Origin of the sequence: Vibrio splendidus (assembly GCF_024347615.1) — a bacterium.
Taxonomy (GTDB): Bacteria; Pseudomonadota; Gammaproteobacteria; order Enterobacterales; family Vibrionaceae; genus Vibrio; species Vibrio splendidus.
Map to the genome: position 1 here is coordinate 807401 of NZ_AP025508.1, position 57671 is coordinate 865071.

The following is a 57671-nucleotide window of genomic DNA, read 5'->3' on the forward strand; positions in this document are numbered from 1 at the left end:
TGTTTCAACGTTCACTTTTGGGCCTGCCCAAACGCTCACGCTCACCAGCATTAATGCAATAGAAGTTAGAATACGGCTCATTAGAAACGTTCCTTCATGTAGTTTTGTAGTTCAGGGTCGTTCGCAATTTCAGTAAGAACCAAGTTGATCACATCGTTAAGAACCATTGAGATGTCGTCGTTTGAAGCACTTAGCGCTCCAGTACGAGTTGCGGTACCGTTGAATGTTTTAACTAGCTTACCTTCAGGTGTCTCGGCCGTTACTTCAAGCGTTACTTTACCGTCCATTTTGTTTTCCATAATGGTGTGTTCTACGGTAACAAGTGCTTCTTGAATCTCTAAAACAATAGAGTTTTCACTGTTTACGCTTGCTCGGAAACCTTGAGACTCTAACTGTTGAGCTACTGCGTTCTCTAGCGAAATACGCATGTTTTGTTTAGCGTGAATTGGCTGAATGTTTGAACGGCCACTATCAACCAAGGCTACATATTGAGCGGCACGAACATCTTTACTGGTTAGTGTGTATGTTTTGCCTTGTACAAGGTTGCTTGAGCTTAGTGAAGCTTCTGGCATTACATTGATCTGTTCTTGCTGAGGGGCAGAACATGCTGTCAATGCCATAATAGAAGCAGCCAAAATCAGTTTTTTCATTCCTTTATCCTTTCTAAATTCACACCAGAAGCTCGGTATCTTAAATTCTTGTGAAGTCGTTTCTGCTTATTTATTAAAATTCGCAGGCTCTCTTGTTGCTTGTAATATCTCAAATTTTTGGTTTAGTTCAAGCGTTTCAACGTTAGCTTCACCAAATAGTCTTGCTAGTTTGACATCGTATCCGAGGTGTCGGTTGCCAATAACAATTAATTTGCCTCCGTTGCTAAGAACATGCTTTGCATCACAGAACATTTGCCATGCGATGTGGTCTGTAATCGCTTGTTGCTGGTGGAACGGAGGATTACACATAACTAAGTAAGTGCTGTTCTTCTTGAAGCCATCTAGACAGTTGTTGGCGATGAACTGGAAGTTGCCTTCTTCACCAAGGTTATCCTTGACGTTTTGGCGCGCCGATTCCACCGCCATAAAGCTTTCATCCACACAGGTGATACGAGCTTGTGGGTTCAATTGCCCGGCTTTTACACTCAATACACCGTTGCCACAGCCTAGGTCGATGATATGACGTAGCTCAGGATCTTGAGGGATGTGCTCTAGCATATAACGAGCGCCTTGATCGAGTGCTTCCCCTGAGTAAACATTTGGTAAATTTTTCAGGCGGATATCTTCACCGTCTACGTCCCATTCAACATAAGGTTCTACTGTTTGAATCGGTTGGCAGTTTGGAGAAGAGAACACAAGGCGATGCTTTTTCTTAGCCAGAGAGGTTTTGGTTTCACCGAGATATTTTTCAAACAGGTTAAGTGTTGAAGTGTGAATCTCTTTTACTTTATTCACACCAATCACTTGGCAGCTTTCAGGCAATGCTTGGCGCAACTGGCTCAATTGCCATATTAGATGGCGGTTGGTTTTTGGCAATTGCATGATCACAAGGTCGATACCGTGTGGGATATCATCCATCGTGTTCAAGAAGTTCACTCGGTTACTTTGATTGCGCTGTAAGTTTTTTAACGTTCCGCGATGAGAAATGAAAGAGTCACTCATCATGGTCACGTCATGATCTTTGGAGAACCAAGCGGATAGGGCACCAAAACTGTCGTTCATGATCAGGATGTGTTTACCAGGTTCAAGATTCATCTCTTCAACATGGCTAATCAGATATTCGTCGCCGGCATCCCAAGCTTGAAGGGTTTCATTTGAACGGTTGGGGAAACGATTTAGGATTAAAGTTCTATCGTGAAGGGTAAGTTCAGTTTTCATTGCTTGAGATACTTATGTAAGAAATAACAAAGATATTGTCTCAAATGCAGCCTGAACAAGATATAAAAAACTCGACTAAACCCCTCGAGTCAGCGATGAAATACTCAGACAGTCGGTTAGTTAGGGTTTATACTGGAGCGACAGATAATGCCAATACGCTATTTAAGGAATCACAATGATCCAAGAAGTTATCGAAACAAAATTGCACAATGAGTTTTCACCAAGTCATTTAAACGTGGTGAATGAGAGCTATATGCACAATGTTCCGGCTGGTTCTGAGAGTCATTTTAAAGTGATTGTTGTCAGCGATGTGTTTGAAGGTTTGCGTCTTATTGCTCGTCATAGAGCGGTAAATAAAGCACTATCAGAAGAGTTAGCGAATAATATTCACGCACTATCCATTCACACTTATACAAAAGATGAATGGATGAAGCAGCTAAATAACGTGCCAGATAGCCCGATGTGTATGGGTGGTGGTAAGTAAGATAATTAACCCATATAGAAGAGGCGGCTAGGCCGCCTCTTTTGTCTCAAAATCTATCTGTTTTCTGTTGTTATATCACTCAAGCTGATGGTAAATTGACCGACCAAAAATACCTACAATGAGTAATGTTTTTATTAACAGTGTTTCAACATAACACGTAAAATATTAGTTTGTGACAGAGTATTAATCTCTTGTTTAAAACACGTTCTAAAAGCCATTCTATCTGTGCGGCTCGTCAAATTTATACATATTTGAGAGTCCATATGCTTCAAATCTCACCAAATAAAGGCCGTATTCAAGTTATTGGTCATGGCATCAAGTTGTCAAAAAATGCTAGAATATGGCACCTGATAAATCTCACATAATTCTTGTGATGAGTTTATTAATGTATTGTTGCGATTTTGGTATCTCAAATTTACCAAAACCGGACACTGTAATGTCGTGTCTAAGGGCGATTTTAAAACGTCCTGAATTTACGCAATTAAAAGAATCTTTTTCCCGATAAAGTAGTGCAAGTGCGTATGATTACAATAAAGAAGGGTTTGGATCTTCCTATCGCAGGAACTCCATCCCAGGTGATTAATGATGGTAAGTCCATCACTAAAGTCGCCTTGCTTGGCGAAGAGTACGTTGGTATGCGTCCTACGATGCATGCTCGCGTTGGTGATGAAGTGAAGAAAGGCCAAGTTCTTTTTGCAGATAAAAAGAACCCAGGTGTTGTATTTACTTCTCCAGCAAGCGGTAAAGTTATTGAAGTGAACCGTGGTGCTAAGCGTGTTCTTCAATCAGTAGTGATTGAAGTAGCAGGCAATGAGCAAATCACGTTCAATAGCTATGAAGCTAACCAACTAGTAGGCCTTGACCGTGAAACGGTTAAAGCTCAGTTAGTTGAGTCTGGCGCATGGACCGCTTTGCGAACTCGTCCGTTCAGCAAGGTTCCAGCAGTTGATTCTGAAACTCAGGCTATTTTTGTTACTGCTATGGATACTAATCCGCTAGCAGCTGAGCCAGAATTAATCATTAACGAGCAGTCTGATGCTTTCGTTGCTGGTTTAGATCTTCTTTCAACTCTGACTAACGGTAAAGTGTACGTTTGTAAAAAAGGTACTAGCTTACCTCGTTCAGCTCAGTCTAACGTTGAAGAACATGTTTTTGATGGCCCACACCCTGCAGGTCTTGCAGGCACGCATATGCATTACCTGTATCCGGTAAATGCACAAAATGTAGCGTGGAGCATTAACTACCAAGACGTGATCGCATTCGGTAAGCTTTTCCTTACTGGTGAGATTTACTCTGAGCGCGTTGTTTCTCTGGCTGGTCCAGTAGTTAACAATCCTCGTCTAGTTCGTACTCAAATTGGTGCTAGCCTTGAAGAGTTGACGGACAGCGAGTTGATGCCAGGTGAAGTTCGCCTGATCTCAGGTTCAGTGCTATCTGGTGTTCACGCTTCAGGTCCACATGCTTACCTTGGCCGTTACCATCAACAAGTTTCGGTTCTTCGTGAAGGTCGTGATAAAGAGCTATTCGGCTGGGCTATGCCTGGTAAGAACAAGTTCTCTGTTACTCGTTCATTCCTTGGTCACGTGTTTAAAGGTCAGTTGTTCAACATGACAACGACAACGAACGGTAGTGATCGCTCTATGGTTCCAATTGGTAACTACGAGAAAGTAATGCCATTAGATATGGAGCCTACTTTGCTGCTTCGCGATCTATGCGCTGGTGACGTTGATAGTGCACAAGCACTTGGTGCGCTAGAGCTAGATGAAGAAGATTTAGCACTGTGTACCTTTGTATGTCCTGGTAAGTACGAGTACGGTCAGTTACTTCGTGAATGCCTAGATACAATTGTGAAGGAAGGGTAATTTTCATGGGCCTTAAAAAGTTTATTGAAGACATCGAGCATCATTTTGAACCAGGTGGTAAACACGAAACGTGGTTTGCGCTTTACGAAGCAGCAGCAACACTTTTCTACACACCAGGTACTGTTACAAAGAAAAGCTCGCATGTCCGTGATAGCGTTGATTTAAAACGTATCATGATCATGGTTTGGCTTGCGGTATTCCCAGCAATGTTCTGGGGTATGTACAACGCAGGTGGTCAGGCTATCGCAGCACTAAACCACATGTATTCAGGTGCAGAACTAGTTTCTATCATTGATGGTAACTGGCACTACTGGCTAACCGAAATGCTTGGAGCCTCCTTAGGGGCCGATGCAGGTTGGGGCAGTAAGATGCTCTTGGGTGCGACTTACTTCTTACCTATCTACGCAACGGTATTTATCGTTGGTGGTTTCTGGGAAGTACTGTTCTGTATGGTGCGTAAGCACGAAGTCAACGAAGGTTTCTTTGTTACTTCTATCTTATTTGCGCTTATCGTTCCGCCAACGCTTCCTCTATGGCAAGCAGCACTAGGTATTACCTTTGGTGTTGTTGTTGCGAAAGAGATCTTCGGTGGTACGGGTCGTAACTTCTTGAACCCTGCTCTTGCTGGTCGTGCGTTCCTGTTCTTTGCATACCCTGCACAGATTTCAGGTGACGTAGTTTGGACTGCTGCAGATGGCTTCTCTGGTGCAACTGCTCTTAGCCAATGGGCTCAAGGCGGCGGTAGTGCACTAATGAACGTAACATCAGGTGAAGCAATCACTTGGATGGACGCATTCATTGGTAACATTCCAGGTTCTATCGGTGAAGTTTCAACGCTTGCACTTATGATTGGTGCAGCAATGATTGTTTACATGGGCATTGCTTCATGGCGCATCATTGCGGGTGTAATGATCGGTATGGTTGCAGTATCAACACTATTTAACGTGATTGGTTCTGACACTAATGCAATGTTCAGCATGCCTTGGCATTGGCACCTAGTTCTAGGTGGTTTCGCATTCGGTATGTTCTTCATGGCGACTGACCCAGTATCAGCTTCATTTACCAATAAAGGTAAGTGGTGGTACGGCATCCTAATCGGCGCAATGTGTGTAATGATTCGTGTAGTTAACCCTGCATACCCAGAAGGCATGATGCTTGCGATTCTATTCGCAAACCTATTTGCTCCTCTGTTTGACCACGTTGTAATCGAGAAGAACATTAAGCGGAGACTAGCGCGCTATGGCAAGTAATAACGATAGCATTAAAAAGACGCTGTTTGTTGTTATCGCATTGAGCCTAGTGTGCTCAATCATCGTTTCAACAGCTGCAGTTGTTCTTAAACCTAAGCAACAAGCTAACGCAGTTCTGGATCAGCAAACTAAGATCCTTGAAGTTGCGGGCATTGAACTTGCGGGTAATATCCCAGCACTGTACGCAGAGAACATCGAACCTCGTCTAGTTGATTTCGCTACTGGCGATTTCGTTGACGGCGACGCTGCTGCATACGACCAACGTAAAGCGGCAAAAGATCCGGCTCAGTCAATCAAGCTTTCAGCTGAAGATGACATCGCTAAGATCATTCGTCGTGCTAACACGGGTACGGTATACCTAGTGAAAGATGGCGCTGAAACTTCTAAAGTTATCATCCCTGTTCACGGTAACGGTCTATGGTCAATGATGTACGCATTCGTTGCGGTAGAAACTGATGGCAACACAGTTTCTGGTATCACTTACTACGAGCAAGGTGAAACTCCTGGACTTGGTGGTGAAGTTGAGAACCCAACTTGGCGCGCTCAATTCGTTGGTAAGAAATTATTCGACGAAAACCACAAACCTGCTATTCAGGTTGTTAAAGGTGGCGCTCCTCAAGGTTCTGAGCACGGTGTAGATGGCCTTTCTGGTGCAACACTGACCAGCGTTGGTGTTCAACATACATTTGACTTCTGGTTAGGTGATATGGGCTTTGGTCCGTTCCTAGCAAAAGTTCGTGACGGAGGTCTGAACTAATGTCTAGTGCAAAAGAAATTAAAAAGAGCATCTTAGCGCCTGTGTTGGATAACAACCCAATCGCGCTACAGGTTCTTGGTGTGTGTTCTGCTCTTGCGGTAACCACTAAGCTAGAAACTGCATTTGTTATGACTATCGCGGTAATGTTCGTTACTGCTCTGTCTAACTTCTTCGTTTCTTTGATCCGTAACCACATTCCTAACAGTGTGCGTATCATCGTTCAGATGGCAATTATCGCATCATTAGTAATCGTGGTAGACCAAGTGCTTAAAGCATACTTATACGATATCTCTAAGCAGCTATCTGTATTCGTTGGCCTAATCATTACTAACTGTATTGTAATGGGTCGTGCTGAAGCATTCGCAATGAAGTCTGCGCCAATCCCATCTTTCATCGATGGTCTTGGTAACGGTCTTGGTTACGGTTTCGTTCTTATCACTGTTGGTTTCTTCCGTGAGCTTCTAGGCTCTGGCAAACTATTTGGTATGGAAGTACTACCTCTAGTGAGCAACGGTGGTTGGTATCAGCCAAACGGCTTGATGCTTCTAGCACCTTCTGCATTCTTCCTAATTGGTTTCTTGATTTGGGCAATTCGTGTGTTCAAACCAGAACAAGTAGAAGCGAAGGGGTAAGGTAGTCATGGAACATTATATTAGTCTGCTAGTTAAATCGATTTTCATCGAAAACATGGCGCTTTCTTTCTTCCTAGGCATGTGTACATTCCTAGCGGTTTCTAAGAAAGTTAAAACTTCTTTTGGTCTTGGTGTTGCGGTAGTTGTAGTACTTACAATCGCTGTTCCTGTAAACAACCTTGTTTACACACACATCCTAAAAGAAAATGCACTTGTTGCCGGTGTCGATTTAAGTTTCCTTAACTTCATCGCATTCATCGGTGTTATCGCTGCACTTGTACAAATCCTAGAGATGGTTCTAGACCGTTTCTTCCCACCTTTGTACAACGCACTAGGTATCTTCCTTCCATTGATCACAGTTAACTGTGCAATCTTTGGTGGTGTATCTTTCATGGTAACTCGTGACTACAACTTTGCTGAATCTGTTGTTTACGGCTTCGGTTCTGGTGTGGGTTGGATGTTAGCTATCGTTGCTCTTGCGGGTATCCGTGAGAAGATGAAGTACTCTGACGTACCTCCAGGTCTACGTGGCCTTGGTATCACGTTCATTACTGTTGGTCTGATGGCGTTAGGCTTTATGTCTTTCTCTGGTGTTCAACTGTAGGGTAAGCACCCAGTAATAAGGAATAACAAATGCAAAGCATTATTCTTGGCGTAGCGATGTTTACCATTATTGTATTGGCTCTAGTACTAGTGATTCTTTTCGCTAAGTCTAAGCTAGTACCATCAGGTGACATCACTATTGCTGTAAACGGCGACCCTGAAAAGGCGATCGTTACTCAACCTGGTAGCAAGCTACTTGGTGCCCTAGCTGGCGCTGGTATCTTCGTATCGTCTGCTTGTGGTGGCGGTGGCTCTTGTGGTCAGTGTCGTGTAAAAGTTAAGTCTGGTGGTGGCGACATCCTACCAACTGAACTTGATCACATCACCAAAGGCGAAGCTCGCGAAGGCGAACGTCTTGCATGTCAAGTTGCTATGAAAACTGACATGGAGATTGAGCTAGACGAAGACATCTTTGGTGTTAAGAAGTGGGAATGTACAGTTATCTCTAATGATAACGAAGCTACTTTCATCAAAGAGCTAGCCCTTGCTATCCCTGAAGGTGAAGAAGTTCCGTTCCGCGCGGGTGGTTATATTCAGATTGAAGCTGAACCACATCACGTGAAATACGCAGATTACGATATTCCTGACGAATACCGTGGTGACTGGGATAAGTTCAACTTGTTCCGTTACGAGTCTATCGTTAAAGAGCATTCGATTCGTGCTTACTCTATGGCTTCATACCCAGAAGAGAAAGGCATCATCAAGCTTAACGTGCGTATCGCAACTCCGCCGCCAAACAACCCTGACGTAGCTCCTGGTGTGATGTCTTCATACATCTGGTCTCTTAAAGAAGGCGACAAATGTACTATTTCTGGTCCATTTGGTGAGTTCTTTGCTAAAGACACAGACAATGAAATGGTATTCATCGGTGGTGGTGCAGGTATGGCGCCAATGCGTTCACATATCTTCGACCAACTTAAGCGTCTTAACTCTACTCGTAAGATGTCTTACTGGTACGGTGCACGTTCTAAGCGTGAGATGTTCTACATTGAAGATTTCGATGGCCTAGCGGCTGCAAACGAGAACTTCGTGTGGCACTGTGCACTGTCTGATCCTCAACCAGAGGACAACTGGGACGGTTACACAGGTTTCATCCACAACGTATTGTACGAAAACTACCTGAAGGATCACGAAGCTCCTGAAGACTGTGAGTACTACATGTGTGGTCCACCAATGATGAACGCGGCTGTTATCGGCATGCTGAAAGATCTTGGTGTAGAAGATGAAAACATCCTACTAGATGACTTCGGTGGTTAATCCATTTAAGTGATTGATATTATGGCTGACTCTTACGAGTCAGCCATTTGTTTTTCTAAGACCACTCGTGACAACAAACTGGCTTATATAAGAAAGAGTAAGGCATTCAAAATACCTATTTTTTACTCTTATTTTTCCTTATATAAATCCTTAACCTTAAACAGGAGTAAGCAAGTGAGAATTTGGCTTGTTGCATTAACTTCTTTGATTTTTCTTGCGGGCTGTGATCAGGCAAGAGAGCAAGTGCATTTAAGTGGCCCTACAATGGGTACCAGTTACAATATCAAGTACATCAATAGTGATGAATTTCCTGAGTCTAACGAAGTTCATACCGAGATCGACCGTCTGCTTGAAGAAGTGAATGATCAAATGTCGACCTACCGTGAAGACTCAGAACTGAGCCGTTTTAACCAGCATAAAGGTGCCGATGCATTCGAAGTATCTGAACAAACAGCTACTGTTGTGAAAGAAGCGATTCGTTTGAACGGTCTTACTGAAGGTGCATTGGATGTTACGGTTGGACCATTAGTTAACCTTTGGGGTTTTGGTCCTGAAGCGCGTCCTGAAGTGGTTCCATCAGATGAAGAGCTTGCGGCTCGCAAGGCTAAGGTTGGCATTCATCACTTAAGCGTTGAAGGTAATAAGTTAAGCAAAGACTTGCCTAACTTGTATGTTGACCTTTCAACTATCGCAAAAGGCTGGGGTGTGGATGTCGTTGCTGATTACCTTGATTCAATTGGTATTCATAATTACATGGTTGAAGTAGGTGGTGAAATCCGCTTGAAGGGTTTAAACCGTGAAAGTGTGGGCTGGCGCATCGCCATAGAGAAGCCAACTGTCGACGAGCGCAACATTCAAGAGATCATCGAGCCGGGTGATATGGCGATCGCAACATCTGGTGACTACCGTAACTATTTTGAGCGCGATGGTGTTCGTTACTCACACATCATTAACCCTGAAACAGGCAAGCCGCTTCATCATAAAGTGGTTTCTGTAACCGTTTTAAACCCGTCTTCAATGACTGCAGATGGCTTATCTACAGGCCTTATGGTCTTAGGTGAAGAAAAAGGACTGGAAGTCGCGAACCAACATAACATCCCTGTGTTCATGGTGGTAAAAACAGCAGATGGCTTTAAAGAAATTGCTTCTGAAGCATTTAAGCCATACTTAGGTAAATAAGGTAAGCGAGATAATTATGAATACATTTCTGATTACATTTGGTGTTTTTCTTGCAGTAATCGCAGCGATGTCTATTGGCTATATTATCCAAAAGAAAGTTGTGAAGGGTAGCTGTGGTGGCTTAGGCGCTGTTGGTATTGATAAAGTATGTAACTGCCCTGAACCTTGTGATGCGCGCAAAAAGCGTGAAGCACGTGAAGCATACCGCGAAGAGAAACTGGCTGAGCGTCAGCAAAAAGAAGCTTCTTGGAATAAAGATCGTATTGCTTAATTGCGATTAGCAGCGAAACCTGTTCCCCAAAAAACAAAGAGCCCAAGGTTAACACCTTGGGCTCTTTTCATTTTAAAGGCTGACTCGGCTCGTGCTCTAGGAAAGCAGGAGTTACTCATTAACGCGTTGAAGGTTATTACGAGCGCATATCAACTGGTTTCGACCTTGCTTTTTCGCGGTATAAAGTAGCTCGTCTGCTGCTTTGATTTGCTCGTCTAAAGAGCCTTCTTGGTCGGTCACGCCAATGCTCATGCTCACTTTAATCACATGTGAATCATGCTGCACTTCATGATTTTCAATTGCGACTCTCATCGATTCCAAGGTCTCTATAAAATCTTCAAATGGTTCGCATGACTGAATGCAAAACTCTTCGCCACCGAAGCGAACTGCTAAATCATCTTTAAAGTGCTCTTTGATGATTTTACCAACCTCAATTAATACCGCGTCACCACCATCGTGGCCGTAGGTATCATTCACCTTTTTAAAAAAGTCGATATCCATCATAGCGATACTGCGATGTTCGCAGCCTTTGCATGTTTGATTGAAAAGGTAGCGACGGTTCCAAAGTCCGGTCAGAGCATCCTCGTTTGCATGACGAAACAGTTCGTTGGTTGCTTCTTTCATGTCGAGTAATTGGTGAATACGGCAGAAAAATTCTTCTTGGTTAAATGGCTTATAAAGGAAGTCGTTGGCGCCAGCTTTAAGGAAGCGAGCGGTCATTGTGCGATCATCACTGCCAGATAGGCCGAGAATAGCGAGTTGATTACGATCGTGTTGGACTCGAATATCACGGGTCATCGAAATGCCATCTTTGTTCGGCATGTCATGGTCGGTAACGACAAAAGTGATATCAGGATCGTTTTGGAGGAGCTCTAGTGCTTGCTCTCCATCTACCGCTTGAATCGTTTGAATATATTGATGCTCAAGAAGTTGGACGACATATCGACGAACCACAGCAGAATCATCAACTACTAAGGCTTTATGGTATCGGTTATTCGAGATTCGATTAACCAGAGGAAGTAAGTAACTGACTGACGACATGCTGTCTTTGAGGATGTAATCAAGCACACCTTTTGCGAGTACTTGCTCTCGAAGTGTGTTGTTGAACATGCCCGTGAGCACAATGATTTTTTGTTGATAGCCGAGCACCAAATCAATGATCTCACCATCTTGGCCATCGGGTAAGCAGTAATCGAGCACCGCACACAAGAAATCCGTCTCTTGCTCTAAGATAGCTTTGGCTTCTGCTACAGATTCAGCCAGTGAAACATCATAGCCATCATTTTTAAATTGCTGGTACAGGTAGTTTCTGAATGCACGACTGTCTTCTACTACTAGTATTTTCTCACTCAAAAGCTATCCCTACTTATAGACTAAATACTCCTTAACAATACTATCAGAATAGTAGGCGGCTATTGAAGAGAAACCTGTTGAGCTGGACTCCAGATCATTTTAAATCTAGGAATAATTGATTATACTGTTCATAGATACAGTTGTAAGGTTGAGTTATTCCTAAATGTGTAGTGCGGGCGAAGAGAAAGTTAGAAAAATAATCCATGTTGATATGGATTGTTTTTAAACTCTGACGTGTTAGTTTGAAGGAAAACTTGTAAGTGTTTTTATTGTTTACTACCTTTCACTTGTAGGTGATAACTTAATGGTAAAAATGTATGCAAAGAGTACATGATAAAACTCATAACCAGCACTGGATTTATCTTGATGATAACGATGTACCACTTCTGTTACCTTGCCTCTATAATCGTTACACCACCTTGAATGGGCTTTCTGTTGTCCATGAGAAAGTCGCAAACCCTGAGACCGAACAATATGACTTCCGATTCAAGGAGGTTGAAATTGGTGAAGGTGCTCAATATGTCAGGGGTGAGAAATTGGGCGTTTTCCTTGAGTGGTTAGAAGATTATGCCAAAGAATCAGAACACCCTCTACTTACACTCGATAATCATACTGCTCTTCCTGCTGAATATATGAATACATTCATTAATGACTATCTAGCTCATAAGATGGAAGCTAGTGAAATTGTAGTTAATCGAGCGGTAATGTCATTAGAGAGTTATTACAACTGGCTTTCTTACTTCTTTGATATGCCATATAAAAAGATCTTTATATATTCAGAAAATAGAGAATTAGTTCGCTCAAATAGCAAATCAAAACTCATCATAAAATACCTACTTCCAGCAACAAGAGAATTGCTTTACGCCAATACCGATACTCTTTTGGAGGAGATTGTTCTACGCAATGGTGGGGAGCTTGGTTGTCGAACCAAAGAGAACCAAGGGTTTTACTTGGAAGACTTTAAGGCTGATGGCTCTATTAAAAAAGGCTTATTGAGCCTATTTAAAGATATGATGACTAATCCTGATAAAGAGGAATTTGAGTACCACCTAGCTTCTTTTCACGCAAAATATGGTTCAGGGAGAAAGCTTTATATTGAGCGTTCTCACCTTAGTTTAATGAAGCGCTATTACGACCAAGAGCGCCCTAAAACTGAGAGCAGTCAGTTATTGGTATCCAACTCTACCAATCACACTTTTGGTAAGTCCGTAGGTAAGCAATACGGCACTCAGCTTTTTTCTAGGGTGTTAGAGAAAGTTCGCAAATTAATGCAAGAGAATCCAGGAGCTTACGCAGGCTACCAAGAGTTGGATAAAGCGCTGAGTTACCACCACTTAAGGCACTCATTTGGCACTGATACTTTTTATGATGGCTGCCAAAAAGCAAAGAAATCATACGAATCGATTACTACGGAATCTGCGGTATATATTGAAACCGCAAGACGCTTAGGACACAAAGTAGATAGCAGGTATTCAAACCAAACCACCAAAGTGTACATTCATGCTTGTGGCCAGAGAGAGCAGTTGCTCAAGGAGGTGGTTTATGGATAATTTAGAGGAATTTTCAAGCGCTGAGATAGAAAAGGAGCTATCCAGCGACTTTAAGAAAAAGCAACCTATTGCATCACTAAAATTACCTTTCTCTGTTAGGTCTATATCTATCCCTAGGGGTAAACATAGTGCTGCTTATATTCTATCCATGACAGACGCAGAAGACTCCGACAAGGTAATCATCTATAAGTCGATCATTTCCGCTTATAATTATGCGTTTTCTGATAAGAGTGCAGCAATTTCCGCTAAGGATAAGTTTTCACAGGTGGCTAAACCGTTCGTTGAATGGCTCAACGGTCACATAGTTGAAAATCGCTATGAAATCCTAAAGCTTTACGAAACTGACCGTATGGATCAATTAGGCAATCATGGCGGTTTCAGTCCATTAATTAATTTAAAAATTGTATTGGGTTATGCCATTGAGTCTGAATCATTAAGAAAAGAGTTAAGTAGTGATGAGTATGCTTATCTTATTGAACTTCGCAAGACGAAACGTACCCCTAACCTGAATAAGTCTCAAAAATCTATAGCTAGTTATTTCGGTGCATTAGACTGGTTGAGAAGAGACGATATTGGTATTGGAAGTGAGCTTTATTCCGCTCTCGCTTCCCCTAAGCTAGCGATGAATTCATTAAGTTTAACCGCAGCTACTGTCATTCTTGAATTAAAATCCTATAAAGATGAGCTACGAATGCTGATTAGGCGGATTAAACCGCAGTTAAGTCCTTGGTTAGTTATTGATTCAAAGGATAGTAGGTTTGAGAGGGTTAAAGCAGTAGGTAATATCATTTATTTGATGCTGTCTGCCTACCATAAACAAGATAATCCATCGAATACCCTTAAAGCAGCGCTAGAGGTTTTGATTCTTTCTAATTCAAGTAGTTTAGCTACCAGTAATACTACTGCTCCTGCATTAAAGAGTCAGGATGAGTGTGATAGCCTTTTTTTGAATAAAGTAGGTGACAAAAAAAAAGTTAATACGGATTTTATGAACTTTCATTCTACTGCATTACTAGATGGCACTCTTTTCTCTATCGAGTGGATTAAGGGGGTGTTAAATGGCGATTCATTAAAAGCACAGACTAATGTCGAAGGGCTAATGTTTGCTTGGTTGATGGCAAGCTTAACAGTGCAACCAAATGACATACCTAAACTAAGGCACTTTGATTTTAGATTGATGAAAGTTGGCGGGAGAGTGACCAGTATTGAATGTGAGTATTTTAAAGGTCGGGCTAAAGTGTTTCATACAACCCGTTCTTTATCCGCGCGAACACCAGAAGGTAAGGCGCTTTTAAAATTGCTTGAACAGCAAGATGAAGGCTTACCATTCTTTACCAAGCAAACCTTGGCGATTAGTAACAAAAACAACTCACTTTTAGGTGTTTTTAATGCGCTGCTTCAAATAAGCGATTTGTCTGAAAAGCTTGAAATTGCACACGAAAAACAGCAGCTACCCAATTTAATGCCTCAAGCAATTTGCGCCCTTATTTCTCACGGTGTCCATCCTGAAAATGTTGTCAATAACCGTGGAATAATAACGATAGATGAGAGGAGAAAATTAGTCGCTCAATCGCAATCACCTTGTCAGAAAACGATTTTTGGTCTTCAATCTCTTAAAAATAGTGCGGTTCATGCATTTAGTGACCCATACACATTGAATTACTTGATTAATCGAAATTCTCACTCGAACCAAACTGAGAAAGTAAGCTACTTAACCGAAGATAATGAAGAATGGATGAATAGTTCAGGGCGAATCACTCGTGAGGTGATGTTGGACTTGATTCAGAATGTTTTTAATTTGAACTTTAAGCCTGAGAATGACAAACAAGTCGCAGCATTTAATAGTGAGTTTATGGCGGTCACAGATTTGATTGCATACAAACATGAGGAAATGAATGCAAGGCTTAGAGTCGTCACAGGGCAAGAAAAGGGGCGTGTGAATGAGGTTGGCGTGATGGCGTTGAGTGACCAAAAAGAAAATGAAGCTTTATCGCCGATCTATGTTTCGGATAGCCCTATTACTGTTTTAAAAATGCACAATTACCTCCATGAATTCAAAAAGGATTATAAGAAGCTCCTTTCTTATAATCCTGACTACTTATTTAAAACGGTGATACCTACTGTGGAATGGCTAGAAGACACCCTTCCCAAGATGAGTAAATCGTCACAACGTAAAGGTCGAGAGCTGTTTGACTTAATGATAAAAAATGGCGTTGTAATGAGTGTCTTTCACTCGATGTAAGTAAGGGGGATCTATGGCACTAACAGTATTAGAAAATCCAATTGATAGTTTTTGGTATGACCAGAATTTAAAGCTGATCGATAACCCGTTTTTCATGAGTGATAAAGGCGATGTTTATTCTGACACGTGGCACTTTAAAGTTAATAAAAATGGCAGTATCACAAAATTGGATTTTTCATTGTTTGATTTGCCTGTGTTTAACCATGAATCTGTAGCGACTTACTTAAAGGATAGGTATGCCTCCCCTTTAAATTCGAAGGAATATGCAAAGTTAGTTTGTCTTAGTGTTACCAACCCTAGGGGTGCTCGAAATGTTCTTATCGCTTATAAAATGATGCTGCACCTTTTCGCTTTCCTTAAAGAGAATAGCGCAACAAACCTCACTGCATCGTTATTGGAATCTTTTTGGACATCGTTTATGGGGAGAACGGTCAACCAGTATGGATTTGTGAACCGTATATCTACTCCTTCTTATCTGGGGGCAATTAAACCAATTCCATTTCGTACAATAAGAAACGATCTCAAGGCTCTTGGTGTGGTTGGTGTTATTGATTCCTCCCTAACACAAAAGAAAATAGAAAAGAGTTTAGATAAAGTTTGCCAATCACAATACAGCACGACGCTCGCTGAGTTTAAAAAAGGCGGTAGCTTTAATTTTATTGGACTTGAGTTGGGGCAGTACTACGTTGACTATCTTAATCAGCGTTATCAAAACGACTTTCTGTATGCCTCCGTATGTAGGTTGGTATTTGAGAGTATCGACACTAAATATGGGATGAAGAGTTTAAATCCCAAATTATCGAAAAACCTTCGTGAAGCCATACTTACAGCGATATTGAGGGGCGTAGAGTGCAAGCGTACTGCCCGCACGGTAGGGATTAATTTCAATACTCTTGCAGTTGAAGTGAAAGATGCGCTTTTTGAGGAATACTCGAAGCGATTTGAATTGGTAACGCCTTTAAAAGACCAATCCATTGAAGCGTTAGTTATTGAGTTAGGCTTATCCTCTCGAAGTGATTCAGTGGAATTGATTCGAATATTAATGCTACAAAAATACTTAGGTTTGGAGGGGCATAAGACATCGCATGAGGTATGGCAAGGCTACTTGTTTTCCTTAGATAAGACCTTTTTAGAGGCTGAATTTTTAAGCCAATTATCCGTAGATGATGTGTACGAAAAAATGCAAGCAATTGTCTCTAAACAAATATTGGGGAGAGAGCAGTTTCTTGCTGATATTGGCGCTTGGGCAAATAAACAATTGTCTTATTCAGAGTTGAAAACGTATCAAAGCTTTAAAGCAATTCTGAATATTCCACTTTATGCGATGATTAATCTTGTAGTGGCATGGACAGGCTATCGACAATCTGAATTCGGTTTTCCATTGGGTGCGATACACTCTGAACCGAATTTGGATATTCTCGACAATGCTCACGTTCCATTTCGCTTCAAGCTTAAATGGCTTGTCCCTAAAACGGGTGGCTCGACCAAAATTAATCGAGAAATTACCTCTCAATGTTACCAAGTTGCTAAGCAATTAAATGAGGTGTTTGGGCATGAGGGTGATGAGCCGTGTCTGTATTCTTACGAAAGAAGGGCTATAAAAGAGAACATTAATCAATCTGGAACATACATCGAGAATAGAGTTAAAGCGAATTGGGAAGGCTTTGTCAGAGCGTACCAACCTTTTAATGATGTGATTAAACTCGATACCTTAAACAAAAAGCACACTGCACAGTTGACGATTGATGAGCAAAAAGAATTAGAATTGCTGTCAGCCAAGTACAGTATTGACAGTGCTCGTTATTAGAACTTGCTTTTTTATGCTCAAGTGGTGGTAAAAGATTGGTTACGTCTTTCTTGCTCATCTTTTAATGGCAATCTAGCTCAAAAAGCACTGAAAGCCTCTCTTGTTTTATTCTCTAAAGGTGAGCCTCTTGAAAATACAAAGCATCAAGAAATTATCGAAACTTATCTTTCCGATGAAACTAAAGCGCGGCTAACTAGTGGCTCAGTGGATTTGAATGATAAGAAAACGATGAAGGATATTAACTCTGAGTTATTAGAAAGTGCGCGCTATCCTTCTCCTCACGCTTTTCGTCATATATGGGCGGAGTCAGTTCTCACACGCTATCAGGGTGATGTGGGGGCAGTGATACGCCACCAGTTTGCTCACCTAGATAATTCTTTCTTCATGGCGTATCTAAGAGATAAAGATACTAGAGGGTTAATGCAATCAGCGAAGCAGCGCTACCTAAACTCATTGGTTGAGTTACTGATTATAGAGTCAGAGCAAGTCGGTGAAAAATACGTAGGCGGTCTGGCACAGTTCGTGAAAAAAGCGACATCATTAACGCAAGTGAAAGATGATAATGGAATACTTTCTCTAAGAGAGACGTTAAGTGGTCGTATCATTGATATTCAGGTGAATACTTTCGCTACCTGTATACCTCGTGATGGTGCGGATCCTAGAGCAAAATGTTGGAAAATGGGGGCGTTAAACCCACAAGATGCCAAGCCTGAGTTTTGTCTGAATTGCACCAATGCACTCATCACTGAGGGTAATATCAAAGGGATATGGCAAGTGATTCAACCAATGGTAAAAGAGTCGTTACAGGAACACGCTTTTGGTTTCTTGTTAGAGGCACACCTACCAACACTCAAATCAAGCTGGAAGCGCATTAAAGAGCTTAGAAGTGAGGAGAACGCTGTAAGTGTCGACAAGATTCTAGCTGCAATTACTAAAGCAATTGATGCTATAGAAAGCAAGATTATGGAAGAGGAAAGGCTGTATGCCCAATGACTTTGATTTAGATGAGCTTATGTCGGATGAGTTTCTGGATTCGTTAGATGATACTTCAGACAAATCAGCCCAAAATGAACAACCATCATGGGTTGTTGACGACCCAGAGCATACTACTCATAAAGCTTACCATGCCATTCTTGATTTAAAAAAGGAAGCTGAAGAAGCGATTTCAAGCTTTGGTGAGGTAGTAACAAATAAGACTAAGAAGTTCTATCAAATTAAAAAGTCTAATGTAGCTAGAGTGGTTGGTCGGTCAGCACAGAGCATTTTCAATGCGTCCTCATTCAGTAGAGACATTGAAGGCTTCTTTGATGATGTTAATCAAGAGCTTTTAGAGATGCATGAAATTGAACAAAAGAAGCAATTAAAAAGAAAGAAAACGGGCATCAGAGTGAATAAAAAAGAAGTTATTGTTCAGAGTCATCAATCTTTAGAAAAAAAGCACAACGCACTTAAAGCTCGAAGCGTCAAAGAAACATTGGATTTAGCCGTTGCCAAGATGCCTTTGGATTTGAAAGCAAAAATGGGACTTATGTAAGTCGTCAAAAAAGCTATATTTTCGTTATAAACTGATGCATATATCTTGGGTTTAATCTTCATCTGGAATCAAATTATAGATTGAACATTTGAGAGCTTTAGATACCGTAAACACCTTCTCTAAAGTCACATTTTTTCACCACGTTCAAGAACACCAATATAATTCAAACTAAAGCCGCACTGTAGTATCCGCCTCATGAATCTGCGGGGCGACTTGTTAGTGTTTGAAGTTCCGAGGTAGGAGTGAGTCGATATCAGACTCTACTTTCGCCAGCTCTTTTATGCACTTGACCATGTATTCGTAGAGGATAAGACCATTGGCTTTTGCAGTCTCGATGATGCTGTAAAGCATGGCGCTCGCATCAGCACCGTTTGGTGTGTCTGAGAACAACCAATTTTTTCGGCCAATGACTAGCGGTTTAATTGCGCGTTCATCGCGATTATTATCGATAGATAAGTGACCATCATCTATATAATGTATGAGCTTTGGCCATTGTGCCCGAGCGTGTATTTTATCGCTTTACCTAGTGGACTAGAGCCTATCACTTTTTAGGTCGTCATCCATTCGTAAAGTTCACCCAGTATCGGCTTGGCATGCGCTTGACGCTCCGTGCCCTTTCGCTGGATCGTGTAGCTAATCCCCTTTCGGACAACTATTTTCAAATGACTCTTCAATAAGCCGCATTGTCACATCAAGAATCTTCTGCTTATCCGCTTCAGAGAGCTTATTTAGATTCACAGCTAACTCCGCAGAAATCTCATCTTCACAAAAAAAGTAACTCAAAGGCACACCAAGTTCATCTGCAATTGACTTTAACGTATTGATATCCGGCGTATGTTTTCCCTTTTCGTATTGATTCATTCGAGGGCTTGCTGAACTTGCATCCATACCTATGTTTTCTCCCAAGGCTTTTTGAGAGAGCTTTGCTTTTTTTCGAGCTTGTTTGAGTCGCTCTGGGATTGGGTTTTTAAATGACACTTAGATTTCATTTCTCTGAGCTCAAGTTGACTAAGATTTTCTTAGTTTTATGGATTTCTGTATACTAAGCAATCCTTAGTTTTTGGTTGGTGTAATTTTGGAAATGAAACGGGCTCGAAGAATTAGTGCGGTCATGCACAAGTTATTGATAGAAAATGGGTTAGATGGGTTCACCGTGCTAGAAGCGAGAGATTTATGGCTATCACTTGATAATGTGGACTCCAATTCTGCCGAAGCTCGTAAAAAGGTGTACCGAGCAATTTTTCACTTTGAAAAGAAAAGTTGGTTGCGAAGTGAGGGCTCAGGTCGGAGAAAGCATTACTTTCAAACGGAACAATTTAAAGATTTACATAACAATGTAACCACGAATAACCAAGCGGATATAAAGCCTAAAGTACCCATTCAAAACTATTCCATTTTGAGCAATGAACGTAATGAATATAAGGGTGAACTTGAGATCGTACTTGGGGAGATTTACGAATATCAATCGATCGTATCTCGATTTCCTGAGCTAGAAAATAAACTAGCCCCTTTGCATCAAGAGGCTAAAGAGCGCGCCGCTTTATTGCTCGGTAAAGTGAATGTTTTAACAAGGGTTCTTAATACTCTCTATGAAGGAGATGAACCGTGTTAAGGGAATGGCAAGGTGAATGCTCTGACAGAGCGTTGAAAAAATATCAATCCAGCGGATCCCATTTCTTTTGCCAAGCTACACCAGGGGCTGGTAAGACAGTGCTTGCCGCTACTATTGCGTCAAGGCTGCTACAAAGTGACATGGTAGATCTTGTATTGTGCTTCTCGCCATCACTGACGGTTTCTGATGGTGTAAAAAGAACCTTTTCGTCGATACTTAATTGCACATTTAATGGTGGTATGGGAGCTATAGGGCAATCTTTAACATACCAATCTATCCAGTTCCTTACTGATGAGTTTTGGCAAACATTGCGTAATCACAGGGTCTTTGTTGTCTTTGATGAAATACACCATTGCTCTGGCTCTGAGGTTGAAAATGCGAACATTTGGGGGCATCAAGTTCTCACTAAAATTCAAGGGCTTGCTACTTTTACCCTCGCACTTTCAGGTACACCGTGGCGTTCAGACTCTTTACCCATTGTCATGGGTGAGTATAGCGACCCAGACGGACAGCTTCTTGTCGATTACCAATACACTCTTAAACAAGCTATAGCTGATGGTGTTTGTAGAAGGCCTAAAATCGTCTTGGTTGATAATGAACACTTATCTGTTAGTAGTAGCGAAAAAGTCGAATCCTTTTCATCAATATTAGAGATGCTTAAACAGACAAAAGCATCCTACCAGAGTGTTATTCACAACCAAGAGGCGATGGAATATCTACTCTGTTTAGGGTGTGAGCGGTTAGAAAAAGTACGTACCAGATCCCCCAATGCCGGTGGGCTGATTGTTGCAGCGTCGGTTCAACATGCGCAAACAATCAAAGAGATACTATCTCAAAAATTTGGGCAAACCGTTTCTATCGTCACTTATCGACATGAAGAACCGCTGGCAGAAATAGAGCGTTATCGACAAAGCGATGCACAATGGATTGTTAGTGTAGGTATGATCAGTGAGGGTACTGATATTCCTCGCCTTCAAGTATGTTGCCACATGAGTTCAGTCAAAACGGAATTGTATTTCAGGCAGGTGCTCGGAAGAATACTTCGTGTGAATAATACAATAAACCAACAAGCGTGGTTATTCACTTTTGCTGAACAAAGTCTGATTGAGTTTTCTGAAAGGATTGAACAAGATATTCCTGAGTCTCGTCTCTATGTAAGTATGGGGAAACCTATCGAAACAGAGTTCTCTGGTCGAGGAAATAGCTTAAGTGTCGCGCTTCCGCTTGAGTCCCAAAATAGTGGGAGAACAACAGTATCTTGGGAAAGCAGTACAGACAGTTCAAATAGTCTCTATGGAACACTAGGGACGTTTGATGAGCTTCGACTTGGGGCATTTAAGCAGAGAGTGATCTCGGCTTTCTCTTCCATGTAGTTGAAGAAACCATAGGCTACAATTTCACTAAAGGCACATTGGGGAGGCCGGAATGAATTACTTTGCAAAGGACCCCTTCTAGGTAATGCAAACCTAGAGGGTAAATGAAAAAGCTAAAACAGCAGTACCGGAACCGTATAAAATACCAGCGCCAATATCTTTGGGATCTTTATCCAAGCGTTCGCAGTGGAACTCATAAGCACTTTTCTACCAAGCAGGAAAAGAGCTATTATTTTCTTCACAAGGTTGAGTGTAGAGGTTACCCGATTAAACTGCGAGCCGCGCGAGGAAGAGCGTTAGCTAACCCATGGGACGACTACCCGTCGTATGTGTATGGCCTAGCAAAAAGTTGGAAGCATAACTCGAGGCGTCAAAAACAATACTACCGATAACCCATCAAAGCTCTCTATTCTGGAGAGCTTTTTTATACGAAATACTCTCTTCAATTGAAGGCTAATTATCAGCATCGCTATGGTGCTATTTTAATTGTAAATTATTGATTTTAAATGTTAATTGATTGATGTTTACGCTGGTTTTTATTAAGTAAACCACCCACATCGCAAGTTGCGATGCGCAGGTTGCGATTCGCTACCTGCGAAACGAAGTTATTTTTGCCCCATTCTAAGCTAGAACTGTTTTGTACCTCATTTCTATACGAGGTTATTTGACCTATTTTCCCTTATGCCACAAAGTGTCTATGAGTTTGGTGGGTGTTTAGTCGGTTCTTTACCAAGTTAATCAATACATCACATATCTAGGTTTGAAAAACAATGTTTGGATTAGTCAAAAAGTCCCTCTTGATGGATGCCCAAGCTAACGTTACTGAGCTTGAAAAACAGTTAAGTGAAGCGAAAGAAGAATTGTCGAGTATTCAAAAAGTTTTAGCCTCCCCTGAATATATGAAGGCTACAGATTTAATGAAGCTCGAAGAGGAGTTGCTCGTGCTTAGAGCTACTTGTCATGACGTTAGAGTCCAGTGCGAGAAAGATAGAGCGGCTGCCAGATCGCACCTTGCTGATATAGAAAAACAGTGTGCACTCGTATTACAAGAGAATGAAAATTCTATAGGACTAGAAAAGTCAGAATTAGCTGAAGAAATTGAGAATGCACATAGACAAAAAGACCTAATTCTGACTGAAGCGAAAGCTGAACGTGAAAAAGTTCTTAGTAATGCGGAGGCTGAAGCCGAAGCCATCGTCGATAAAGCAACGGCTCGTGCAGATAAAGCACTAGCGGATGTTGAGAAAAAAATTGAAACAGGAGAAACCCGCGAAAAGGTACTCTCTAGCAGTATTGAGAAGCTCCGAGAAGAGTTGCGTGACTTGGAGTTAACTAAAGAACATCAGGATCTTCTCTCTACAGTGACGCCATTTGAATACCTTCTTGATGGGCCTACTAGCGATGAAATTAAGGTATCTTTGCAACAAGTAAAAAATAAACAGAAGGAACTGATAAAACAGGGTAACGCATTTGATATTCTTCAAGATATTCTTTGGAATGACAATCTTGCTAAAGGAAAGGCAAGGCAAAAGAGACATGGTAAATTTCTGATAACTGCCTTTAATGCAGAAGTAGACAACATTATAGCTAATACTAATGCACGTAACTTCACCGCTAATGCAAAAAAAATAGACAAGTGGTTTCAAAAGGTCAATAAGAGTGGTGATGATAGCTACGTAGAGCTGAATAGAACTCTACTATTTTTGCGTCTGGAAGAGCAGCGCCATGTCTTTGAATATAAGTATAAAAAGGAGATGGAGCTAGAAGAACAACGATTCATGAAAGAGTCTCTGCGTGAAGAAGCCAAAGTTAAAAAAGAGATAGAAAGCTTTGTCACTGCTCGTGAAAAGGAGGAAAAAGCTTTTCAAAAAGATTTGAGTGATGCTCTAGCCAGAGTTCAAACAGCGAACCAAGAAGAAGTAGAAAAGCTCAACTCTCATATCGAAGAGCTGAAGCTTAAGTTGGAACGTGCGACTGCTGAGAAAGAGCGGGCGCTAAGTATGGCTCAGCTCACAAGGTCAGGATATGTTTATGTTATCTCAAATAAGGGATCGTTTGGTGAAAATGTGTACAAGATTGGAATGACACGACGTTTAGAGCCTATGGATCGTGTGAAGGAATTGGGAGATGCATCTGTTCCGTTCTTTTTTGATGTCCATGCTCTTATACCATCTGATGATGCCCCAGCCTTGGAAAACAAACTTCATTCTAAGTTTGCCTCTCGAAGAGTCAACAAAGTCAATCACCGAAGAGAGTTCTTTAACCTGACTTTTGAAGAAGTTGAAGAGGCTTTAAATGAGTTTGTTGAAGGTGACTTTAACTTGGTTCGGGATGTTGTTGCTGCGCAGTATGAAGAGTCCAAGTTTTTAAAGGAAAGTGGTTAATGGCTAGTATAATAAATGATTTAAAGCGCATTCAACGAGTATCCTCAGTTGTAACAAGAGCTACTGAGCGCTGCTTTCCTAGCGCAGAAGTATCGCGAGTAATGTGCGAATACAGTGATGGAGAGTTTTCCATTGACCTGTCAGCTACAGTTTTGGATTATCACGATATTGATGCGGATATTTGCTGTGTGAATGCTGAGAAATGTACATCAATGTTTATCGAGAGTATCTTAAACTCGGTAGATAGGATCATCAGAAGACTAGAGAAAGACGAAAAAGAGTTCCGAAGTGATTTAAAGGAGTATGGTGAGGCGTTCTCAGAAAGCCCAGCAGCGCATCTATCTTCTGCATTGATGTTCAAACAGATTGTAGCTGGAATTAAACCGTGAATAATCACTGGTAAGGTTTTACCTAAATTGTTTCTCGTGGAGTCGGGTAACACGAAGCTGCCCCTAAACGTGTTTAGAGCATAAGAAACTATCAATAGATTAATTTGTGTGTAAGCCTGTTGCACCAGTTTTTTTAGTCCCAGATACGACAAAGCCACAGGCAATGCCTATGGCTTTGTAAACAGCTACAGAATGTTTGTCATTCAAAACTAAGAGGGAACACATTCTGTGTGCAGCGTCGGGTGTTTTATCACCAAAGTATATGGAAGGGAAAGCACCTAGACTTATCATATGTCCTCGGTGGTCTGCTTTGCAATTAAGCCAAGTTCAATTCGATACAATTACTTCTGGCCAGACAGTAAATAGTACATCCAAGAAAAAGCAGGGATACCCGAGGCTCTCAACGTTAGTTTAAAGCTAAGAACTGTATGTGGCAAGCTTGCTTCTGCCCCATTGTCTGTTTCAATAATTAGATAGATGGTCAAATTCAACAACCTTTTACTTATGTTCTCTTACGCTTTTTCGAACACATCGTTTGGCCCAAAACGCTGACCATCGAGCGGTTGACCTGCCCCTCATAAGAGGCAGGCCACAGGTTCGAATCCTGTTGAGAGCGTCATATTAAAACGGCTAGAAAGCTAGTGGCTGATAGCCCTTTGTTGTTTCTGGATTTCGCTATCTAATCGACGTTAATCTTGTACGAACAATTATTTTCAACGTTCCTGCGATAAGTAGAACACCCCCAAAACTCACCATACTTACCACGCCTCAATTTCATCTCACTACCACAATTCGAACACATTGGGCGCTCATGTTCACAACTAGAGTTAATGCAAACTTGATAATCGCCTTTGGTTTCACGACTCATGGCACTCCCGCACTTATCACAAGGTGTTTCCTTGTGCTTACAGCGTGGGTAAAGTGTACAAGACATAAACTTGCCGTATTGACCAACTCGAGGTTTGAGAACGCCAACTTTACAAGAGTGACAAACCATTTTGTCGGCATTTAGTTGCGCTAAGGAAATATCAAACTCATTAGTCTCTACTGGATAGTTTCCTTTAACCAGCTCTGTAACAAAGTCGCTTGCATCGGTCATGTCCGCGATTAAGTATGCCCTGTGTTTCGCGCGGGTTAGCGCTACATAGAATAATCGGCGCTCTTCTGCGTGTTCAAATGTATCTCCTTGGGGCAATAACGCATTAATAAGCGTAGGGGTTTGTTTCTCGGACGGGAAACCATGTTTACCTGTTGTCAGCCCCATAACCACAACATAGTCTGCTTCTTTACCTTTAGATGCGTGGAACGACTGGTTCTCAATGTCTAACATGTGGTAACGCTGTCTCAGCCACTGTAGGTAATTAGCATCTGGCATTTGGTACCAAAACCTTGCCAGTAAATAGACTTTGTTCTTATGTGGCGAGTTGGACTCGTGTACATGATTTGCAATAGACGTAAACGCCTTATCCAATGCAGTTATCCCTTGCTCCTCGGCTCCCTGTCGAATGACGCTTACCGCTGGTTTGCTAACCTGAACTAAAGACTTAATCTCTTTTTTAAGCTGAACGGGGTTTTGAGTAACAAAACGCGTTGCCACATCTCCGATAGCGCTATTAAATCTGAAGGTCATATCAAGCGTCGTTTTAGACGCTGCACCGAAGTACTTTTCAAAGTCTGTCGTTAAGCGAACATCAGCGCCACTAAAGCGATAGATTGCCTGCCAGTCATCACCAACACAGAACAACGAAGAGTTTTCTTTATTATCTCGAAGCGCCTTTACAAGCCTTGCCCTAGGCTCTGAGATATCTTGGAACTCGTCAACGAGTATGTAACTCCAAGGCGACTCGAATTGACCTGTTTCGACATACGACAAGGCTTTTGAAATCATGTCGTTAAAATCAATCAAGTTCTCTTCTGAAAGGTAGTCTTGGTAGCGCTGGTACAATGGCATCAACAATTCCAAAGCTTTAGCGGTTTGCTTGGGGTCTAGAGAGTTTTTTATTATTTTTTGAATACCCATTTCATCAAGACAAGCAGCTTTATACAGATCAACTAACGAACCTAAAAGGCGCGCCAGTTCTGTGACTTGGCCTGTTTTCTCTAAACTTTCGAGCAACTCATTATCGGGTAGAGGATTTGTATTCACCTGGCGAGCAATTAGCTCACGCTCCAAAATTTCTAACATCGAGCGATTTCGGTGTTGATGGTAATACAGTTCAATATACCCTGTTCCATACTTGGTATGCGTTTCTCTCTTCCACTTGATGCCTTGTTGGTATCTCTCTTTATCGATATATGGTGGCGGGTTTCCGTTTTCATCGGTACCGTAATACTCAATATAAATATCATAATCTGGCAAATAGAAGTCGGGCTCGTACTGTCGGTATTGTTCCGTGGCGACATCGATTCGATACTTAGCTTCGTATTGATAGTTGATCCCTTTTCTATAAAGCCAGTTGGAAATCACCATTTCACCAAAGCTTTTAACCTTCTCACCTTTCAACGTGCGGATATCGTTATCATTGAGATACTTTAAGTGTTCGCCTTGGGTTTTGAACTCAAATGGATCTTTATCTACGAAATAATACGCACTGAAATAATCGAGTAACGCTTTCTTGTAGCCAACATTTTGCATCAGCGAGGCAATAGCCTCATTCATCCACTTCACTTTTGCGCGTACGTCACCTTCCAAGGGCGATAAGCTTGGTGCTTTGCCTTCAACTTGTGAAATTATTTTCACGCCTAGGCTATGAAAGGTACTCGCTTTTACATCTTCAAATCCTAGTTTTTCCTTGATGCGCTCATCCATCTCTTCTGCGGCTATTCGACCATACGCCAACATCAAAATGTCGTTTGGTCGTGCTTGCCCGCTTTTCACTAGATAGCCCGTTTTACCAACCATAACACTAGTTTTACCTGTACCTGCTCCAGCTAAAAGAAGGTTGTTGTCATTGTCGGTGATGCAAGCAACTCTTTGCTTGGCGGTAAGCGGGTTAGATTCCACGCTGTTAAAAAATGAATCAAAGGCGTTAAGCTCACGCTCCACATACTCACGTCTAATACGCTCAACATCAGCCGTTTTCCAATTAGCAATGCGACTTAACTGGGCTGCTGTATTTTTTGCGAAGTCGGATAGACCCGAAGCTTTGTTCCAACCTCTCCACCGCTTGTGTTCTGTTTTGGCAAAGATCTGTATGTTCTGTATGGATGAGTCGCGAAGAAATCTGGATTGGCATTGATTCTCCACCGAATCTAAGAATCCAACTAAATGCTGTGCATTCTGATTAGCCCAGTGAGGAAAGAAATTGTGTGGGTATTTAAAAGGGAGTAGGTAGCTTAACATAGAGAAGCTGTGTTGCTTACCGCCAACACTAAAGCTTAAGCAACCGCCAGCGATTGTAGTTTTCAAACTTGGGGCGTTATCCAAATCCTCCCATTTGAAGAAACTCACCTCTCCATCTGAATCAGCTCGTATACCTGCATCACTGATCTCAACGACAAGCTGATTCTTGAAAATTCGACCGAAAGAGTTTGTGGTAAGTGTCCACTGCGTCATTATACGCTACCGCCTAAAGTGTGATTGCCTCGTAAAGAGGCATTAGTCTAACTTATCGGCAGATTACTAGTACTTGAGTGTCATCAATTTTTACAGTTAATCGATTCAGAACTTAAAGGCAACAACATAGAACTGTAGTGGTTCATAAAAATTGGCTAATGAGATAGGGTTTGGCCATATTCTCATGCAAATGGGTTTGGTGTTGTTTCGATTGGTGTTGTTTCGATTCGTAACGCGAAATTGCCCCAAGGCGTGTTTAGAACGCAAGAGACCATCATGAGATTTATTTGTGAAACAAGCTGTTTCCCAATTGCCCAACAGGCTGTTGGACAAACTCTCGGACTCAATTGTGCAAGAGGTCCTTGCACAATTGCGAAACAACCTGTTTCGTGAATTATTTCTGCCCCTTTATGAACCAGAGAATTTTTTAGCCGGTAGATAGCGTCACCGGTTCTACATACATTTCCTAATGTCATACCAGATTAGGATCGTGCACACTATTGGATAAAACTTTGCAAAAAGTCATATCTACCTTCCTAATTATTGAACAATGTTCAGGTTCGTAGCCCTTAACGAGCTGCGCACTAACCGAAAGAAAGCCAGCAAGAACGGTGTCCCTATTGTACGGGAATTTCAATTACACTTGCTCTGTATGAGTGTGTTCTGTGGTTGCAGCGTTACTGCGAGAATCAAAAGAGCGGAGCATGCGCGAGTGATAGTGTTGAGTGGCTTTGACATTTGGTATACCTCTTCAAGTTGGGTGGATTTGTTCTACTTGAAGCAAAGTATACTTGTCGGTATTTTTAGATAAATGTAGCTATATCAATCTATAGTCTCAATAAATAGAACAATAAGGATACCAAAACCCAACTGTACGCTTTTTATTGAGGGCTGGTTTTTTGTGACTCAAATAAGTGGCTGTGGCTTATCAAAAAGATAGCCTTGTGCTAGATCGATGTTCAGTTGCTCCGCCATATCGAGCTGTACTTGCTCCTCAATTCCTTCAGCTAAAACAGCGCCACCGTAGTCATGAACCGCTTTGACGACCGCTTTTATTTCATCGACTAGAGTAGGATCAAACGTAAGCCTGCTGATGATTTTAATGCAAAGTTTGACTACCTCTGGTTTGACTTCATCGATCAGCGCCAAATCAAAAAATCCGCAGCCAACATCGTCAAGCCAGAACTGATAGCCTTGCTTTCTCAATTGAGCCATTCGCTGTTTTATTGGTTGCCAGTCTTGTATCGGTAAGTGTTCAGTGAGCTCAATCTTAATTCTTTCAGCCAGTGCGTAGCGGTTTAGTATCTGAAATACTGTGTTATCTAACAACAGGTTAGGAGCAAGATTAACGGTGTAACATCCTATAGATGTATGGGCGGCAATGTTTTCAAGATGAACTTCGAGGATGACAATTTCCAATTGCCTGCTGAGCTGTTGTGATTGAGCAGCGATAAACAACTGATCGGGTCGATGCCATAAGGAGTCTGAAGGACCACGAACTAAAACCTCATGTCCATAAGTGGTCTGGCGTTTAAGATCTCTAATAGACTGAACATATGAATAGAGTGAACGCTCACTTAAGATATCACTCAGTGAAACAGCAGTCCCTGTTTCAAGTGGTGTTTGGCTTTGGTTCATGTCGCAATTTTCCTTATTTGCTTACACGCTATCGGAGCTAAGCATTTCTTTTTTGCTCCGTTCTATCATTCAGTTGCAGATAAGATAAAGAGTTGACGATTTGTTCCGCGAGTTCATGGTTGTTGCCCGAGAGGCTTATTGATAGCTTGGTGTCTTCAACTAGGGCTTCCATGTTTTGCTTAACCGTGTTGGAGTCGGACAGTTGAGCCTCAATGGCGTCCATAATGGTTTTAGAAGCTGTTTTACTATCAAGCGACATGTTCATCAAGTTCTGCATGTTATGCATGGTGTCTTTGGTTACTTCTGAGCTGAGAATAATGACGTCCTCAACCTCTTTTTGTTTGTTGAAAATGCTGTCTGATATCTTTGAAATCGATGCCATTTCAGTATCGATGTTCTCAGCGGACTGATTCGCCGTATTCGCAAGTTGACGGACTTCGTCTGCGACTACTGCAAAACCGCGACCGTGCTCCCCAGCACGAGCGGCTTCAATCGCGGCATTAAGCGCCAACAGGTTTGTTTGTGCAGCTATACCTTTAATAGAATCCACCAATTGAGTGACGTTCTTGTTAATCTCATCCAGTGATTCGAGCAGTTCGCTAAATTGGCAGATCTTTTCTTTAGAAACCAATACCTGTTCTTCCAAAGCCTCCAGCTTGTCGATGGTATTAGCCGCAGTTTCTGCCGTTTGACTAGAGTATTGATGACTCTCACAAGACAGCTTGTTAATACTTTCTGACTGCTCGATGAAGTGATTCACTAACTCATAGCTCTGTTCAATCGACTTCGCACGACTTCGTGACGCTTTATGAACATTGGCCGCATTGACGTGAATTTTCTTCGCATAGTCGGTGGGATCATTCTGTTTGAATAGAGAGTACTTTTCAGAGGTTTTCTTCAGTTCTGCAAGATGGCTAGTATGAACTTCGACAGTATCCGATGACGGTTTTTTAAACGAAAATATCATTATTAGACGACCTTCTTTCGGGATTGAAGAGTTGCAGAAACGCTGGCTTGGGTAGACACACAAAAGGGTACGCAGTAAGTCATTAAGATCTTAATGATCAGCGTTGCGTCAATGTTGCTGGAGAGCAATTTGTCACCGTGATTAATGAACATAAGAATGGTGCCAACTATGAAAGAAACCTTGAGTGAGCGTTTTAGTATCGTAGGTTCGCCTGCGGTTTTAATAAACTGAGCTAAAGGCATCTGCAACCTCTGTTTAAATGAATGTTGTTTTGGTGAATCATACATCTTGTTGAACGATTGTTCAAATTAAGAGTGGTGTTCAACTGCAACTTACGTAAAGTTAATTGCAGTATATTCAATTGCTAAAAGTTCTATGTGCCTTAGAAGTGTTATTTCGCATTGAGGCTGTGTTGCGTAATTTGATGTAAGTAAATGTCAATTACACTAATTAATGAGAATTCAGACTAATGGTGAGACCTTACTAAAATACAAAACACTTACCGGAAGATAATATGTTTGATCGATTCCAATAAAGTTTGTCATATTTCCTCTGTCAGTTCACTTGGCAGAGGTTATGTGAACCGACTATAGCAAACACGTCTTTGCCCCAAACCTTGTTAGATCAAATGCTCTACACATTTTTGAGGACTAGCGTCTTCTCTACAAAACCTGATATCAAGTTCATGGCTGATTTACTTACCATCTTTACTTTCTTTTCTGTATATCTACACAGTTTATTAAGTTTGAATATTGAAAGTGGTATGTTTTATTGAGTTTTTGGTCTCGCTTTGTCGATGGCTAGTTTTGTAAGTTGTGTTTTCTTTAATTTTTAATGGTTTATGATAAATTAGCCGAAAGTCGGATAGGTGGGAACCTGTCTGTTATTAGGATGTTATATGCCACTTCTGTAAATAGCACTCTAATATTTTACAATTTCATTACAGTTACGTTTCGTTTGCTCTTGCCGTATAATGTTCCTGGAGCGAGTAACTGAAATAGGAACAAGTAAATGATTGAAATTAATATTGGTGATTCAGTAATTCAGCTTAAAGACCTCACTCAAGAATACAAGGTACTCGACATAACCGGGGATATGGCTAGTTGTCAGGTTAGCAATTATAGTTCGACAGGCTCAGTATTCTGGATAAAGAAAAATGAGTTACGCGTTATTCCACAGCCTACTGTAGGGGGTGGTGTTGGCATCCACAATGATGACTGGAATCCACCTCTTTAACTACTGTGCCACAGCATATAACAAACACTTCAAGACGGATTCTGCAACACGTGGCGCTTTTACTATGCGTCGCGTAAAGTGTTTACGGTGGAATGCAGAGGCTTATGTATGGTGTTGCTCGTTACTTAAGCGGGCGTTAAATTACAAGAGGTTTGAATTTGAGTTGGGATGATGTTTTTAAAATCGTTACAGCAGGTATAACTGCTGTTGGTGGTGCCTCAGTTATAATCTTTGGCTGTAGTTCTTTTCTAGCAAAAACGTGGGCTAACCGAATATTAGAAAAAGAAAGGTCTGGTTATGCTCATGATTTGGAACGCTATCGAAATGAGCTAAATGGGTTATCTTATGAGCATCAAATCAAGTTTGCCAAACTACATGAAAAGAGAGCCGAAGTTATTTCGGAAACTTATATGCTATTGCGTGATGCATTTAATTCAGTAGCAGACTTAGCCTTTCAATCCGAGGATAGTTTAGATAATAACTTGCAGGCAGCAAAAAATGCACTTAGAGCAGTCAATGACTTCTTTCCTAAAAGAAGAATATTCATAAAGTTTTCAACTGCAGATAAAATTAGTCGATTCTGTACTGAAGTTGAACGAACTATAGGTGAGCTAGAGGCCCACAGTTATAATCACAATTTTTCCTCAAAATTCAAGCGTATTTATGGTGATTTATCAGAAACACTAAGTGAGCTTGAAGTTGATTTTAGAGAGCTACTCGGTGAGAAAGTAGACTCGTCAGATTTGTAATTTAACAAACGTTTTATGCTTCAAGATCCTTATCCCAATCTATATCGAGTGCGTTAAAACTTAAACACTAACGCGTTTCTGTCCAGAGACTTCATAGAGCGAAATTTTTACACGTGGTACTTTTCTCTCAAAGTACCTGCTAACTAAGATCTGCCTGTTCCAAGCTAGTCGGTAATATGTAATTAATGGTTTCAATTGCTTTAATGCAAACATACTAAATGATTAGTAAAATATGACTGTTCCCTACTTTGCAAAGACTGTCGAACACTAACACTGAGCAATCAGAACTAGAGGTAGTTATTAAAATGCTAAGACATTTTACATTGGCATGCGTCTTATTGGTGTCTTTTATCAAGCTCACACCTGTAGCTCTCGCAAACGATGATTCGCTTGGGTTGTTTATCGATGCAAGCCCGCAATGCCCTTTTAGTCAGGACGAATTAAAGGGTAAGATCCAAGGGGAGTTCGTTAAGGCTCGAGTAAAGCCATCACAAGATCGCATACACTTCTTACGCATTTCCTTGCACTGTATTGAAATAGAACAGCGCAATGGATTTAAAACTGGGGTGGCTCTGCATCAAGACATAAGATTTGGTACCACACTCGATAACGGTGCAGTCGTCTTGGAAGAGCACAATCGCGGAATGATGCTAGTTGGTTCGGGCGATGTATCTTCAAAGGTTTTCTTTTTCAATAGCATCAAAGATATAGTTTCGGAAGCACTTATAGCCTATATAGAAAACCCGAATGCTACTACTTTACAGCAATATAATTACATTATTCAGTTAATGGCATTACGAGATATAAATAACGCAGAAGCAGTAACAAAAGATTTAAGAAAACGTGGCTACGATACACACGTAAAAGAAGAAGAGTCATTTAATAGAATCATTGTTCTCCCAGAGCCTGAATATGGGTATGATCAGGTTATTCAAATTGTTGAAGAACTTGAAGATGTCACTGGCTCGCGAGGGCAAGTGTTAAGGTTTAGGCCTAAATTATAACTAAAAGAACAGCAATACTGGACACATGACTATGCGAGTTTCCATATCTGATCTAATTTATGAGCTTCTAGTGTATAAAAATCCGTAACAAGGTTTTGTCCAGAGCCTTCATAGACCTGAAGTTTTACCCGTGGCACTTTTCTCAAAAAGTGCCAACTAACTCAGATCTGCCCCAAACTTTCTTAGAGCCGTAGAGCTGACTCTCATGAATGCTCTAGAATAGACCAAATTAATCTAATCCATGTGGTGGGGAGCTATACGGAAATGTTCCGTGGTTTTTTCCATGAATTCTCATTTTACTCACATAACAGGTTGATACTGATTGAGTTTTATAATGAATGACAGCAATATAGACGGAATGCAAATACGGGAAAAACCGTCTATAAAGCGTTAAGCATCATAAGGAAGTAATGTGGTAAATCAAAGTCGTTCGGAACATATTCTAGAGTTAGCAAAAGAATTGCTTGATGACATCGAGCTAAGTAGAACTAGTGCTGAAAGTTTAATTCTCAAAACATCTAGGCTAGCTCGCTGGGTAGGTTCAGAAGAAACTCGATATTGGCTTAAGCTAGAAATGCAGGGCTACAACTCTTCAAATGAAATCTCTCTTAAATATATGGGTATAACTGGCCGCTGGGTTAACCGAGAAAAACAAACAGGTTATTGGGGGCCGTTAGCACAACAAGAAGCTGCTATCGAAGCAGAAAAAGTTAAACTTCACGCAATGAGAGTGCCAAACACTGCGGGAGATATGGCTTTTATTGCCACGAAAAAAGTAACAGATGAAATGGCTTCAGCGACGAACTACATTTCTAAATTGAGTGGTATAAAGAGTAGAGTGCTTGCCAGATTGCATGAATTTGTAAGTGAAATATACTACGAAAAAGAGTTTGACAGCCTTTCAGAATCGATATTCGAAATGTACAAAAAAGACGTTGATTCTTTAATTGGTGAAGCTTGTGGCGATGTGTTGGAGCAAATCCCATCTGTTATGAATAGGCTTGCCGAAGGTGACCAAGAAGCAATTAGCCAAGCCTTAACTACCTGCCGAAGAGTTATAGATTCTTTTGCCGATGCGATATATCCACCTACAGAAAACACAGTTAAAATTGGTGGGAACGAGCTGTCTTTAGGGGCAAGCAGACACCAAAATAGAATCAGCGCGTATATTCACGAAAAAACAGATAGCACGACTAGGAAGAAACGGTTTAGGCAAAATTTGAGCAACTTGTATGATCGCGTTTCAACTGGTGTGCATAATGACGTTACCGCTGAAGAAGCAAGGGCATTGTTTCTAAATACATATCTAGTAATTGGTGAAATACTACATTTGTCGGCAGCAGATGCTTAACAAGGCGCTGCTACGGAAAATTTACTCGTTAGCGCTCCCAAATTTTCGCAGCGCGGCGTTATGAGCCCCGAGTGCCCGAGCTACGTTCTTCACTTTAAGGATTTATAATTGGAAGATTTTACTTCATATTTACCTGCTATCATAACGGCATTGATCATCACCCCTCTCGGGGGCTATGTAGCTCATCGTTTAAAAGCATTGGCGACTAAAGAAGATTTTAATGATGCTATTGAACAGCTTAAGAAAAGCACCAAAGCTGTTGAAAGTATTAAAAGTCAGATGAACGAAAAGTATTGGGTAAAACAACAAATTTGGGAAACTAAAAGAGTTGCATACGAGGAACTCACATCAAGCCTATATATTACTCAAAAATACCTAGATGGCTTGGTTGCATATTTTGAGAGTTACGTAGATTGTTTTGTTCATATAGGCTGTTCACAAGGAGCACCATATGAATCTCCTGAAGAGGAAGAACATCAACGTTCATATGCAGAGTACATCGAAGGTGAACAAAAAGCTTTCAATGAAAAATATGAATCTCTTGAATCAAAAAATGAGCGTGAAAATTTATTAAATGAAGCGAATGATAGCTTTATAAAGCTTGAAAATATCTTTTCAATAAAATCGATATATTTGCATGCTGACTTGAAATCAATAGAAAGTGACATAGAAAGACTGAGAGAGAAAGTTTTTAATGCTCAACTCGAGCAAGAAGGGTATGAGCATCAATCAGAATTTTTTGATAGGCTTCTTGAACATTATTTAAGCACCCAGAAATCTCTATCCGATTTAGTCGAAAAAACTAAAGGCTTAGCAGTAAAAGACTTGAGGTTGGAGTTTGATGGTGTAAGCACATAACAAGAGACTAAGGTTTCAAGATACTTTTTCTTATCTGACATTGGTGTATTTGAGTGTTTGCACTAAATCATTTCTGTCCAGAGGCGTGTCAGCATGATCGTCGCTGGCATGCCCCCAGTTTTTATGTTCAGCAAGGGATCGGATATCCCGTGCCTTCAAGTATGTTGTCATATGAGTTCAGTAAAACGGAACTGTACTGCAGAAAGGTGCTTGGGCGCATACTTCGAGTTAACTCTTCAGAAGTACAACATGCTTGGTTATTTACCTTTGCTGAGCCAAATCTAATTGAGTTTGCAGAGCGAATTGAAGATGACATTCAGGAGTCATGTCTTTATGCCCACATGAGAGAGCAAAACAAACCTCAGATTCCCATTCAGCGTAATGCTTCTAGTAATTCTCGCTCTTTGCTGAAGAGAGTAACGGCTCGAATGTTACTTGGGGAAGTAACGGTACCCATGTCTATGAAGACGGTTTCGGAGGGAGTCTAAGAGTATTTGATGAGCTTCAGCTTGGGGCATTTTGGAAAGGGTTATTTCGGCTTTTTCATCTATATAGTTGAACACTGCATCGTTAGATTCTTTTGCTAATATCAGATTTGAATTGCTATAATGCTGTGCAAATACACAGTGCAAAGGTGTTGAAAAAGGTTTATGCACCTAAACCATTCAAAAACATCGATTAAAGTATGCGAAAAATAATTCACATTGATCTCGACAGTTACTATGTCTCTGTAGAAGCAAGGGACAACCCCTCTTTACGTGGAATTCCTCTAGCAGTTGGAGGGAAAAATGGTCGCGGTGTTATTGCAACTTGTAGTTATGAGGCGAGAGCTTTTGGTGTGCGTTCGGCTATGTCTACAACAAAAGCGTTACAACTTTGCCCAAGCTTAACAGTAGTGTCTGGAAATATGGAAAAGTATAAGGCGGTATCTAGGCAAATCCATGAAATATTTAGACGGTATACGGATGTAATAGAGCCACTATCCTTAGACGAGGCGTATTTAGATGTCACAGGTTCTAAGCTGTTTCAAGGTTCAGCAACTTTAATTGCAGAAGACATACGCAAGTCTATTCAAACTGAATTGAATTTAACGGCTTCGGCAGGAGTTTCCCCATTAAAGTTTGTTTCTAAAGTCGCTTCAGATGTGAATAAACCTAATGGTATATGTATTGTCCCACCTTCTGAGATCCAAACTTTTATAGACGAATTAGAATTAGGGAAAATAAATGGTGTTGGGAAGGTGACGTTAGAGAAATTAAACAAACTCGGCTTATATAAAGGGGATGATGTTAAGAATTTCGATAAAAACACTTTGATTTCAAAATTTGGCAAATTCGGACATACACTTTGGCAAAGGTGCAATGGTATTGATGATAGAGATATTGTTGTCGAAAGGATTAGAAAGTCAGTAGGGGTTGAACGGACATATTTAAATGATATTCATAGTTTGGATGAATGCATACTAGCAATAAAGCCTTTGTATGTCGAATTAGAGCAAAGGTTAGAAAAAGCGCTTGCAGATAAAGTGATCACGAAACTCGGTGTAAAGTTAAAGTTCAACGATTTTCAACAAACAACGGTTGAACATAAGTATGATGAAATGGATATGCAGTTTTTTATCAAGTTATGTGAAGAAGCCGTTGCTAGAAGTCATGGACGAAGTATACGTTTAGTCGGATTAAGTGTTGGTATTGAACCCAAGAAATCAACGGATCAATTACAACTCCCTTTGTGATTTTTGTAAGTGGATTTTTAAGAAAATGCCAGTTTTTTACATAAATTTCTCGGATTTTTTTGTAAGGTTTTTTTGTTAGTAAGAATTTTTATCTAAACCTATGTTATAAAAACGAATTCACTTACTCAGCCAGTCAAACTTACATTTTTCACCTAAGGGTTTCTAGTCGCAGCTGTAGAAATGCGAGATAACCCATCTTATAGAAATCGCCCGCTCGCAGTCGGGGGACATGAAAAACAGCGCGGGGTTTTGAGTACATGTAATTATGAAGCTCGCAAGTTTGGTATTCGTTCTGCAATGCCAACAGGAAAAGCGCTGCAGCTTTGCCCCAACCTGTTGGTTGTTCCTGGGAGAATGTCGGTCTACGTCGAAATATCGAAAAAGATCCGCGAAATTTTTTCTCGATACACATCCATCATTGAACCTCTTTCTTTGGATGAAGCTTTCCTTGATGTCACCGATTCCAAGCAATGTCATGGTTCGGCCACACTGATTGCAGAGGCGATTCGTCACGATATCTGGAATGAACTCAACTTGACCGCTTCGGCTGGCATCGCTCCAATAAAGTTTCTAGCGAAAGTAGCGTCGGATATGAACAAACCTAACGGACAGTTTGTGATTCCTCCGCAAGACGTACAAGCTGTGATTGATGAGCTCCCACTCGAAAAGATTCCCGGTGTTGGCAAGGTCAGTATCGAAAAACTGCATCAAGCAGGCTTCTTTACTTGTAAGGATATTAAGGAGTCTGACTATCGCGATCTATTGCTCAGGTTTGGCCGTCAAGGTGCATCACTATGGAAGCGCAGTCATGGAGTTGATGACCGAGAAGTTATCATCGAACGTGAACGAAAATCGGTAGGTGTGGAGCGCACCTTTACTCAAAATATTTCAACCTACGCTGAATGTTGGCAGGTGATCGAAGATAAGCTGTTTCCTGAGCTTGAAACTCGTCTCGAAAAAGCTAGCCCAAGCAAAGCGATCATCAAGCAGGGTATTAAGCTCAAGTTCGCCGATTTCCAGCAAACCACTATTGAACACATACACGCCTCTCTTGATCGTGAACACTTCAAAGAACTGTTAAGCGAAATACTGAAAAGGCAACAAGGACGAGAAATACGCCTGCTTGGTTTGAGCGTGATGCTACAGCCTAAAGACCAGATGCGTCAGTTGAGTTTCTTTTAGGGCATTGTTTATTGGGCACCCGTCATATGACTTTCGTGGTGCGACATATTTCCCAATATGTTTCGGCGCTCGTTACTCGAACGCCTTATTAAGCGTATTTTCTTTGGATTATTATCGAAGTTATTATTAGCCCCGGCCTCTGTTACCTATCTGACTAATATTGAAAAAGGCTAACACCTCTTTGAGTTCTGCCGTTTTTTCTGAAATAACGATATTGGCGTCTTGAGTATGTTGAGCACTGGTTACACTGTTTTTTACTGTTGTGTTAATACCTTCAATACGTTCGGTAATATCTTGCGTCACGATACTTTGCTCTTCTGAGGCAGAAGATACCATGGTGTTCATTTCAGATATTTCTATAACTTGTTGTCTGATATCGGAGAAGGCTTGTGAAAGTTCAAGCATCATTTCTTGCGAGCGTTGAACCAATACCGTATTTGAAGACATGTATTCGTCAGCTTTTCTGGACTGAGATTGAAGTTGAGTGATGATGTTTTTGATATCCACCGTAGATACTTGAGTTCTCTTTGCAAGCGATCTTACTTCATCAGCGACTACTGAAAATCCACGCCCATGTTTTCCAGCACGCGCTGCCTCTATTGCGGCATTTAAAGCAAGTAAGTTTGTTTGCTCTGATATTGAGTTGATAACTTCAACCACCGAGTTTATGTGTTCAGAATGCTCCCTTAGTTCATTTACGATAATGGCTGATTCTGCCATCGCTGAACTCACATCATGATTTATATTATCGGCTTCGCTGATTACGTTGGCACTGGTTTCAATAACCTGCATAGTCGCTTTTGCCATTCTGTCTGCGTGCGCAGCGTTGTCTGATACGCTAGACGCAGCTGCCGATAACTCAGTTGCCGCAGTTGCTACCTGTTCTACATTATTAAACCCAGAGCTTGCATTGGTGTTTGTATCATCTATTAACTGTTCTATTTTCGTTTGTTGTACGGCTAAATCTGACATCTTAATATTCGACTGTTCGACAATATTAGAGATACTTTTTTGTAACCGTTGTAATGAGGTTTGTACCTGATCGAGTTCGTTATTACTTGAGTTGGACTCAATAGGAGTGAACTCACCGACGGACATTTTTTCAAGCGTTGATACCATAATCGGTAGGTTTCTAAGCTGTCTTTGAATAGCGACATAAACAGTTATCATCAGTAAAATACCAATACATGCGAACAACCCTATGATCCCTGTCATTAGGCTTTTATTCATAGTGTCTTCATGACTTTGGTTAGTCCATGCAAACAAGTCATAGCTATCTGTCAGTGACTGCTTGGATATTGTGTAAGGTTCGTCAGATCCCTCTGCTTTATATAGATCGGGGGTGTTGGTCAGTGTTGTAAAGTTTGGGCGTAAATCGTAGATATTTTTATTCACCCAGCCTGTTTCTCTGGTTGAGGCGTCTGCCATCACAATCTCGCCATCTTTTGTTGTAATAGCAAATTCGACACCAAACTCCGGCATTAACTCAGACAGTGTTATATCAACACCAAATACTCCAACTAACTGTCCATTTCTCTTAATTGGTGCAGATACTGAAATAACTCGTTCACCTGTGTTACTAACATAGGGAGCTGATATATAGCTAGTATTGCCTTTTGCGGATATGGCGAGAAACCACTCTCTCTGCATTTCGATAACATTAAAATCCTTCACCCAGCCTTTGGATAGTGCACTAAATGGGGTGCCATTAATGTCTGCAAAATAAACATCGATAAAAGCAGGGTTTGCGGAATGAACTCTATCTAACACTCGGAGCATTCGAGATTCGTTAAAAGGGGCGTCGGTTCCGTAATATGGAAGTAGAAACGCGAATTGTTGAATCATAGACTTTGTATCTTCTAGGTTCGACTCAAACGTTTGAGAAACAACACTGACCACTTCGTCGTTATTAACTTGAATGTTTTCCCATTTCCAGTTGTTGAGATAGTGATTTGCAGATGTTAATGCGACCAAAAATAAAACGAGCATAACTATAAGAAAAGATAGGGATATCTTCTTGACCATTCTATGGTTCCTTTAATACAAGATAAGGGTTATCAATCAAAATTTGAAAGTTGGCCGATTGTTAACCAATCTGAAAGGGTGTCTAGTTTTTGAAGATTATTGATTGTTTTTAAGGTTTTTAATGGCAGGAATGATTAAATTGGTCGCAGCTCATAGAAGAGAAGAAGGCTTGATTCTAGGAGCTAAGGAACCTAAGCCATATGTAACCGACTAGACTTCATAGCCTAGCCAGTTTCAATATCGATACGTGAGATACCTTATCTAGGAAGCTGTTTAACTCGTGCTAAGGTATCACTGAATGGTTGCTGCTCTAGCTTGCCGTAACCAACCATTTTGCTGGCTTTAAGCTTGGTTGAAAGCGGGGTTGCAATTCCGCATAGAAAACGCGTAATGGCTTCGTCGGTGATCAATTGTTGACTCTTAGATACAAATTCATGAATCCATGTTATTACGGTTTCGTCGTCAACGGGTTCAACATCGACGGTTGGTAATATTGCTACCTCACCACTGCATACCGAGCAATGACCACAGTTTGTTGGTGCCTTATCATCGGCAAAGTAGCTCGCTAGGCGTGAGCTTAGACAAGTGTCTGCCTCAAAGAAGCTCAGCATTTGGTTAAGACGGTTTATTTCACTGTTCTCTTTCTCTTTAAACAATTCAGTTAGACGTTCCGATAACTGCATCATGTTTTCAGAGGTGTTGTGGATAGCATACACATCTGTGATCTGCTTACTTTCCAACTCAATCCAACCTTGTTCATTGAAATAATCGATTGCCGCAATCACACGCTGACGATCTGTCTGGAAGTGTGTCCACAGCGCATCGAAGTCGACTTGGCACCAAACCCTGGCTTGAGGCGAGCACTGGAAAATCGCTTCGACAAAATGACGACGTTCGCCTTGGAACTGTTCGGTGATCTGCTGTTTCGGGCGAACGAACTTAAATTTGTAGTCAGCGAAGTAGCTGTACTTCGGCTCAATCACGCCTTCAATTTCGAGATACACCAGTAGCGTTTTTAGCGGCAACTGACGAATGTTGGATTCACGTGATAGCTGGTTAAGCATAATCTCCCATTGGTTTGAGCCAGCAGCGACAATGTTCTGGTTTTCGTAGATCTCTTTCAATACTGCTTGGATCGATATGTTGTCTGGCGTATCGCCAAATACGAAGTTCTCTAGTGTACTGAGGCCGTACTTGTTGGCGAGAAGAATACATACTGAAGGCTGGCCATCTCGGCCTGCTCGACCGATCTCTTGCGAGTAGTTCTCTATCGATTTTGGTAAATCAAAGTGAATGACTCGGCGAATGTTGGATTTATCGACGCCCATACCAAACGCAATGGTGGCAACGATACAGTTCACGTCATCATTCATGAATTGATGTTGAATTACATCTCTGTTTTCTGGCTTAAGACCTGCATGATAAGCCACAGCATTAACGCCAGCGTTACGAAGTTGCTGAGCCACCATCTCTGCTGTTTGTTGAAGGGTGACATAAACAATAGTCGGAGCAAGAGAAGCTTGATTAACGACGTTGCACAAGGTTTCTAGTTTGCTGGTTTGTTCGCAAGGTTGAATAGACAGATCGAGGTTTTGACGATAGAAACCCGTAACCACAACACGTTCCTCATCGATATCAAACTTAGACTTCATATCTTGGATAACTGATGTGGTCGCGGTGGCTGTCAGTAGCAGTACCTGAGGAATATTGAGCTGTTTTTGGTATTGGGGAAGCTTTAGGTAGTCGGGTCTAAAGTTGTGTCCCCATTCTGAAATACAGTGCGCTTCATCGACCACCAGTAACGAGATCGGCACTTGGGAGATAAACTGGCGAAAGCGCTCGTTCTTCAAGCGTTCAACGGAGATCATGAGGATCTTGGTGTCTCCGTTACGTACCGACTGCATCACTTGTTGGGTGGTTTGTCTGTCTTGGCTTGATTCGATTGCAGCTGCGCTAATGCCTTTGCTGTGCAAGAAGCTGAGCTGGTCTTTCATTAAAGCTAACAGTGGCGATATTACTAAGGTTAAATGTGGCAATGCTAGCGCTGGCAATTGATAGCAAAGCGACTTACCTGAGCCTGTTGGGAATATGGCAGCCGTCGAATGACCAGATAGAACATTATCAATGACTTGCTTTTGCCCATTACGCAGTGAGTCGAATCCGAATACTTGTTTTAACTTCTGCTCAATCATTTATGTTCTACCTGAATTATTAAGTGTCGTATTGATGATAAAGCGAGCGTCCATTCATGATCGCGTCGCTTGATGAATCAAATGTCTTGCACCTGATTGTACCTAATTCTATTCTGTAGCTCCTATAGAAAAGCACCCCAATAGTATGAATAAGTCAGAGCTTCGCCAAATAATCTTAGAGCAACTCGAATCCCGACTACGTATCGCCCAATCTGCGACTCAGCGTGCGATTGATGCTGCGACCGATGAAGAGACTGTGCCTGAACATAAGTACGATACATTGGCATTAGAAGCTTCATATCTTGCTCATGGCCAAGCCGTAAGAGTGCAAGAGTGTGAAGACGACATTCAGTGTTATCGTAACTTAGTATTGCGCGACAGTGAGCGAATTACGGTGAGCAGCTACGTTGTGGTCATTGACGAGCATGATCAATATAAACACTTTTTTATGGGGCCGAGAGTCGGCGGACTTTCTGTCACGTGGAATGAGAATGAGATTGCCATCGTGACGGCAAATGCACCTTTTGGCCAGGCTCTAATGGGTAAAGAAGTCGGTGATGAAATTGAGTTTAAGGTCGCAGATAAACAGTTTTGCTATGAAGTAATATCTATCGACTAACTGAGTAACGGATATATATAAAACGTTTCTCTGACAAAGAAGCATATACCAAGGGTATAGTAATCGGTCAGATTGATGAGAGGATGTTATGAAAAACAATGTATTTATGAAAAACAAAATATTTATTAAAAACAATGTATTAATCGCATCGTTAACAGCGGTAATCTCTTTTGTGAGCCTGCCAACTTTTGCTGCTCAGTGTCGAGTTGATTTGAAAAATGAATTGCGAATCGATGACCAAAAAGTCGAAATCCATCAAGTGAATGGTGATACTGCCGTTTTCGATGGCAACAACGACTTATATATCCATGGTGAGAAGGTTGAGCTTGATGCCGACCAACAAGCGGCGATTGAAAAATACCGCGAAAGCATGAGTGAGTACTTACCACGAGCGAAACAAATGGCTAACGATAGCCTAGCGTTAGCGAATGACGTGATTGATGATATTGCGGCTAGCCTAGATTCACCGGAATCATTTGATAATGTAAAAGAATCAATGAAAACCTACTTTGCTGAACTGGAAGCGCGTTACTACAAAGATGGCGAGTTAGTGTTACCAGCTGAAAGCTTTGATTCGATGGCCAATGGTTGGTCTGAAGATTTCGAGAAGGCGAAAGAAATCTTTAATCAAGAATTTATCTCCAGCGCTTTTAATGCGATGTCAGAAAAAATGAAACAAGATGGTGGTTTAAACCTTACCGAATTGGCTGATAGCATGGCTGAATTAAAGCTTAAAGTTGAAGAGCGAATGAAAGAACACTCTCAACAAGTGCAAGAGGAAGCGAATGAGTTCTGTGACTCACTTGATGACATGGCAGAACAAGAGCAAGAGCTGCATGAAATCATTCCGAATCTAAAAGACTATCAAGTATTCACGATCTAATCTGAATTGACTGATGAATCACAAGAGCACCGTTTGGTGCTCTTTTTGTATGTATGTGCTTATGGATGTAGGTGTTTATGGATCCATGGATTCAGCTGCACGAGCATTTAACCCGATATACTTTCTTCGTTTCTTCGTTTCTTCGTTTCTTCGCTTTCCTAGGTCTACATCTTGACTGGTTGTCATTTGGTAAACGATAACACCAGTAGGTTGTTAACTTTGTGGTTATAAATAGCGCATTGATTGTAAAAATTAGAGAATTGTTCATTTATTGGTTGTGCCTATCATTGCTTTTCATTACTGTACTTATCAACTAGTTCACTGATTTTTGATGCGGGCAATATGAACCAACAATCTTCCTCTTCAAGAGAGCACTTTAGCTCTCGTTTAGGCTTTATTTTAGCAGCGGCTGGTGCAGCGGTTGGCTTGGGTAATATTTGGGGTTTCCCAACTCAAGTTGCCAGTAACGGTGGTGGCGCTTTTCTCTTAGTCTATTTGATCATGATCTTCGTGGTTGCTTTCCCTATGCTGGTGGTAGAGATGGCTATCGGCCGTCACGGCCAAGCAAACCCTGTCGATAGCATGCGTTCATTGACGACAAACCCTTTGGGTAAGAAAGTCGGTGAGTTTGTCGGTTGGATTGGACTGAGTGTGCCAAGCGCTGTATTAGCGTTTTACAGTATTGTTGGTGGTTGGTTGATCTGCTTCCTAATCGGCGCTGTTGCTGATCTGATGGGTTTAGAGGCTGCTGCTGATTGGTTTAAAGGCTTTAGTGTTGAGCGAAATGTATTTGGCACTGTCGCATTCTATGTGCTGACTATCTTGATTGTTCAGGGCGGTGTTAAGCAAGGTATCGAAAAATGGTCGACTCGTTTGATGCCTGCGCTATTTGTTTTATTTGGCTTATTGTTTGTTTACATCATGACGCAATCTGGTGCGATGGAAGGCCTGAAACACTACTTGGTTCCGGATTTTGAAAAAGTTTGGGATAGAAAATTGATTTTGGCAGCAATGGGGCAAGGCTTTTTCTCGCTAACCATTGGTGGTTGCTCGATGTTGGTTTATGGCTCTTACTTGAGTAAGAAAGAGAACCTGCCCAAAATGGCAATGAACGTTACCTTAGTTGATACCGCTGTCGCTTTTATTGCGGGTTTAGTCGTGATGCCTGCAATGTTTGTTGCGATGCAGAAAGGGGTACAAATCTATGCGGAAGATGGCTCACTATTAAGTTCTGATACGCTTGTATTTACGGTTCTGCCGTTGATGTTTGATAGCTTAGGCGTGCTTGGTCAGATCTTCGCGATTGTTTTCTTCTTATTGCTAACGATTGCCGCACTGACTTCATCGATTTCGATGCTTGAAGGCCCTGTAGCACTAGTGAGCGAGCGTTTCAATACCAGACGAACGCCTACGAGCTGGGTAATTGGTGGTGTTATCGCGTTGTTTAGTGTGGTGATTGTTTACAACTTTGCCGCGATGTTTGGCATGGTTGCGATGATAGCGACTCAGTACCTTCAACCGGTCGCAGCACTGATGTTCTGTGTGTTTGGTGGTTGGGTATGGAGTCGAGCTTCTAAGGTGAAAGAGCTTGAGCAAGGTTGCCCTGATTTCCAATTGGGTTGGTTTGGTAAGGTTTGGCCAATGTATGTGAAGTTTGTGTGCCCAATCCTAGTCGCAACGGTTATCTGGGCATCTTTCGGCTAACGTTGAATCCTATCTGGACTCTCTGAACCGAAACCCTCAGAAGAACTTGAAACGTTAAGCACAGAGCCACTCATAAAGAGTGGCTTTGTTGTTTTTATATAAAGCTATAGTGGCATGAAATATAAAACTTAGTACCACTAACAAGATAGAAAAAAGGCGCCGAACATAATAGTCAGCGCCTTCGTATTTCTAGTTAAGCAATCGTGATTACTTAATTTCCATACCTTGAGCTTGCAAGTCTGCATGGTAAGAAGAACGTACAAACGGACCACAAGCGGCGTGAGTGAAGCCTAGCTCTAGAGCAATCTCTTTCAGCTCATCGAACTCAGAAGGCGGCACGTAGCGTTCTACTGGTAAATGGTGACGGCTTGGCGCTAGGTATTGGCCTAGTGTCAGCATCGTTACACCATGTTCACGAAGGTCTTTCAGTACTTGAACGATCTCTTCTTTCGTCTCACCAAGGCCCATCATCACCCCTGATTTTGTTGGGATAGTTGGGTGCTGTTCTTTGAATTTCTTCAATAGATCAAGAGACCATTTGTAGTTCGCACCCGGACGCGCTTTACGGTATAGACGCGGCGCTGTCTCTAGGTTGTGGTTGAAAACATCTGGCGGGTTGTCTTTCATTAGATCAAGCGCAACGTCCATACGACCACGGAAGTCTGGTACCAGCGTTTCGATACGAATATTTGGGTTTTGCTCGCGAATTTCACGGTTACAGTCAGCAAAGTGTTGGGCACCGCCGTCACGCAAGTCATCACGGTCAACTGAAGTGATTACTACGTACTTCAGTTTCATGTCTTTAATCGTCTTAGCCAGTTTCTTCGGCTCTTCTGCTTCAGGAGCAACAGGGCGACCATGGGCAACATCACAGAACGGGCAGCGACGAGTACAGATAGCGCCAAGAATCATAAACGTTGCCGTGCCGTGGTTAAAACACTCGGCTAGGTTAGGGCAAGACGCTTCTTCACAAACTGAGTGCAGGTTGTTCTTGCGCATTGCTGATTTGATTTCTTGAATACGATGGCTGTCTGAAGGAAGTTTAATCTTCATCCATGCAGGCTTACGTAGAACTTCTTTCTGTTCAGCAGGCATATTCTTTACGGGAATTAATGCCATTTTGTCAGCGTCACGATATTTAACGCCTTTTTCCATTTGGATTGGTTTGCTCATGATTTTATGCTTCTGCTGTAATGTTACTGGTGGCTTGAATGTCTACTTGGTCATAGCCGAGTAGCTCTACGAGCTCTTGTATTAACTGTTGCTCAACGTTTTCTAGTTCACTTGGCCCGCCTAGCTGGCTTACTTGTGCCATTTCCATACCTTGATAACCACATGGGTTAATACGTAGGAATGGAGACAGGTCCATATCGACGTTGAGTGCTAACCCGTGGAACGAGCAGCCACGTCGAATACGTAATCCGAGTGAACAGATTTTCTTGCCATCGACATAAACACCAGGAGCGTCAGGTCGGGCAGTTGAATTTATATTGTAAGCTTTCAGAGTGTTGATTACGAGGTTCTCGATATGAGTCACCAAATCACGTACTCCGAATTTTTTGCGGCGGATGTTAATCAAAAAGTAAGCGACTAACTGACCTGGGCCATGGTAAGTCACTTGGCCACCGCGATCGCTTTGAATTACAGGGATGTCCCCAGCATTTAATACATGCTCGGCTTTGCCTGCTTGTCCTTGAGTGAAGACAGGGTTGTGTTCAACCAACCAAACTTGGTCTACGTCTTCTTCTGTGCGTTCGTCTGTGAACTTATGCATGGCTTTCCATACAGGTTCGTAATCCTGACGGCCTAATTTTTTTACGATTAGCTTATTTTGCAAAGCTGCACTCCCTCAAGGATTAATAAAGTGAACGCATTATAAACGCGAAACAGGTTTCTAACTACAGACGGACTGCAAGGTTTTTCAACTTTCTTTGTATTTATTGAAAATTAAGTTGAATGAATTTGACCTAGATAGGGTGCTTCAAACAAAAACAGCGGCAATAAGCCGCTGTTTTTCATGTGTAATCGGAGATTACAGAACCATACGAACGATTTCGATCTCGCCCAGTTCTTTATATAGCGTTTCTACTTGCTCAATTGAAGTCGCCGTAATATTTATAGAAACAGAGTGGTAGTTACCTTTCGCACTCGGTTTTAGCGTTGGGCTGTAGTCACCAGGAGCATGACGCTGGATCACTTCTAGCACTAGCTCAGTAAGTTCTGGCTTAGCATAGCCCATTACTTTGTAAGTGAATGAACAAGGGAACTCTAAGAGATCTTTTAGTTTTGCATCAGAATTGATGTTCATGAATAGCTCCAAAAGGCTAGACTCTCGCAAATTGGCGAAATGTCGATAAAAAGCGTGTTCGGTCAACAGACTCGAGTAATAGGGCGGAATATTACGTGTAAATATCGCTGAACTCAAGATCAACAAAAGCCGCACATGGCGGCTTTTAGTTCGTCAATGAGTAAATAATGAACTTACTCATTGAGTTAGCTTTGTACTGAGCTTTTGTATTGCTCAGTGCAAACCTATGACTGGTTTAGAATAAACCCTTAAACAGCAATACTAGGTAATCCCATAGACGACTAAATAAGCTGCCTTGGTCTACATCTTCTAGTGCAAGTAGTGGATATTCAGCAACGTCTTCACCATCAACTTGGTAGAATAGTTTACCGACAACATCGCCTTTGCTAATTGGTGCTTCTAGTTCCTTTTCAAGAACGAAGCTAGCCTTAAGGTTCTTCGCTTGGCCACGAGGTAAAGTAACGAAAGTATCTTCGTCGACACCTAGAGCAACCGTGTCCTTGCTACCCATCCAGATTTTTTCTTCAACGAATGTCTCACCAGCAGTATGTGGTGCCACTGTTTCGAAAAAACGGAAGCCGTAGCTAAGCAGCTTTTTGCTTTCTGTTTTACGAGCGTTAGCATTCTTGGTGCCCATCACAACAGCAACTAGGCGCATTTTGCCTTCGGTTGCTGAGCTTACTAGGCTATAACCTGCCTTGCTTGTATGGCCCGTTTTGATGCCATCAACGTTCATGCTCTTATCCCATAACAGACCGTTACGGTTGTACTGGGTGATGCCGTTGTAAGTGAATTTTTTCTCTGAGTAGATACGGTACTCATCAGGAACATCGCGAATCAGCGCCTGACCAAGTAGCGCCATATCATAAGGTGTTGAGTATAGATTCGGGTTGTCTAGACCGTGCACGTTAGCAAAGTGCGTGTCTTTCATGCCGATAGAGCTTGCCCATGCGTTCATTAGGTCAACGAATGCATCTTCAGAACCAGCAATATGCTCGGCCATTGCAACAGTCGCATCGTTGCCTGATTGAATGATGATGCCACGGTTCAGTTCTTCCACTTTAACCGTTGTGCCCACTTCAATGAACATTTTCGATGAATCTGGGAAGTTTTTAGCCCAAGCATTTTCACTGATTACAACATCGTCGTTTAGATTGATGTTGCCGCGTTCTAGCTCTTGGCCGATCACGTAGCTCGTCATCATCTTGGTTAAACTTGCTGGAGAAAGTTGAGTGTTCATCTCTTTCTCTGCTAGTACTTTGCCTGAATGGTAATCCATCAGAACAAAACCTTTAGCGGCGATTTGCGGTGCATCAGGGACTACAATTGGAGCGGCGAATGACGATGTAGCTATCGTTGCAGAAAGAGCAACAGAAGTAGCAAAAATCGATTTAACAAGTTTATTAGATTTAATCATTTTGAATGCAATTATTTGGTGAACTATTCATATATTAACAGAATCACTCTGTCACACCAGAGCGCTGATTACCAGAAGTAACTGTTAGATTAATTAGCGGGTTAGTGTGTGTTTTTTTATATAAGCTGACGGGTAACCCATTAGCTTAACTTGTTCTAATTTCTCTTGAGTCAGAGCATAGTCATGAAATGGCCCAAGCATCAGACGGTAGTTATCGTCATTTGGCTGCAAGAACGTTGCTACAGCTAGCTTTTCGCCTAGATCTTTGGCTAACTTCTCGGTCCTATCTTCATGTGGAGAGGTGGCGACCTGAATAATAAATTGCGGCAAAGCGGCCTTTTTATTCACGTCGGTTGGCATCGCTACGGTGATGACTTCTATCTCAACATTTGCGGTGCCGGTTCTCAAGACATCGAGCTTGTAAGCTGCCGCATAACTAAGGTCAATGATTCGGCCTTCGTGGAATGGGCCTCGGTCATTGATACGAACAATCGTCGCTTTATTGTTATCGGTATTCGTCACTTTTACATAGCTCGGAATGGGCAATGTTTTGTGTGCTGCAGACATGGAATACATGTCGTAGATCTCGCCATTTGAGGTTAAATGGCCATGAAATTTCTTACCGTACCAAGATGCTTTTCCTTTCTCGGTAAACCCTTCGGTTTTTTTTTCGATCTTGTAGTCTTCACCACGCAGTGTGTAGTTAGTGTTTCCGCCCAAACTATAAGGTTCATATTGAGGGTGAGCATCTTCTAGATGCTCCACCGAGATAGGTGCATCCGGTGCAATATCCGAATCAATATCGTAGCGACCGGTTGGCTTTTGTGAAGAACAGCCGTTGATTAAAATCGCTAAGCCTAGGATAGAGGCTATTTTTTTGATTGGCAGCTCATCAACCAAAGATGCTTTTCTTTGAAATATTGTAATAGACATCGATTAGGTCGCCTTTGAGAATGCTTTTCTGTGTGTATGGATCGACATTAAAATACCAAAACCAGCCATAAGGGTAACCATCGAAGTACCGCCATAGCTGACGAGAGGTAGAGGAACACCAACCACGGGTAGAATACCGCTTACCATGCCAATGTTTACAAAGATATAAACGAAGAAGCTCAGTACAATACTGCCGCCCATCATTCGACCAAATGCCGTTTGAGCTTGGCTCGCGAGCACTAAACCCCGTCCAATAATGAATAGGTAGATAGCAAGCAAGAACAAAATACCAATCATGCCCCATTCTTCGGCAATTACCGCAAAAATGAAGTCAGTGTGGCGCTCTGGAATGAATTCTAATTGAGATTGAGTACCTTGTAGCCAACCTTTTCCTGATACACCACCAGAACCTATCGCAATCTTACTTTGAATGATGTGGTAGCCCGCACCTAATGGATCTGATTCAGGATCAAAAAGGGTTCTTACTCGTACTTTTTGATATTCACGCATCAAGAAGAACCATAATATTGGGATAAATGCCCCTAACGCTATGGCGGCACTGGCAATGATTTTCCAACTTATACCAGCCAAGAATATTACGAAGATACCGGATGCGGCGATAAGGATGGATGTACCCAAGTCGGGTTGCTTAGCGATTAAAATGGTAGGTACAAACACCATCACTAGCGAGATCGCTAATGTTTGAAAGGTTGGTGGCAGTGATCGCTTACCGATAAATCGAGCCAGCATCAAAGGTACCGCAAGCTTTAATAGTTCAGAGGGTTGGAATCGAACAAAACCGAAATTTAACCAACGTTGGGCACCTTTTGAGGCTTCACCAAAGAACAACACGCCCAAGAGTAAGATGACACCGCCTGCAAATAACAGCGGAGCCAAGGTTTCATAGGTACGAGGCGAAAGTTGCGCTAAGAAGATCATGACACCTAAAGACAGCACCATACGCATTGCTTGGCGATCCATCATCGCAAGGCTTTGTCCGCTGGCGCTGTACATGATCAATAAGGCAAAGCCCATCAACACCAGAATACCGAGCAGTAATGGGAGATCGATATGGAGCCTTTCAAACAAGGCTCTATTTCGTCCAGTAGAAGGATCAAGTTTCATTATTTTGTTGCCTTACTTTCATCTTCTTCAGCGAGAATAATATGGTCTAATATTTTTCTAACGACAGGGCCGCCATTTGATGAGCCACCACCTGCGTTTTCTAATACGATAGTCACAACCGCTTCTGGATCTTCAAAAGGAGCATAACCAGTAAAGAGTGCGTGATCGCGTAAATGCTCTGCGATTTCGTCCGCGTTGTATTCTTCGTCTTCTTTGAGACCGAATACTTGCGCAGTTCCTGATTTACCAGCGGTTTGGTAAGACATCTTTTGGAATGAACGTCTTGCAGTACCTTTCTTACCGTGATTTACCAGTCTCATGCCTTCTTGCGCGATATCCCAGTATTTCTGCTTAACACCAGTGATTGGAGGATAAGTTTCGATCTCTGATACCGTTTGGTCATCGAATGGCTGACCATTATCGATCGTCGCACGTAATAGGTGAGGCGCTGTTACTTCACCTTCGTTGACCAATACAGACGTGGCTTTTGCGATTTGCATCGGTGTTGCCGTCCAATAGCCTTGTCCGATACCAACAGGGATGGTGTCACCTTGATACCAAGGCACACGGTGTCTTGCCATTTTCCATTCGCGAGTTGGCATGTTGGCTTTACTTTCTTCGTAAAGATCAATGCCTGTATAGTCACCAAAGCCGAATAGCATCATCCATTGAGATAAACGGTCGATACCTAGATCAAAGGAGATTTGGTAGAAGAAGGTATCAACTGATTCTTCAATCGCTTTCTCTATATCAACAACACCGTGTCCCCAACGTAACCAGTCGCGAAACGGCTTGGTTTTAGAGTTAGGTATTTTCCAATAGCCTGGATCATTACGCGTTGTATTCGGTGTAATCACACCTTCTTGCAATGCTGCAACAGCAATGAAAGGTTTGATGGTCGAAGCGGGTGGGTATATACCTAATGTGGCACGGTTAACCAAAGGTCGATCTTTATTTTGTAGTAGGGCGTTATAACCTTTAGAGGAGATACCATGTACAAACGCATTCGGGTCGTAGCTTGGGCTGGACACCATTGCTAACACGCCATTGTCTTTCGGGTCGAGAACGATGGCAGAGCCACGGCGTCTATCGAGCAGTTTGTGCACGTATAACTGAAGATTGATGTCTAAGTTAAGTACAATATCTTTCCCTGGAACCGAAGGGACAAATTTTAGTGTGCGAATCACTCGTCCACGGCTGTTCACTTCGACTTCTTGATAGCCAGCGGTACCGTGAAGCATGTCTTCGTAGTAGCGCTCAATACCAAGTTTACCGATGTCGCGAGTGGCTTGATAATTGGCGTCTTTTTCTTCTCGTACTAAGCGTTGTATATCGCGATCGTTGATGCGCGATACATAGCCAATAACGTGAGTCAGTACATCACCATACGGATAAAAACGTTTTAATGTGCCTGTTACCTCAACACCCTGAAATTTATGCTGGTTTACAGAGAATACTGCAACTTGCTCTTCGGTGAGCTGATTCAGAATAGGCACTGACTTGAAGCGTCGTGAATTGCGTCGATCACGATTAAAACGCTCGATACGTTCAGGTGGAATCTCGATTAACGTTTGTAGACGGACGAGCGTGTCATCCATATCTTTGATTTTTTCGGGTGTAATTTCTAAGTTGAAAACGGGGCGGTTTTCGGCAAGAAGTACACCGTTGCGATCGTAAATTAAACCACGGTTAGGCGCGATGGGAACGACCTTGATACGGTTGTCGTTAGAGCGGGTTTTATAGTCCTGATATTGGTTGACCTGAATGTTGTACAGGTTAACAACCAACATCGACATCATGACTATGATCCCCGCAAACGCAACAAAAGCACGACTAGTAAATAGTCGTGCTTCTGCTTTGTAATCACGGATTTGGCTACGTTTACGTAACATTAACGCTTATTCTCGATGATAAGGGTGGTTAGCAGTGATGCTCCAAGCTCTATACAAGCTTTCAGCCATGATAACGCGTACTAATGGGTGAGGGAGAGTAAGCGCCGATAGAGACCAGCTTTGGTCTGCAGCCGCTTTACACGCAGGTGCTAATCCTTCAGGCCCGCCAATAAGGATAGAAACGTCGCGTCCATCCAACTTCCAACTTTCCAATTGTTCTGCCAGTTGTGGGGTATCCCACTTTTTACCTGGGATATCAAGCGTGACAATGCGGTTGCCTTTTGGCACTGCTGCCAACATTGCTTCGCCTTCTTTTTGAAGAATACGTGCAATATCAGCATTTTTACCACGTTTTCCCGCAGTGATCTCAATGAGTTCTAATGGCATATCATGAGGGAAGCGGCGTTTATATTCTTTAAAGCCTTCTTCAACCCACTTTGGCATTTTTGTACCAACTGCGATTAACTGGATCTTCAACGCTTAGCCCCAAAGTTTTTCTAGTTGGTACAGCTCACGATGTTCTTCTTGCATAACATGAAGCATACTTGTTCCCATATCTAGAACAACCCACTCACCTTCTTGCTGTCCGTCCATGCCTAGTGGTTGCATACCAACTTTACGCACTTCATCGGCAACGTGTTGTGCGATAGAAGCAACATGGCGCTTAGAGGTGCCAGTACAAACAATCATGTAATCAGTAACACTTGATTTGCCTTCTACATCGATAGTAACAATCGATTCTGCTTTCATGTCGTCAGCTTTGTCTGCAAGAAAATCTTTTAGTTCTTCACGTAACACGGGGTGTTCCTTTAATCTGAATTTAGCTTTTTAGGATCTGTTGACCCTAGAATATACCACGCTTTTATGCGTGAAATGGGATTGAAGCTGAAGGGATACAAAACTCTACGCTTAACTGATGAATTAGTGGCCAAGGCGACTGTTCATATTGAGTTTTTGTCATCAACTCAGCTTGAGTCAGCAACGCAAACAACGAATGTAATTGAGAAATCGAAACTCTTGTTAGCGCAGCGTTATAAAGAGGCTTTTTAGATTGCCAGATACGGTGTTTTTCGAATACTTGGCCGATCGGCATCTGTTTCATTTGTTGCTGCATTTGTAATAGCAAGGCAAGTTCACGTTGTATGCTACGCAGTAAAATGACTGGCTCTACACCTTCAGCTTCCAGTTGTCTTAGAATTCGTTGTGCACGATTACCTTTTCCAGCCAGTAACGCGTCACTCCAATGGAAGGGAGTAAAGTGGTTGTGGCGGCTTAGTGATTCTTCTAAGCGTACTAGGGTAAGTTTTCCGTCAGGGTATTGGAGCGCAAGCTTTTCTAGGCTTTGAGTGAGAGCAAATAGGTTACCCTCGTGCCACTGTGCCAGCATTTGAATCGCTTCAGGGTCTGGAGATAAGCCTATTTGACGGCAGCGCGCTTGGACAAACTGAGGTAAGCGACTGACATCTGGCGTTAGGCAACTGACCCAGTGACCCTGATTAGACAGTGCTTTAAACCATTTAGCACTTTCTTGAGCCTTGGTTAGCTTCGTGCCAATCAAGACCAACAGAATATCGCTGTGGATATGCTCTGAGATTGCCAGTAACTCTTTGGCTATCGCAGCATTAACTCCGGACTCTGGCAGTTCAAGTTCGATGATTTGACGGCTAGAGAACAGGCTTAATGCTTGAGTACAGTCATAGACTTGATTCCAGTCGAGACTGTTATCAATAGCAAAGCGGTGACGTTCATCAAAGCCTTGCTGTTTTGCAACCTTTTGAATCGCTTCTCGACTCTCTTGTAACAGCAGAGGCTCGTTACCGAAAATGAGGTAAACATTACTTAGCTGTTTAGCAAGTTGCTCTGTTAAGCGGTCAGCAAAAATGCGCATCAAATAAACCTATTGTTCAGCCGATTCGACGGGCTCTGCCGTTTCCGTAGAGCTTGGATCTATTTCGACGTTCTTGATGTTGTATTGTTTCTCAAGCTCTTTCACTTGAACATGTTCAAGCGCATCCAGATCCATGCTATCAGCTGCGATGTTCGCTTTTAGTCGAGCCATCTGACGAAGGATTTGACTTGTTGCAAGCTTACGCATTTCATCTTCGATCATGTCGCGCTCAACCGATTTTGCTAATGCAGTTAACGGGTTGTCTAGGTAACTACGAGTTACGCTAGTCGAGAATGTTTTTGAGCCGAGGTCTGGTATCGTTACGCGGTATGAAGCATAGAATGTAAGCTCAATTTCAGCAGCGCGAGTATTCTGGTAAAGAGACAGGGTACGTTCACCTACGCCCTCACTAATTATGTGCAGGTTAGGTGTGTTCTCAGCGGGTGGCACAATTTCTACATCATTCATACGTAGCTGACCTTTCATCATACGTGTAAACGTACTGTATTGGTCGTAACTGGTCACAGAGATCTTGTTGAGTTCTTCTGGTACAGAATAGTCACCACGCAGGTGGAAACCACAGGCGCTCAGTAGGCTAACGGTTAAAACAACAACAGTAACTTTCAATGAAGATAGTGAAATCAGGCGCATTATTTGATGGCTCTCATGAAGGTAGAATACTTATTTAAAGGCTTTAGAGCTTTCGAATCGTAGGGCTCTCGGTCTAAAGCACTTAAATAAGTAGACAGGGCAATGTTGCACCCTGTCTAAAGACTGCTTTTGATGAATTAAGTTCGTTAATTCTTTAGCAATTGTACTGTGCTAACGAAATTAGTTAGCAACGATGTTTAGAAGCTTGCCTGGTACGAAGATAACTTTACGGATAGTTAAGCCATCTAGGAATTTCTTAGCGTTCTCATCGTTTAGACCAAGCTCACGAACTTGCTCTTCTGTTGCATCAGCAGCAACGGTTAGTTTCGCACGTAGCTTACCGTTGATCATGACAACGATAGTTTTCTCGTCTTCAACTAGCGCTTTCTCGTCAAACGTTGGCCATGTTGCTGAGTCTACGTTTGATTCACCAAGAGCAATCCACATTTCGTAAGAGATGTGTGGAGTCATTGGGTAAAGCATGCGAACCACGGCTTTTAGCGCTTCATCAAGGATTGCACGATCTTGTACAGATTCTTGAGGTGCTTTCGCTAGCTTGTTCATCAGTTCCATGATTGCAGCGATGGCTGTGTTGAACGTTTGGCGACGGCCGATATCGTCCGTTACTTTCGCGATAGTCTTGTGGATATCACGACGAAGTGCTTTCTGGTCACCAGATAGAGCAGAAGCGTCAACAGCTTCAGCCGCACCCTTAGCAGAGTGAGCGTGAACCAGTTTCCAAACACGCTTAAGGAAGCGATTTGCGCCTTCAACGCCAGACTCTTGCCACTCAAGCGTCATGTCTGCAGGCGATGCAAACATCATGAATAGACGTACTGTATCAGCGCCGTACTTGTCTACCATCTCTTGTGGGTCGATACCGTTGTTCTTCGACTTAGACATTTTGATCATGCCTGAGTGTTCAACGTCGCGGCCTTGGTTGTCGACAGCTTTTTCAATGCGACCTTTTGCGTCACGGTCGATAGTCACGTCAGTTGGAGCAATCCACTCTTTCGTGCCTTTCTCGTTCGTGTGATAGAACGCGTCAGCCAGAACCATGCCTTGACATAGTAGCTGCTTGAACGGTTCGTCAGATGTCACGTAACCCGCATCGCGAAGAAGCTTGTGGAAGAAACGAGAGTAAAGCAGGTGCATACAAGCGTGCTCGATACCACCAACGTATTGGTCAACAGGCAACCAGTAGTTTGCTTTCTCTGGATCTAGAATGTCATCAGCTTGTGGTGAACAGTAACGTGCGTAATACCATGAAGACTCCATGAACGTATCGAACGTGTCAGTCTCACGTAGAGCTGGTTCGCCGTTGAATGTTGTTTCAGCCCAAGACTTATCT

Annotated in this window: 50 protein-coding genes and 3 pseudogenes (2 of these 53 running past the window's edge); 29 read left to right on the forward strand and 24 right to left on the reverse strand. The window is 42.0% G+C overall.

Annotated elements, in window-relative coordinates:
* From OCU90_RS03530 to OCU90_RS03540, 3 genes are all read right to left on the reverse strand, one after another.
* A protein-coding gene (locus OCU90_RS03530) for a peptidylprolyl isomerase (RefSeq protein WP_017079928.1) crosses the window boundary here: on the reverse strand, nt 1-81 show its beginning. It extends 468 nt beyond the left edge of the window; the window shows 81 of its 549 coding nt (coding positions 1-81); its start codon is at nt 79-81; its stop codon lies beyond the left edge, outside the window.
* Nucleotides 81-650 carry a YajG family lipoprotein gene (locus OCU90_RS03535; RefSeq protein ID WP_004735204.1) on the reverse strand — a complete coding sequence of 190 codons (570 nt, stop codon included), beginning with the start codon at nt 648-650 and terminating at the stop codon, nt 81-83. Before OCU90_RS03535 ends, OCU90_RS03530 begins: the two co-directional genes overlap by 1 nt.
* Before the next feature lie 66 nt (nt 651-716).
* Complete coding sequence (locus OCU90_RS03540) at nt 717-1868, reverse strand: methyltransferase (RefSeq protein ID WP_061024034.1); 1152 nt, start codon at nt 1866-1868, stop codon at nt 717-719.
* Nucleotides 1869-2043: 175 nt separating this feature from the next.
* Between OCU90_RS03540 and bolA the strand changes: the two genes are divergently transcribed.
* From bolA to nqrM, 9 genes are all read left to right on the forward strand, one after another.
* The gene (gene bolA, locus OCU90_RS03545; protein WP_017079929.1) at nt 2044-2352 is read left to right on the forward strand and encodes a transcriptional regulator BolA; all 309 of its coding nucleotides are present in this window, start codon (nt 2044-2046) and stop codon (nt 2350-2352) included.
* Nucleotides 2353-2873: 521 nt separating this feature from the next.
* Nucleotides 2874-4214 (forward strand): Na(+)-translocating NADH-quinone reductase subunit A, encoded by a 1341-nt coding sequence (locus OCU90_RS03550; RefSeq protein WP_017080319.1) that lies wholly within the window; start codon nt 2874-2876, stop codon nt 4212-4214.
* A gap of 5 nt (nt 4215-4219) precedes the next feature.
* Entirely contained in the window at nt 4220-5464 is a 1245-nt protein-coding gene (locus OCU90_RS03555; RefSeq protein ID WP_004735208.1) for an NADH:ubiquinone reductase (Na(+)-transporting) subunit B, read from the forward strand.
* Entirely contained in the window at nt 5454-6221 is a 768-nt protein-coding gene (locus OCU90_RS03560; RefSeq protein ID WP_004735209.1) for a Na(+)-translocating NADH-quinone reductase subunit C, read from the forward strand. Before OCU90_RS03555 ends, OCU90_RS03560 begins: the two co-directional genes overlap by 11 nt.
* Nucleotides 6221-6853, forward strand: a complete 633-nt coding sequence (locus tag OCU90_RS03565) for an NADH:ubiquinone reductase (Na(+)-transporting) subunit D (protein ID WP_004735210.1) — start codon at nt 6221-6223, stop codon at nt 6851-6853. Before OCU90_RS03560 ends, OCU90_RS03565 begins: the two co-directional genes overlap by 1 nt.
* Nucleotides 6854-6860: 7 nt before the next feature.
* Nucleotides 6861-7457, forward strand: coding sequence for an NADH:ubiquinone reductase (Na(+)-transporting) subunit E (gene nqrE / locus OCU90_RS03570; protein WP_004735211.1), 597 nt, complete (start codon nt 6861-6863; stop codon nt 7455-7457).
* Nucleotides 7458-7486: 29 nt separating this feature from the next.
* The gene (nqrF, locus tag OCU90_RS03575) at nt 7487-8713 is read left to right on the forward strand and encodes an NADH:ubiquinone reductase (Na(+)-transporting) subunit F (protein ID WP_004735212.1); all 1227 of its coding nucleotides are present in this window, start codon (nt 7487-7489) and stop codon (nt 8711-8713) included.
* A 174-nt stretch (nt 8714-8887) separates the two neighbouring features.
* Complete coding sequence (locus tag OCU90_RS03580) at nt 8888-9892, forward strand: FAD:protein FMN transferase (RefSeq protein ID WP_061024036.1); 1005 nt, start codon at nt 8888-8890, stop codon at nt 9890-9892.
* A 16-nt stretch (nt 9893-9908) separates the two neighbouring features.
* Nucleotides 9909-10163 carry a (Na+)-NQR maturation NqrM gene (nqrM, locus tag OCU90_RS03585; protein ID WP_004735214.1) on the forward strand — a complete coding sequence of 85 codons (255 nt, stop codon included), beginning with the start codon at nt 9909-9911 and terminating at the stop codon, nt 10161-10163.
* Between the two features lie 111 nt (nt 10164-10274).
* On the opposite strand, the gene OCU90_RS03590 is transcribed toward nqrM, so the two are convergent.
* Entirely contained in the window at nt 10275-11516 is a 1242-nt protein-coding gene (locus OCU90_RS03590; RefSeq protein WP_017079932.1) for a diguanylate cyclase, read from the reverse strand.
* A gap of 317 nt (nt 11517-11833) precedes the next feature.
* On the opposite strand from OCU90_RS03590, the gene OCU90_RS03595 reads away from it, so the two are divergent.
* The 5 genes from OCU90_RS03595 to OCU90_RS03615 all read left to right on the forward strand — a co-directional run bounded on the left by OCU90_RS03595 (nt 11834) and on the right by OCU90_RS03615 (nt 18649).
* Nucleotides 11834-13066 (forward strand): site-specific integrase, encoded by a 1233-nt coding sequence (locus OCU90_RS03595; RefSeq protein ID WP_061024038.1) that lies wholly within the window; start codon nt 11834-11836, stop codon nt 13064-13066.
* Nucleotides 13059-15308 carry a ubiquitin family protein gene (locus tag OCU90_RS03600; protein WP_061024040.1) on the forward strand — a complete coding sequence of 750 codons (2250 nt, stop codon included), beginning with the start codon at nt 13059-13061 and terminating at the stop codon, nt 15306-15308. The genes OCU90_RS03595 and OCU90_RS03600 overlap by 8 nt, the downstream gene beginning before the upstream one ends.
* 13 nt (nt 15309-15321) lie before the next feature.
* The gene (locus tag OCU90_RS03605; RefSeq protein WP_240513381.1) at nt 15322-17115 is read left to right on the forward strand and encodes a hypothetical protein; all 1794 of its coding nucleotides are present in this window, start codon (nt 15322-15324) and stop codon (nt 17113-17115) included.
* Between the two features lie 228 nt (nt 17116-17343).
* Nucleotides 17344-18108 carry a hypothetical protein gene (locus OCU90_RS03610; RefSeq protein ID WP_240513382.1) on the forward strand — a complete coding sequence of 255 codons (765 nt, stop codon included), beginning with the start codon at nt 17344-17346 and terminating at the stop codon, nt 18106-18108.
* Nucleotides 18098-18649, forward strand: coding sequence for a hypothetical protein (locus OCU90_RS03615; protein WP_061024042.1), 552 nt, complete (start codon nt 18098-18100; stop codon nt 18647-18649). Before OCU90_RS03610 ends, OCU90_RS03615 begins: the two co-directional genes overlap by 11 nt.
* A 216-nt stretch (nt 18650-18865) precedes the next feature.
* Here the strand turns inward: OCU90_RS03615 and OCU90_RS03620 are convergent.
* A pseudogene (locus OCU90_RS03620) lies at nt 18866-19260 on the reverse strand (IS66 family transposase); the annotation flags it as partial.
* A 22-nt stretch (nt 19261-19282) separates the two neighbouring features.
* Nucleotides 19283-19627: a helix-turn-helix domain-containing protein gene (locus OCU90_RS03625; protein ID WP_061024045.1), complete on the reverse strand. Its 345-nt coding sequence runs from the start codon at nt 19625-19627 to the stop codon at nt 19283-19285.
* Nucleotides 19628-19730: 103 nt separating this feature from the next.
* Here OCU90_RS03625 and OCU90_RS03630 point away from each other — a divergent pair, with 103 nt between their 5' ends.
* From OCU90_RS03630 to OCU90_RS03645, 4 genes are all read left to right on the forward strand, one after another.
* Nucleotides 19731-20261 carry a hypothetical protein gene (locus OCU90_RS03630; protein ID WP_061024047.1) on the forward strand — a complete coding sequence of 177 codons (531 nt, stop codon included), beginning with the start codon at nt 19731-19733 and terminating at the stop codon, nt 20259-20261.
* Nucleotides 20255-21634, forward strand: coding sequence for a DEAD/DEAH box helicase (locus OCU90_RS03635; protein ID WP_061024048.1), 1380 nt, complete (start codon nt 20255-20257; stop codon nt 21632-21634). Before OCU90_RS03630 ends, OCU90_RS03635 begins: the two co-directional genes overlap by 7 nt.
* A 770-nt stretch (nt 21635-22404) precedes the next feature.
* A complete protein-coding gene (locus OCU90_RS03640; RefSeq protein ID WP_061024050.1) occupies nt 22405-24018 on the forward strand; it encodes a DUF4041 domain-containing protein in 1614 nt (537 codons plus the stop codon).
* Nucleotides 24018-24407 carry a hypothetical protein gene (locus OCU90_RS03645; protein WP_061024052.1) on the forward strand — a complete coding sequence of 130 codons (390 nt, stop codon included), beginning with the start codon at nt 24018-24020 and terminating at the stop codon, nt 24405-24407. The genes OCU90_RS03640 and OCU90_RS03645 overlap by 1 nt, the downstream gene beginning before the upstream one ends.
* Nucleotides 24408-25086: 679 nt before the next feature.
* On the opposite strand, the gene OCU90_RS03650 is transcribed toward OCU90_RS03645, so the two are convergent.
* The 4 genes from OCU90_RS03650 to nrtS all read right to left on the reverse strand — a co-directional run bounded on the left by OCU90_RS03650 (nt 25087) and on the right by nrtS (nt 30810).
* Entirely contained in the window at nt 25087-27963 is a 2877-nt protein-coding gene (locus tag OCU90_RS03650) for a UvrD-helicase domain-containing protein (protein WP_061024053.1), read from the reverse strand.
* Nucleotides 27964-28869: 906 nt separating this feature from the next.
* A complete protein-coding gene (locus tag OCU90_RS03655; RefSeq protein WP_061024056.1) occupies nt 28870-29601 on the reverse strand; it encodes an EAL domain-containing protein in 732 nt (243 codons plus the stop codon).
* A gap of 37 nt (nt 29602-29638) precedes the next feature.
* Nucleotides 29639-30568, reverse strand: a complete 930-nt coding sequence (locus tag OCU90_RS03660; protein WP_017095111.1) for a methyl-accepting chemotaxis protein — start codon at nt 30566-30568, stop codon at nt 29639-29641.
* 2 nt (nt 30569-30570) lie between these two features.
* Nucleotides 30571-30810, reverse strand: coding sequence for a nitrate/nitrite transporter NrtS (gene nrtS, locus OCU90_RS03665; RefSeq protein ID WP_017095112.1), 240 nt, complete (start codon nt 30808-30810; stop codon nt 30571-30573).
* Nucleotides 30811-31579: 769 nt separating this feature from the next.
* On the opposite strand from nrtS, the gene OCU90_RS03670 reads away from it, so the two are divergent.
* The 8 genes and pseudogenes from OCU90_RS03670 to dinB (OCU90_RS03705) form a co-directional block, all read left to right on the forward strand.
* Nucleotides 31580-31804: a hypothetical protein gene (locus OCU90_RS03670; RefSeq protein ID WP_061024057.1), complete on the forward strand. Its 225-nt coding sequence runs from the start codon at nt 31580-31582 to the stop codon at nt 31802-31804.
* A gap of 158 nt (nt 31805-31962) precedes the next feature.
* Nucleotides 31963-32553, forward strand: coding sequence for a hypothetical protein (locus tag OCU90_RS03675; protein WP_061024060.1), 591 nt, complete (start codon nt 31963-31965; stop codon nt 32551-32553).
* Between the two features lie 305 nt (nt 32554-32858).
* A complete protein-coding gene (locus tag OCU90_RS03680; RefSeq protein WP_061024061.1) occupies nt 32859-33557 on the forward strand; it encodes an SPOR domain-containing protein in 699 nt (232 codons plus the stop codon).
* A 412-nt stretch (nt 33558-33969) separates the two neighbouring features.
* A complete protein-coding gene (locus tag OCU90_RS03685) occupies nt 33970-34908 on the forward strand; it encodes an AbiTii domain-containing protein (protein WP_061024064.1) in 939 nt (312 codons plus the stop codon).
* 108 nt (nt 34909-35016) lie between these two features.
* The gene (locus tag OCU90_RS03690; RefSeq protein ID WP_061024065.1) at nt 35017-35766 is read left to right on the forward strand and encodes a hypothetical protein; all 750 of its coding nucleotides are present in this window, start codon (nt 35017-35019) and stop codon (nt 35764-35766) included.
* 117 nt (nt 35767-35883) lie between these two features.
* A pseudogene (locus tag OCU90_RS03695) lies at nt 35884-36102 on the forward strand (diguanylate cyclase); the annotation flags it as partial.
* A 349-nt stretch (nt 36103-36451) separates the two neighbouring features.
* Complete coding sequence (gene dinB / locus OCU90_RS03700; RefSeq protein WP_061024069.1) at nt 36452-37501, forward strand: DNA polymerase IV; 1050 nt, start codon at nt 36452-36454, stop codon at nt 37499-37501.
* Nucleotides 37502-37669: 168 nt separating this feature from the next.
* Nucleotides 37670-38683 (forward strand): annotated as a pseudogene (gene dinB / locus OCU90_RS03705) (DNA polymerase IV); the annotation flags it as partial.
* 126 nt (nt 38684-38809) lie between these two features.
* On the opposite strand, the gene OCU90_RS03710 reads toward dinB (OCU90_RS03705), so the two are convergent.
* Together OCU90_RS03710 and OCU90_RS03715 are read right to left on the reverse strand one after the other, a co-directional pair.
* Nucleotides 38810-40708, reverse strand: a complete 1899-nt coding sequence (locus OCU90_RS03710) for a methyl-accepting chemotaxis protein (protein ID WP_061024072.1) — start codon at nt 40706-40708, stop codon at nt 38810-38812.
* 257 nt (nt 40709-40965) lie between these two features.
* Nucleotides 40966-42900, reverse strand: a complete 1935-nt coding sequence (locus tag OCU90_RS03715; protein WP_061024074.1) for a RecQ family ATP-dependent DNA helicase — start codon at nt 42898-42900, stop codon at nt 40966-40968.
* Nucleotides 42901-43045: 145 nt separating this feature from the next.
* Here OCU90_RS03715 and OCU90_RS03720 point away from each other — a divergent pair, with 145 nt between their 5' ends.
* The 3 genes from OCU90_RS03720 to OCU90_RS03730 all read left to right on the forward strand — a co-directional run bounded on the left by OCU90_RS03720 (nt 43046) and on the right by OCU90_RS03730 (nt 46106).
* Nucleotides 43046-43519 (forward strand): GreA/GreB family elongation factor, encoded by a 474-nt coding sequence (locus OCU90_RS03720; RefSeq protein WP_017080322.1) that lies wholly within the window; start codon nt 43046-43048, stop codon nt 43517-43519.
* A gap of 88 nt (nt 43520-43607) precedes the next feature.
* Nucleotides 43608-44402, forward strand: a complete 795-nt coding sequence (locus OCU90_RS03725; protein ID WP_081089995.1) for a YggN family protein — start codon at nt 43608-43610, stop codon at nt 44400-44402.
* A 342-nt stretch (nt 44403-44744) separates the two neighbouring features.
* Nucleotides 44745-46106 carry a sodium-dependent transporter gene (locus tag OCU90_RS03730; RefSeq protein WP_061024076.1) on the forward strand — a complete coding sequence of 454 codons (1362 nt, stop codon included), beginning with the start codon at nt 44745-44747 and terminating at the stop codon, nt 46104-46106.
* Between the two features lie 207 nt (nt 46107-46313).
* On the opposite strand, the gene lipA is transcribed toward OCU90_RS03730, so the two are convergent.
* The 12 genes from lipA to leuS all read right to left on the reverse strand — a co-directional run.
* The gene (lipA, locus tag OCU90_RS03735) at nt 46314-47279 is read right to left on the reverse strand and encodes a lipoyl synthase (protein WP_004735240.1); all 966 of its coding nucleotides are present in this window, start codon (nt 47277-47279) and stop codon (nt 46314-46316) included.
* Nucleotides 47280-47283: 4 nt separating this feature from the next.
* Nucleotides 47284-47943: a lipoyl(octanoyl) transferase LipB gene (lipB, locus tag OCU90_RS03740; RefSeq protein WP_017079937.1), complete on the reverse strand. Its 660-nt coding sequence runs from the start codon at nt 47941-47943 to the stop codon at nt 47284-47286.
* Nucleotides 47944-48138: 195 nt separating this feature from the next.
* On the reverse strand, nt 48139-48414 hold the full coding sequence (gene ybeD, locus OCU90_RS03745) for a DUF493 family protein YbeD (RefSeq protein ID WP_017079938.1): 276 nt from the start codon (nt 48412-48414) through the stop codon (nt 48139-48141).
* A gap of 235 nt (nt 48415-48649) precedes the next feature.
* Nucleotides 48650-49831 carry a serine hydrolase gene (locus tag OCU90_RS03750; protein WP_017079939.1) on the reverse strand — a complete coding sequence of 394 codons (1182 nt, stop codon included), beginning with the start codon at nt 49829-49831 and terminating at the stop codon, nt 48650-48652.
* A 93-nt stretch (nt 49832-49924) separates the two neighbouring features.
* The gene (locus OCU90_RS03755) at nt 49925-50764 is read right to left on the reverse strand and encodes a septal ring lytic transglycosylase RlpA family protein (RefSeq protein WP_061024078.1); all 840 of its coding nucleotides are present in this window, start codon (nt 50762-50764) and stop codon (nt 49925-49927) included.
* Between the two features lie 3 nt (nt 50765-50767).
* A complete protein-coding gene (rodA, locus tag OCU90_RS03760) occupies nt 50768-51889 on the reverse strand; it encodes a rod shape-determining protein RodA (protein WP_004735244.1) in 1122 nt (373 codons plus the stop codon).
* The gene (gene mrdA / locus OCU90_RS03765) at nt 51889-53781 is read right to left on the reverse strand and encodes a penicillin-binding protein 2 (protein ID WP_061024080.1); all 1893 of its coding nucleotides are present in this window, start codon (nt 53779-53781) and stop codon (nt 51889-51891) included. The genes rodA and mrdA overlap by 1 nt, the downstream gene beginning before the upstream one ends.
* 6 nt (nt 53782-53787) lie before the next feature.
* A complete protein-coding gene (gene rlmH, locus OCU90_RS03770) occupies nt 53788-54258 on the reverse strand; it encodes a 23S rRNA (pseudouridine(1915)-N(3))-methyltransferase RlmH (RefSeq protein WP_004735246.1) in 471 nt (156 codons plus the stop codon).
* 3 nt (nt 54259-54261) lie between these two features.
* Nucleotides 54262-54579 carry a ribosome silencing factor gene (gene rsfS, locus OCU90_RS03775; RefSeq protein ID WP_017080327.1) on the reverse strand — a complete coding sequence of 106 codons (318 nt, stop codon included), beginning with the start codon at nt 54577-54579 and terminating at the stop codon, nt 54262-54264.
* A 64-nt stretch (nt 54580-54643) separates the two neighbouring features.
* On the reverse strand, nt 54644-55669 hold the full coding sequence (holA, locus tag OCU90_RS03780) for a DNA polymerase III subunit delta (protein WP_061024082.1): 1026 nt from the start codon (nt 55667-55669) through the stop codon (nt 54644-54646).
* 9 nt (nt 55670-55678) lie between these two features.
* Complete coding sequence (locus OCU90_RS03785; protein ID WP_061024084.1) at nt 55679-56320, reverse strand: LPS-assembly lipoprotein LptE; 642 nt, start codon at nt 56318-56320, stop codon at nt 55679-55681.
* A 180-nt stretch (nt 56321-56500) separates the two neighbouring features.
* On the reverse strand, nt 56501-57671 hold the 3' portion of the coding sequence (gene leuS / locus OCU90_RS03790; RefSeq protein ID WP_061024087.1) for a leucine--tRNA ligase. The gene runs 1406 nt beyond the window's last position; the window shows 1171 of its 2577 coding nt (coding positions 1407-2577); its start codon lies beyond the right edge, outside the window — the gene reads right to left on this strand; the stop codon is at nt 56501-56503.

What these genes read in the sequence shown, in the direction of transcription:
- OCU90_RS03610 (WP_240513382.1), top strand. Translation starts at nt 17,344, where the DNA reads ATGAAGGATATTAACTCTGAGTTATTAGAAAGTGCGCGCTATCCTTCT.
- OCU90_RS03680 (WP_061024061.1), top strand. Translation starts at nt 32,859, where the DNA reads ATGCTAAGACATTTTACATTGGCATGCGTCTTATTGGTGTCTTTTATC.
- holA (WP_061024082.1), bottom strand. Translation starts at nt 55,669, where the DNA reads ATGCGCATTTTTGCTGACCGCTTAACAGAGCAACTTGCTAAACAGCTA.
- nqrF (WP_004735212.1), top strand. Translation starts at nt 7,487, where the DNA reads ATGCAAAGCATTATTCTTGGCGTAGCGATGTTTACCATTATTGTATTG.
- OCU90_RS03755 (WP_061024078.1), bottom strand. Translation starts at nt 50,764, where the DNA reads ATGTCTATTACAATATTTCAAAGAAAAGCATCTTTGGTTGATGAGCTG.
- OCU90_RS03730 (WP_061024076.1), top strand. Translation starts at nt 44,745, where the DNA reads ATGAACCAACAATCTTCCTCTTCAAGAGAGCACTTTAGCTCTCGTTTA.
- nrtS (WP_017095112.1), bottom strand. Translation starts at nt 30,810, where the DNA reads ATGCCTTTAGCTCAGTTTATTAAAACCGCAGGCGAACCTACGATACTA.
- OCU90_RS03785 (WP_061024084.1), bottom strand. Translation starts at nt 56,320, where the DNA reads ATGCGCCTGATTTCACTATCTTCATTGAAAGTTACTGTTGTTGTTTTA.
- ybeD (WP_017079938.1), bottom strand. Translation starts at nt 48,414, where the DNA reads ATGAACATCAATTCTGATGCAAAACTAAAAGATCTCTTAGAGTTCCCT.
- OCU90_RS03710 (WP_061024072.1), bottom strand. Translation starts at nt 40,708, where the DNA reads ATGGTCAAGAAGATATCCCTATCTTTTCTTATAGTTATGCTCGTTTTA.
- OCU90_RS03540 (WP_061024034.1), bottom strand. Translation starts at nt 1,868, where the DNA reads ATGAAAACTGAACTTACCCTTCACGATAGAACTTTAATCCTAAATCGT.
- dinB (WP_061024069.1), top strand. Translation starts at nt 36,452, where the DNA reads ATGCGAAAAATAATTCACATTGATCTCGACAGTTACTATGTCTCTGTA.
- OCU90_RS03550 (WP_017080319.1), top strand. Translation starts at nt 2,874, where the DNA reads ATGATTACAATAAAGAAGGGTTTGGATCTTCCTATCGCAGGAACTCCA.
- OCU90_RS03640 (WP_061024050.1), top strand. Translation starts at nt 22,405, where the DNA reads ATGTTTGGATTAGTCAAAAAGTCCCTCTTGATGGATGCCCAAGCTAAC.
- OCU90_RS03715 (WP_061024074.1), bottom strand. Translation starts at nt 42,900, where the DNA reads ATGATTGAGCAGAAGTTAAAACAAGTATTCGGATTCGACTCACTGCGT.
- OCU90_RS03750 (WP_017079939.1), bottom strand. Translation starts at nt 49,831, where the DNA reads ATGATTAAATCTAATAAACTTGTTAAATCGATTTTTGCTACTTCTGTT.
- rodA (WP_004735244.1), bottom strand. Translation starts at nt 51,889, where the DNA reads ATGAAACTTGATCCTTCTACTGGACGAAATAGAGCCTTGTTTGAAAGG.
- nqrE (WP_004735211.1), top strand. Translation starts at nt 6,861, where the DNA reads ATGGAACATTATATTAGTCTGCTAGTTAAATCGATTTTCATCGAAAAC.
- mrdA (WP_061024080.1), bottom strand. Translation starts at nt 53,781, where the DNA reads ATGTTACGTAAACGTAGCCAAATCCGTGATTACAAAGCAGAAGCACGA.
- OCU90_RS03660 (WP_017095111.1), bottom strand. Translation starts at nt 30,568, where the DNA reads ATGATATTTTCGTTTAAAAAACCGTCATCGGATACTGTCGAAGTTCAT.
- OCU90_RS03600 (WP_061024040.1), top strand. Translation starts at nt 13,059, where the DNA reads ATGGATAATTTAGAGGAATTTTCAAGCGCTGAGATAGAAAAGGAGCTA.
- OCU90_RS03655 (WP_061024056.1), bottom strand. Translation starts at nt 29,601, where the DNA reads ATGAACCAAAGCCAAACACCACTTGAAACAGGGACTGCTGTTTCACTG.
- nqrM (WP_004735214.1), top strand. Translation starts at nt 9,909, where the DNA reads ATGAATACATTTCTGATTACATTTGGTGTTTTTCTTGCAGTAATCGCA.
- OCU90_RS03650 (WP_061024053.1), bottom strand. Translation starts at nt 27,963, where the DNA reads ATGACGCAGTGGACACTTACCACAAACTCTTTCGGTCGAATTTTCAAG.
- OCU90_RS03555 (WP_004735208.1), top strand. Translation starts at nt 4,220, where the DNA reads ATGGGCCTTAAAAAGTTTATTGAAGACATCGAGCATCATTTTGAACCA.
- OCU90_RS03615 (WP_061024042.1), top strand. Translation starts at nt 18,098, where the DNA reads ATGCCCAATGACTTTGATTTAGATGAGCTTATGTCGGATGAGTTTCTG.
- OCU90_RS03605 (WP_240513381.1), top strand. Translation starts at nt 15,322, where the DNA reads ATGGCACTAACAGTATTAGAAAATCCAATTGATAGTTTTTGGTATGAC.
- OCU90_RS03595 (WP_061024038.1), top strand. Translation starts at nt 11,834, where the DNA reads ATGCAAAGAGTACATGATAAAACTCATAACCAGCACTGGATTTATCTT.
- OCU90_RS03670 (WP_061024057.1), top strand. Translation starts at nt 31,580, where the DNA reads ATGATTGAAATTAATATTGGTGATTCAGTAATTCAGCTTAAAGACCTC.
- OCU90_RS03535 (WP_004735204.1), bottom strand. Translation starts at nt 650, where the DNA reads ATGAAAAAACTGATTTTGGCTGCTTCTATTATGGCATTGACAGCATGT.
- bolA (WP_017079929.1), top strand. Translation starts at nt 2,044, where the DNA reads ATGATCCAAGAAGTTATCGAAACAAAATTGCACAATGAGTTTTCACCA.
- OCU90_RS03630 (WP_061024047.1), top strand. Translation starts at nt 19,731, where the DNA reads ATGAAACGGGCTCGAAGAATTAGTGCGGTCATGCACAAGTTATTGATA.
- OCU90_RS03720 (WP_017080322.1), top strand. Translation starts at nt 43,046, where the DNA reads ATGAATAAGTCAGAGCTTCGCCAAATAATCTTAGAGCAACTCGAATCC.
- OCU90_RS03560 (WP_004735209.1), top strand. Translation starts at nt 5,454, where the DNA reads ATGGCAAGTAATAACGATAGCATTAAAAAGACGCTGTTTGTTGTTATC.
- OCU90_RS03645 (WP_061024052.1), top strand. Translation starts at nt 24,018, where the DNA reads ATGGCTAGTATAATAAATGATTTAAAGCGCATTCAACGAGTATCCTCA.
- OCU90_RS03725 (WP_081089995.1), top strand. Translation starts at nt 43,608, where the DNA reads ATGAAAAACAATGTATTTATGAAAAACAAAATATTTATTAAAAACAAT.
- lipA (WP_004735240.1), bottom strand. Translation starts at nt 47,279, where the DNA reads ATGAGCAAACCAATCCAAATGGAAAAAGGCGTTAAATATCGTGACGCT.
- OCU90_RS03565 (WP_004735210.1), top strand. Translation starts at nt 6,221, where the DNA reads ATGTCTAGTGCAAAAGAAATTAAAAAGAGCATCTTAGCGCCTGTGTTG.